The following is a 57,671-nucleotide window of genomic DNA, read 5'->3' as shown; positions in this document are numbered from 1 at the left end:
TTCCTGAAAAAGCTTAATATTTTATACTCAAAATAATTGGAGTTGCAGCAAGGCAACAAGCGATGAGACTCTAGGAGCATATAAGAATATGTGACTAGGGCGATAGAGCGAAGTTAACGCAGTTGCAGCTTCAAGTATGAAGAGTATACATAATTAAATATTTTGGATTTACTCCACATAAGGGCGGTGATAAATGAATCACTGCCCTTTTTTAGATAAGGCTCAGCTGCTGCTTTAACACCTCTGGCTTTAACATCACACTCAATCCAAGTAAACGAATCTCACGCCCTTTTTGCCTTTGCATTACTTCTTCAAGCAATGGATAAAACCCTTTTAAGCTTAGAGAGCTAGCCGTATGCTCAATCGTGGTTTGAGAAAAATCGGCAAACTTCATTTTGATCCCTTGCTTAATTATCGCTTCATCAGCCGTTGCTTTTTGCAAACGTGTCTTGAGTTCCGGGAAAAGCTTGGTGTCAATGATCTGCCAACATTCTTCAAAGGTTTTGATATTCACCTCAAAGGTGCGCTCCACCCCAACAGATTTTCGCTCTCGTACTGGCTCAACTTTACGTTTATCTATGCCGTGACTACGCTGCCACAAAGACTCACCTAAACGCCCAAAATCAGCTAACAGCTGCCTGTAGTTAGCATTTTTTATATCCAAACAGGTATAAAAGCCAGCTTGATTAAGCTTTTCGATACTAACTTTTCCCACGCCGGGGATTTTTTCTAATTTAAGTTTATCTATCTCTTCTTGCACTCGCTCTGGTGGGATCACGGTTAAACCATTAGGCTTATTCATATCTGAGGCTATTTTGGCTAAAAACTTAATCGGCGCGACCCCTGCCGAGGCGGTTAAGTTTAACTCTTGGTATATATCACGTCTGATTGCATCGGCAATATAAGTCGCGCTGCCATATAAATGTGGGCTGTCCGTGACGTCTAAATAGGCTTCATCTAAAGATAAGGGTTCAATAATATCGGTATAGCGGGAGAATATTTCACGAATTTGCTTGGAGATTTCTTTATATACAGACATGCGCCCGGGGACGAGCACAAGGTTGGGGCAAAGTTTTAACGCTTGCGCTGTAGGCATGGCTGAGTGGATGCCAAATTTACGCGCAGCATAATTACACGTACTTAAAACGCCACGTTTATCTGCCGCGCCGCCAACAGCAAGCGCAACATTTCTAAGCTCAGGAAAGTCACGCATTTCTACCGCTGCGTAAAAACAATCCATATCTATGTGAATGATTTTTTGAATAGACATAAGCTTAAATACTGTTTATGGGTACAGTTATTTTAAGCCGTTCTTAAAATTTAAGCCAGTTATATCCTGATATTTTCAACAATAAAAGCCGAGCATTGGGGGACTCGGCTTTTAAAGGTCAAATGAAGGAGTACCAATTAACCTATACTTGGAGTCGGGCGAAATGCATTAACACTTGAATCTAAACTAACTTGCGCCTGCGTGCCAGAGTCCAAAATCGTATTATGTGTTGACTTTGCATCAACCAAAACATTTATAACATCTAGCGCGTCCAGTTTATCAATGGATAATAAGGCGTCCACTTGAGTACTAAAACACGCACTGTTAGAAACATCTTGGGTCACTTTCGTCTCTTCTGTTGTCGCAACAATATGATTGTTAGCAATATAATTTCCTTGGCCTGATACAAGGCGTATCATCACTGGCTTCTCACCAATAGGTTTAAGGTACTGCGCATCAATTGACTCAGAAATATGATTGCCAATAATCGAGTTTTGATTACCATGAATATGGAGTAATCCATAGGCATCATCCAAACCATTGTCATAAGCACGCATGGGCGCCCAAGGTTCACGATCTCTTAAAAAGTGATTCGATGAAACTAAATTCTCAGCACATAAGCCGTCAAAAATAAGCATTCCAGAATAGAAAGAATGGAATCGATTGCTCGTAATGCTTGAGCGTGCCACATTTACAAAATGCACAGAGCTTATTCCGCGTGGGAAAATATTATTCGTTGCAACTAAAATACCGCCAAAGTTTTCCACATAAATGGAGTGTCCTTGGTAACCCGCACCAATCAGGTTATCCGTTATTTTAGATGCCTGACCTGAGCCACGCAATTCAATACAATTACCGCATTCTGCAATAAAGTTATTATGGACTGCCATCGCATCGGTGTGATAACTAACTAAGCCATGCTCAAGATAAATCATCCCCATACCAGTTAAGCGAAACGAGTCATTCGCTGAAGCAATATAGATACCCGTTTTACCATTTACATAAGTATTTTCAGGGTCATTTTTATCTAAGCCATCGTCCACAAAGTGCAAGCCATCAATACAAAAATTCTCAAACTCAACCGAACTCAAGCGTGGGTCGCCATCACGCTGTACATAAAATGCTGCGCCTTTAATTTCATCTTGTGGATCACTCTCAAGATCAACCAGAATACGGCTTCCACCCGGCCACACTTCATGCCAATTTTTCAACTCATCTTGAGGCGTATTAAAACGAATACTTGATGAAGTAAAGCCATGCCCTGAGCCCATAATTTTTAGATAGCTGATATCAATTAAAACTTGCGTCTTTAAGTGATAATCACCCGGTGGAATATAAATCACTGCGCCGGGTTTGCCACCATCATCCACATCAACTTCATTTTGCTTGGCTTTAATATCATCAATCATGCTATTTATCACCTCACCTATATCTTGGTAAGGGTTGCCGATATTCCAATTGGTGACATCATAATAATTATTACTTAACATAGATTTGTTCCTTTTATTACCAAACACTTTTAAAGTTGTTCACTTGGATTAATTTATTATTATCAGCTTGAATGGATAAACTATGGCACTTAGAGAATAAATAACTACGTTTCGTACCACAGACTTCACCATCATTTACAAAAATTTCAATCACTCCTGAATCAAAGATAATGCGTAAATTATCTAATTTATTTAGCCCTTGAGAATAATCTGCTTCTTCATCATTTGGGTGGATAAAGTGAATTTTTCCAGATTTATATTGAATGCTAAATGATTGGTTTTGATCATCTTTAAATGTTAAAGATTCATTATCTTTTAAACCTTGTGAAATCAACACTTCAAATGCTTGACCATTTTTAAATATGTATTCTTTATCCTGAGATAAACTAACTTCATCTTGGTTATCAATTATATTTTGCAGATCAGAAATCGGCCACATGGCTAATTTATTATTCTCATTTATAAATAGTTCGCGAGGAATGGACATTTCACCATTATAAACAGATTGAATTGGCTTGTTCGTCGCCCAGTTATACATCCATGCAATGCCGACTTGACGCTTACCATCATTGAAAGTTTGCAGCGCATAATACTCAGTCGCAAAGTCTAAAACTTGTAGCTCTTTTGAGCTTGGATAAAATACGCCATTATCAAATTCACCAATTAAGGCATATAACAAATTATGACGATTAGTCTTAGGTTCGTGATAACCGACAATACCAAAGATTAAGACCCATTGACCATTTAACTCAAAAAAGTCAGGACATTCGATGCAGCGACCGTCATTTTTGGAGAAATAACTTGGCGCCTTATACAGAACATTACAAAATTCCCACTCATCACCGTCTTCAGAAGTATATTGAAGCACGGCAGGATCACCCTCATGAACCGAGCCTAAAATCATACGATAACAATTAGTTTTATAATCAAACCAAACTTTCGGATCGCGAATATCACAACCTACGCCCTGCGGTTTTGTCGTGATGACTTCTTCAATATTGGTCGCTTTAATGCCTTTTGCATCAATCTTTGCTTTTTTCTGCACTTCGACATAGCCTGAATATAAATCATATGCTGCGCGGCGCTCAGTGTAATAAATTGAAGCTTCACCTTGTGGGTTCACATAAGTCGTGCCTGAGAAAGCACCGCCAGTTGCTCCAAGACGCTCCAAGTTTTGCTCTGGATGGTTAAAAATCGGCAGATGTGTCCAATGTAATAAATCTTTGCTAATTGCGTGCCCCCAATGCATTGGCCCCCATTGGGTATCATTTGGATAATATTGATAAAACATGTGGTAGGTATCGCCAATTTTGCAACAGCCGTTTGGATCATTCATCCAAGCTTTGAAAGGCGAGAAATGCAACTGAGGTCGAAATGATTCACTTTGATACCAAGCCTCCATCTCTCTTTTAGTTAAAAAGCTAATTTCATCTTGGTTGATCTCAAGATAAGTCACACCTTGGATATCTACATCTTCAGGGTGATAAAAATAAGCCAGTGAAACCTCTGCATCAGGGCTAACCTCTAGAGTTAGAGTTTCATCTATGTCATGGCTATATGAGTAAAAATCATAATAATTTACAGCATTGGTAACTTTATAAATAGATCCATCTGCATTTGAAATATTTAATACTTCATCAGTGCTCTGTGGGTTACTAGTTTTTAACCAAAACTCTAACTTAGCACCTTGCTTTATATTTAGGGTTGTTTTATTCATTTTCATCTCATTTTTTTGGATGTGAAAGTTCCTCTACTTTTATTCAAGTAGATCATTTCTATAAAGGTTAAATTTTAAATGCTTTCTATTGTTTTATTTATTCTAAGCGTTGTATTTCTTGTAATAATCCGAGGCATTAATTGAATACACTCTATCATGTCATTTTGATTACTATCTCGAATATGTGAATAAGCAAGCCTTGCTATTTCGCTAATAGGTTGTGTGACGCTGGTAATATTCATTAAATGTGCAATATATGTATCATCAAAACTTACTAATGAGACATCTTCTGGAATGCGCTTTCCTTTCGTATTTAGCTCTTTAATTAAATTAACAGTAAAGACATCGTTATATACCCAAAGTGCGATATGCTCTGATTTTAAATTTATAATTTGTTCGCATACTTGTGAAACATCTTGATTATGATCAATCAGACTCTCGCCCACACCTTTCTCAATTAAAAACACATTCTCATCATTTATTTGAATGCCCTTTGATTGCATCGATTGCTTTAAAACATGAAGCTTTTCATTATCAACAAATTTTTGCCCAATAAAGCCGATATTTGAAAATCCTAAATCGTAAAAATGCTTGGCCACTAAGGTCGCCCCTTTGCGGTAATCAACTAAGATTGAATCAAAAAACTTAGATCTTTGGGTGACCACAACTGTGTTAAGACCACTGCGCTTTATCAAATCGACTAACTCTGACTCATTTTCGGTCGGTACCCAGAAGAGCCCTTCAGCGCCTAAGCTAATCAAGGATTGAACTGCCGATTTTTCAACCTCAGGATCATTCGAGTGCGTTTTAATAATCAAATGCATACCAAAATATTTGGCTTCTTGCTCAAGCGTTGCAACCAATTCATGAAAATGAGGATTCGATAAGTTAGGTAAAATTACCCCTAAAATACCTGATTTTTTGCCATTTAATTGAATTGCACTTTTAGACGGTAAATAGCAGAGCTGATCCATAGCTTGATGGACGAGTTGACGTGTTTCAACCGTTACACTTGGATGATTATTAATCACTCTTGAAACCGTTGCAGTCGACACGCAAGCTAGTTTTGCAACATCTTTTATTGTCGCCATGCTATCACCTTGAATAACTTAATGAATATTGTGATGTAACCTATGTAACGGGTTACATTGTGACGTCATTGTAAGATCTTAATCCATTTAAAAGTAAGAGCTCGATCACATGTACCTTTGTTACAAGGTTACAGTGATTAATATCACAATAAAAACATAAAAAATAAATATATTAAAATCATGAAGTTAAAGGCAATTTTAATCTAAACCTAGCAAGCTGAAAGTTACACCAACAACTAACAAGTGATATTTATCACAAAAAAAATGCAACATGGATGAGCTTAGTGTGTATTTTGTGATGTATGCATATGTATGTTGTAACGGATCTACATGTGATCTAGGTAAAGAAATGCTCTAGATTTGTGGGCTATTCTTAGCTGCAAAACAAACATTATAAAAGTGTCACCTACATAAAAAATAACAACATACATAACATATGTAACCTTTGATCCATATAACGAAAGAGAACCCCTCCTATGTATACAAAAGTTAGACCTCTGACTGTATTAGAAAAAGTCGCTTATGGCTCTGGAGATATGGCAATTAACATCTCTATGATTGCCGCATCTATGTTGATATATATCTTCCACGTACAAGTTGTCGGCATTACACCAATCGATGCAGGTTGGATCTTACTGGTAACGCGCGTGGTGGATGCTTTCTCCGATCCCATCATGGGAACCATAACAGGCAAAGTAAAAACCAAATATGGTCGTTTTCGTCATTGGATAGGTTTAGGCTCAATTCCTTTTGGTATCTCAATTTATCTGATGTTTAGCACGCCACAAAGCACTTATGAAATCAATTTACTTTGGGCGTATGCGACTTATATTGGTAATACTCTAATTTTTACCATGTTAACCATTCCTTATATTTCGTTAGTTGGTGCTATCACTAATGATCCAAAGGAAAGATTAAAAGCCAATACATATCGCTTTACTATGGCGAAAGTTGCTACATTATTGGTGACAACTTTTGTTCCTTATTGGGTAAACTCCAACCCTGATGCGCTTGAAAGCTACCGTTTTGCGTTTAGCATCTTGGCGACGATTTCCTCTGCTTGTTTAATTTTCTGCTGTGTTAACGTTAAAGAACAAGTGGTTATTGAAGACAACTCACCTAAATTTTCGATTCAATTTAAAAGTATCTTAAAAAATGATCAGTGTTTAATTTTAAGCTCAGCTGTTGTTCTACTCTTAATTGGTTTTCTGGTTCGTGGCACCATTGCCTATATTTATGGAACTGAATTTGCAGGTGCGACTGAAGGTTGGGCGATTGCTGTCTTTATGGGAATGTGGTCAGTCGGCGGATTTTTAGCTGCATTCGTTTCAGAGTGGCTAACCAAACGCTTTTGCAAAATAAAAGTATTTGAATACTCTATGTATGTAGCAGCTGTTGCTGGAGTTATCTCATATTTTATGGTCGGAAAGGGTGACTTTGCACTAGCAGTATTCTTCTATTTCTTAACTTGCTTCTTATCCGATATTAATACCCCTATTTTGTGGGCATCAATTACCGAGGCGGCTGACTATGGACGTAAGAAAACTGGTGTAAATGCAGCAGGCTTAACGATGGGTGCAATTTCATTTAGCCAAAAATTAGGTATGGGAATTGCCGGTCCGATAGCAGGTTATACGTTAGATTTCATTGGCTACCAAGCGGATACACAGCTAAGTGATGCCACCTTAAATGGACTTTCAGTAACGATATCCTTTGTGCCTGCCTTCTTCTTTATTTTAACTGGCCTTGTGATCCGTCATTACTTTATTAATAACGATTATTACTATGTCATGATGCGATCGAAAACACTGCCAACGAAGGACGATCTTGCTTCCCAATCAAAAGAGCTTTTACAAGAATAAAGTTAGAAATATAAAACTAATAGGTATAAAAAATGCTTCATCCAAAGCAGCCAAGTTTAAGGGCTAACTTCAGATGAAGCATTTTTATTTGATCTCAAAACTAGATAATACTATCTTGCTTCCACTTATCTAATTTCTCTTGGCGCAATGCAGCTTTGGCTTCACGCTTTTTACGTGCATCACATGGCTCAGGGCAATTACATACCTTGTCGATACCAACGCTACCAAGGCCACCGCAGCTGCCGGATACCGTTTTCTTCTGGAAGATATAACCAACAGCCATGGCTGCAATCACGGCAAGAAATACGCCGAACGTTATCAAATATGTTGCCATCTTAGACTCCTAATTATTCTTTGTTTGCAAGCTTTGCAAAAGCTGTTGATTGATATTCTTTAAACCCATCGTCGGTTTTGACTATCATCAAGGCGGCAATGTTATTTTCCTCTGCGATACGCATGCCTTCAACCTCTCCTAATACCATAAGACCGGTTGCAAGGCCATCTGCGCTCATGCAAGATTTATCTAATACAGTCACCGAGACAACTTTGTTATCAATCGGGTAGCCTGTTTTTGGATTAATGATGTGTGAATAGCGCACGCCATTTTCTTCAAAATAGTTACGATAATCGCCGGAAGTTGCAATCGCCATATCACCAGGTTCAATCACTTCTTGGACGCTGCGTTCATCAACTACTGGTTTTTCAATTGCAATCCGCCATGGGACATTTTTTGAATTTAAGCCTTTTAAGCGAATTTCACCACCAACTTCGACCATGTAATTATTTACCCCAACAGACTCAAGGTAATTGGCAACGACATCCACGCCCCAGCCTTTAGCTATGGTTGAAAGATCCACATAAAGATCATCAATATCTTTAGTGAGTGTATCACCCTCTTCTTTGAGGTGCTCAATTCCAGTTATTTTAAAGCGCTCCTCAAGCTCTTCTTTGCTTGGCGTTTTATCTGGACGAGACTCTGGGCCAAAGCCCCATAAGTTAACTAATGGCCCAACCGTGACATCGAGCGCACCTTCGGTTAGCTTGTTTAAACGAATCGCTTCACGCACAACTGTTGCAGTATCTTCTGAAACCTTGAACGCAAGCCCTGCATCGGCTTGGTTGAATTGGCTTAGCTCTGAAGTGTCACGATAGGTCGACATCTGCGCATTGACTTTTTCAAGGCGATCATAAATGGCTTTTTCGAGATCTTTTTGCTCTGGGACACCGTCTTCGACGATATATTTGACATTATAAGTCGTGCCCATGGTTGGGCCGGTAATGTGAATTTGTGGGCGTAGTTCTTCTTGTTGACCACAAGCACTTAAGAGCAACACGATTGCGCTCATAAGTAAAAATTTGACGCTTTTTATTTTGTTGTAAAACATAGGTCTACCTATATGTTTTGGATAAGTCTGTATTGAAAATATGTTTCGCTCGTTTATCTGTCCAAGCAAGACTTTCTTCGCTTCAAGCGCTAAGTTAGACGACTTGTTATGTGCTATTGCTATGTGTTATTGGGAATTGTATCAGCGCAGCAAAACTCGACGAGCACATGGATGTGCGAGTTAAGCGAACCATGGATGGCTTGGAGCGGTTTTGCGTAGTCGATATAATCCCAATGACACAACAAGCTCACCACCTTTCACTGCTGACACTATTCCCAATAAAGCTATTAGTTATCCCAACAAAGCTATAAGTTAGTGAATACCAATTTACATATTTTCAATAAAGACTCTAAAAACAAAGGCCAGTTACTAAAATCAGTAACCAGCCTATATATATGCTAAAAATAATACTCTAAATACTTGATGATGCAACAAGGCAGCGAAATTATTAGACCCTAGGAGCATATAAGAATATGTGACTAGGGCTAATCATTAAAGCTAACGCAGTTGCCGCTTCAATTATGACGAGTATTGGATATTAGCCGCCGAAGTCATCCAATAAGATGTTTTCATCTTCAACGCCAAGATCTTTCAACATGCCGATCACAGCTGCGTTCATCATTGGAGGACCACACATGTAGTACTCACAATCCTCTGGTGCTTCGTGATCTCTTAGATAGCTTTCATAAAGTACATTATGGATAAAGCCAGTCTTACCTTCCCAGTTATCCTCAGGAAGTGGATCAGAAAGCGCACAGTGCCATTCGAAGTTGTCGTTTTCTGCTGCGAGTTGATCAAAATCTTCAACATAGAACATTTCACGAACAGAACGCGCACCATACCAGAAGCTCATCTTACGTTGAGACTTCAGACGCTTCAATTGATCGAAGATGTGTGAACGCATTGGCGCCATACCAGCACCACCACCGACAAATACCATTTCAGCATCTGTGTCTTTTGCGAAGAACTCACCAAATGGACCTGAAATTGTACACTTATCACCTGGTTTTAGTGACCAGATATAAGATGACATGATGCCTGGTGGCACGTCAGGGTTACTTGGTGGCGGCGTTGCGATACGCACGTTTAGCATGATAATGCCATGCTCTTCTGGGTAGTTTGCCATTGAGTAAGCACGAATAGTTTCATCGTTCACTTTAGACTCATAGCGGAACAAGTTGAATTTATCCCAGTCTTCACGGTATTCCTCTGGAACATCAAATTCAGAGTATTTAACGTGGTGAGCAGGTGCTTCAATTTGAATATAACCACCAGCACGGAAAGGAACTGATTCACCATCTGGAATTTGCAGTTTCAATTCTTTGATGAAGGTTGCTTTGTTATCATTAGAGATAACTTCACATTCCCATTTTTTCACACCAAAGATTTCTTCTGGAAGTTCGATTTCCATGTCAGATTTAACGTTGACTTGGCAAGCAAGACGCTCACCTTCACGCGCTTCACCTTTTGTGATGTGATCAAGCTCAGTTGGTAGAATATCACCACCACCTGATTTCACTTTCACGCGGCACTGACCACAAGAGCCACCGCCACCACAAGCTGAAGATACGAAAATACCAGAGCTAGCAAGTGCGCTAAGTAGTTTACTACCCGCCGCAGTTGTAATTGCTTTTTCTGGATCGCCATTAACGGAGATCGTAATGTCACCTGTTGGTACAAGCTTAGACTTAGCAAATAAGATGATAAGCACTAACGCGAGTACGATCAGAGTAAACATCACGACGCCAAGAAGAATAATGTCCATTGACTAATCCTTATAATTTGGGTTGTTTACCCTAAAGTTGAACACCAGAGAAAGACATAAAGCCTAACGCCATAAGACCAACAGTAATAAATGTAATCCCTAGACCACGAAGACCTGGAGGTACGTCTGCATACTTCATTTTCTCGCGAATACCCGCAAGGGCAACAATCGCAAGCATCCAACCAACACCAGAGCCAAAGCCGTAAACGACTGATTCAGCAAAGTTATAGTCACGTTGAACCATGAAAGATACACCACCGAAGATCGCACAGTTAACTGTGATAAGTGGTAGGAAAATACCTAATGCGTTGTACAAAGGTGGGAAGAAGCGATCAAGCACCATTTCCAAGATTTGTACAAGAGCTGCGATAACACCGATGAAAGTGATGAAGTTAAGGAAGCTTAAATCCACACCCGGCATGATAGCGCCATCTCGAAGCACTAAGTTATAGACTAAGTTGTTGACAGGAACCGCAATGGTTAATACCACGATAACTGCAACGCCTAGACCAAATGAAGTTTTTACTTTCTTTGATACGGCCAAAAATGTACACATACCTAGGAAGAAAGCGAGTGCCATATTCTCGATAAAAATCGAGCGAACCAATAGACTTAGATAATGTTCCATGGTTTGCTTACTCCTTCGCTTCGACTTGTTCTGGTTTAAAGATACGGATAACCCAAATCATGAAACCAATCAGGAAGAAAGCAGACGGCGCAAGTAGCATCAAGCCATTTGGCTGATACCAACCACCATCCGCAACAAGTGGAAGAACTTGCATGCCGAATAGTTTGCCGCTACCTAGTAATTCACGGAAGAAACCAACAGTGATTAGGACAAAGCCGTAACCTAGACCGTTACCAATACCATCAATGAATGACGGAATCGGCGCAGATTTCATCGCAAATGCTTCCGCACGCCCCATTACGATACAGTTGGTAATAATCAAACCAACGAAAACAGAAAGCTGTTTTGATACATCGTAAAGATAAGCACGCAAGATTTGGTCAACCACGATTACAAGTGATGCGATAATTGCCATTTGCACAATAATACGCACACTGCCTGGAATGTGGTTACGAATAAGCGATACGAAAAAGTTTGATAATGCTGTTACAAACATTACCGCTAAAGTCATCACGAACGCAGTTTCTAGCTTAGTGGTTACCGCCAAAGCAGAACACACACCCAAGATTTGCAGTGCAATCGGGTTGTTATCTAGAACCGGCGCTAAGATACTTTTTTTGATCTCTTTTGCGCTAGCCATTATTTGATCTCTCCATTACGAACTTTAGCAAGGAAAGGACCATAGCCCATCTCACCTAGCCAAAAGTCAAACGAATGTTGAACACCGTTACTGGTCAATGTTGCACCAGATAAACCGTCAACACTTGACTGTGACCCTTCAGGAGCGCCGCCTTTAACGACTTTAATTGCTGGCTTACCATTCTCATCAAATAGTTTTTTACCAACAAATTGAGCACGCCATTTCGGGTTCTCAACTTCACCACCAAGTCCAGGAGTTTCACCTTGCTCGTAGTAAGTGATGCCATCAAGTGTATTACCGTCCGTTTCAACCGCAATAAATGCATACATCATAGACCAAAGACCATTACCATGGATTGGCAGAATGTATTTCACTGTCTCGCCGTCTTCTTTCACAAGGTATACAAGGCCCTTGTTTGAACGGTTGATGATTTTCGCCGGATCTTGATCAGCTGGAAGCTTAGTTGATTGCGCAGGATCTTTCGCAGCCACACGTTGGTCAAAGCTTGCCGCTTCTTCTGTTGTGCCTGTGAATTCACCGGTTGCAAAGTCAACTAGACGCGGTTCAATATTCTCACCATAAATTTTAGTGATTTCTTGCGCGTCTGTGGCTTCAAAGCCAGCAACTGAAACAATGTTACTTTGCTTATCAAGCTTAGCGTTAAAGACTTGTTTGTCTTTTAAAGATACCGCAGCTGTTGAAACAACAATTGAACATACAAGGCTCAATCCAATGACAACAGACAGTGTCTTTTTAATACTATCGTTATTACTTGCCATAGCGAGCTTTTCTCCTCTTGATGTTTCTTTCAACTACAAGATTATCAAATAGTGGTGCGAACAAGTTAGAGAACAAGATCGCAAGCATCATACCTTCAGGATATGCTGGGTTCGCTACACGGATCATCACACACATAGCACCGATCAAAATACCGTACCACCACTTACCTTTATTGGTAAATGAAGCCGATACTGGATCTGTTGCCATGAAGATCATACCAAATGCAAAGCCGCCTAGAACTAAGTGCCAATGCCAAGGCATCGCAAACATAGGGTTAGTATCACTACCGATGAGGTTAAAGGCTGTTGCAGAAGCAATCATACCAATCATCACACCAGCAATGATGCGCCATGAAGCAATACGCATGTAAACAATCATTAGGCCGCCAAGGATAAGCATCAAGGTTGATACTTCACCGATAGAACCTGGGATGTTACCTAGGAAAGCGTCCATCCAAGTGATTGCTTCACCTGTTACGTTGTTCACGACTGCGCCAGGACCACTGTGAGCCCATTGGCTAAGCGCTGTTGCACCAGAGAAACCATCTGCTGCTGTCCACACTAAGTCACCTGAGATTTGCGCAGGATAAGCAAAGAATAGGAAAGCACGACCAGCAAGTGCCGGGTTTAAGAAGTTACGCCCTGTACCACCAAAGATTTCTTTTGCAACCACAACACCAAAGGTAATACCTAGCGCTGCTTGCCAAAGCGGTAATGTTGGCGGAACGATTAGTGCAAACAAGATAGAGGTAACAAAGAAACCTTCGTTCACTTCATGCTTACGCACCATACAGAACAATACTTCCCAGAAACCACCGACAATAAAGACTGTCGCATAGATAGGTAGGAAATAAGTTGCCCCAAGCATCATCATGCTGCCCCAACCAGACTCAGCGCCAATGGTGCCGCCAAGCATTTCGGTTAGCCAATAATGCCAGTTGCCATCAATGATCGCAGTTAGTTCTGCGCCTTGATACATGTGGTTTAACGCAACAATCGCTTGGTGACCTGCGTTATACATACCCCAGAACATTGCTGGGAATACCGCAAACCATACCATGATCATGATACGTTTTAGATCATTCGCATCACGCACATGAGAGCGACCTTTGGTCACTGTCCCTGGGGTGTAGAAAAGCGTTGCAGCTGCTTCATACAGCGCAAACCATTTTTCGTGTTTTCCACCAGGCTCAAAATGCGGCTCTAGATCTTCAATAATTTTCTTCAGGCCCATGAATTACCCTTCCTTCTCAATAGTGTCTAGGCATTCGCGAAGCATTTCGCCGTAATCATATTTACCTGGACAAACAAAGGTACATAAAGCTAGATCTTCTTCATCGAGTTCTAATGCGCCAAGAAGCTGAGCACTGTCAGTGTCCCCTGCACATAAATCACGAAGAAGTAATGTTGGTTCCATATCAAGTGGCATCACACGCTCATAGTTACCGATTGGCACCATTGCGCGATCACTACCATTTGTTGTTGTCGTCATATTAAAGACTTGGCCTTTAAATAAGTGACTTAGGAAAGAACGCGTTACAGAGAACTTGTTTTTACCTGGAACAGCCCAACCAAATAGCTCTTTTTCACGACCTTCACGCAAGACAGAAACTTGATTGTGATAACGACCAAGATAAGCATGTGGACCTGCTGCATCTGTACCTTGTAGCACAGAGCCAGAAATCACACGTACTTCACCAGGAAGCAATTCACCTTCAACCATATCGTCAATGGATGCGCCGATATGAGTGCGGATAAGACGTGGCGAATTTACAGCAGGACCGGCTAAAGAAATAACGCGATCTGTGTAAATTTGACCTGTAAGGAAGAATTCACCGAACGCAATCACATCTTGATAACCAATTGTCCAAGCAACGTGCTCAGCAGAAACTGGATATAAGAAATGCATATGCGTGCCAGCAAGACCTGCTGGGTGCGGGCCTTCGAATACATGTTCTTCAACATTTTGAGCCGTTGAGCGAGGAAGGCTTGTGCCCTTCTTACATACATAGACTTTATCTTCAGTGAGACGAGACAAAATATCTAGGCCAGCTTTAAATGCTTCAGCTTTATCATGAATAATCACTTCAGCGTCGGCTGCTAATGGGTTGGTATCCATCGCAGTGACAAAGATAGCCGAAGTTTTTGAATCAATAGCCGGAACCTTGCTAAACGGACGAGTACGCAAAGCAGTCCACACACCTGATTCAACCAATTGAGAAATAATCGCTTCACGATCAAGGCTCACTAGCTGTTCAGCTGTATAGCTATCAAAAGTAATTTGGTCATCACCTGATACTTCAATCACAACAGATTGGAGCACACGTTTTGCACCACGGTTTACTTCAATAACTTTACCGCTTGCTGGAGAAGTGTACTTCACGCCTGGGTTCTTCTTGTCTTCAAAAAGAATCTGACCTTTTTTCACTTCATCATTCACGCGAACATGCATTGTTGGACGCATACCCACGTACTCTTCGCCAAGCAAGGCGACTTTGGTGATGGTTTTACCATCATTAATCACCTGAGTTGGAGCACCCGCAATCGGAAGGTCCAAACCCTTTTTTATTGTAATCATACGCACTTGCACTATTTTATTGAGGAAATAAGATTCTTTTAATTGCCTAGCAGCCGCACGACGCGACTAGTTATTCTTTGAGTTTTATCGCAGATGCAGACAATCAAAATCGAAACATCCATCTTAAAACTACACTGACTAAAAAATAACAAAATTGCTCATTTTACAGTCAACCTAGTCTTAGGGTTGCCTATTCTAACACTTTTTTATGCAATCTTTCTATGCAGATTCGAAAATCTCAGAAAATTTTCCATGTAAATATGGAGTGAGATCTCGTTCAAACTTGCGTGCTATCATAAAATATTATGAAACCAGATAAATTGCCTTTTTTCATTGAGATGCTTTCTTTTACAGCATCTATAATGCGCACTTTTAGCGCAAAAAAACAACTGATTTCACCCGCTTATTTTTTGTGCATCACAGATTCAGTATCCCCGATGCTACCACCTAAACAATTTGGTGAATCTGGCACAGAATTTTGCATGGCTTGCCATTCATCTGGGGTATAAGTATGAATCGCTAATGCATGAATATGATTGGCTAATTCATCAGCTAAAATTTGATTCACACTGCGATGGCGCATAAGCAGGCGCTTACCTTCAAATTCCTTGCTCGCAATCACAACTTTAAAGTGACTTTCAGAGCCTTCTGGGACATGATGCATATAGCTTTCATTTAAAACTTCAAGGTGAATTGGGTGAAGAGATTGAGTAAGTTTTTCTTCAATTTGTTGCGCAATTTTCATTATAACTTCCTATTTATTCACAATACCAAGATAATAAACTTAGGCTTAAGAATAGAAAATGTGATTTTTTAAGTTGAGATTGATTTATCCATGGTAGCATGAGTAAAGTCGTAATAAACCTAAACTAGATAAGCTCCATGAAAACAATTTTAGAAATAGCTGATAAAAAACTAAAGCTTGAACGCTTTCCAAAGCTTCCACAAGAAACCTTGCAGGCATGGGATGCGGGCGATGAATTTATTATCAATCACTTGTGTGAAGAAAATCTCGCGCCGGGTAAAAACATCTTAATTTTAAATGACAACTTTGGCGCGCTGAGTGCTTGGTTTTCATTTGACCATCAAGTGTGGATGCAAACCGATTCTTTTATCTCACACAAAGCTAGTCTAAAAAACTTGCAGCGTAATCAATGTCCTAAAATAAACCTCCTGACCAGCCTTGAAGATATCCCACAAGATATTGACCTAGTTTTGATGCAACTACCTAAAAGTAATCGTATGCTTTGTCATCAGCTAACTTGCTTGCGTCATTCGCTGCCTAAAGGCACCCCACTGATTGCCGTCAATAAAGCTAAAGATATCCACTCTTCAACTCTAAAATTGGTCGAAGAGTATTTTGGCTCTCCTAAAACCTCACTTGCCGTCAAAAAGCATCGTCTGGTTTTTGCCAAAACTGCTGAATCAGAAGCATCTTTTAAAGATCAAGCAACGGAAACCAAATGGTCGGTTGATGACTATAATATGCAGCTGACTAACCTTGCCAACGTTTATTCTGGTGAAAAGCTCGATCTAGGTGGACGCTTTATGCTTGAACAGATCCCAAGCGATCCGAGTGTGCAAGAGATTATTGACTTAGGCTGTGGCAATGGCGTACTGTCGATTCATGCCGCAAGGCAAAATCCACAAGCCAACCTTACTTGTGTAGATGAGAGTTTTATGGCGGTAGAATCTGCCAAACAAAATCTTCATCAAAATTTAAACAAGACTCATTCAAAAGAAAAGTTAGCGCAATTTCAATTTATTGCGAATAATGCATTAGATGGGTTTGCCAAACAAAGCGCTGATCTTATTTTGTGTAACCCCCCATTCCATCAGGGGAACACGATTACCGATCATATCGCTTGGCAAATGTTTAGCGATGCCAAGAAGTGTCTAAAAGATAATGGAAAACTTCTGGTTGTGGGCAATAAACATCTTAAATATGATCAAAAACTAAAACGTTTGTTCGGAAAGCAAGTTTCGCTTATTGCACAAAATAATAAATTTGTTATTTTTGAAGCTATAAAAACATATAACTAAAACAAGAATAAACATAAAAAGGACATTTAGATGAAAAAGTTATTGATGATGCTAGTTTTGGCAAGTTTAACCGCTTGCGCCACCATAACGCCAAGTAACGTAATTTATTTTACGCCAACCGCAACACCGGCGACAGAACAAATCGGTAACGGCAAAAGCTTTACTTTAGTGAGTAAGGATGCGCGTTCAAGTGATAAAATTGCTTTAATTACAGAATCAGATGCGCCAGATATTTCTCTAAATGCTTCGCAAGCTGTGCAAAAAACCTATGAAACAGCACTCTTTCAACAATTTTTATCTCAAGGTTTTCACGTTACCCGTGATAGCAACAATACTGTTTCTATCGTCATCCAAAAAACCTTTGCGAAAGTAACCAAAGGCGAGGTGGATTACACCATAGATGCCGAAGTTGGGCTACAAGTCATCGCCCAATCACCAACAGGCAAACTCGTCAAAACCTATAATGGCTTTGTCAGTCAATCTGGTGCTTTTGATCCTACTCTTTCGGATATCCAGGACGTTTTAAACAAAGCCGCTACACGTGTACTATCTGAAATTGCAGATGATCAAGAACTACAACAATATATGGCGGAGAGATTTTAATGTCGCAACATTTGGTAAAAAAAGCATCCCTAGCAGCGCTTCTCACAGCAAGTTTATTTAGCACGCAAGTATTGGCCGCGCCAGATGCGATTGTTGAAACAAACATAGGCAAATTTACAATTGCATTAGACGCAGAAAAAGCGCCTATCACTGTGCAAAACTTTATTGATTATGCCAAAGCAGGCACTTATAACGGTACAATTTTCCACCGCGTGATCCCAGGATTTATGGCGCAAGGTGGTGGTTTTACACCAGAAATGAACAAAGTACCAACCAATGCGCCGATTAAAAATGAAGCTTCAAACGGGCTTAAAAATGTGACCGCAAGTGTTGCTATGGCGCGCACTTCTGCGCCAAATTCAGCAACCAATCAGTTCTTTATTAATTTTAAAGACAATAGCTTTTTAGACTACACCCCAAGCAACCCAGGTTACGCTGTGTTTGGGCATGTCACAGAAGGCTTTAGCGTGGTTCAAGAAATGGCGACTAAGCCAACCACAATGAAAGGCATGTATCGTGATGTGCCAGTGGAAACCATCGTCATCAATAAAGTGACCATTCAAGAATAAATCAATCACTCTTGAATCAATGTGTAAACGAAGTAAAAAATTGGCTGCTTAGCCTATATAAGTAAAACCAATGAACTCACTCTTTCCCTTTAGAGTGAGTTTTGCGTTAATCCTCAAGGAACCAAAATGCCCAGCCTAACATGGAAACAAACAATACAAAGCTATATGGATAAACGCCTACTCTGGGTGTTTTTACTAGGCTGCTCAAGTGGTTTTCCTTGGGTCTTAATTGGTTCAGCGATGACAGGTTGGCTTTCAGATGCTGGCCTCAATCGCAGTACCATTGGCTATTTTGGCGCCGTTTTCACCGTTTATGCAATTAACTTTTTATGGGCGCCTTTAGTCGATCGCATGCCGATCCCTTTCCTCACACGAAAGTTAGGTCAACGCCGCAGTTGGATCATTATATGCCAGAGCCTGATTTTGCTTGGCACCTTTTTGATTTCTAAACTTGATCCGAGCCATTCACTGCTTTTAGCGAGTATGATCGCCTTGATGATCGCCACCGCATCTGCCACGCAAGATGTCGCCATCGATGCCTTTCGAATTGATAGTTTCTCAAAAGCCGAATCACATAAAATGCCACAAGCTTCTGCCATGGCAGTGATTGGGTGGTGGACTGGCTATTCACTGCCTGGCTACTTTGCCTTTAATTACGCCGATAGCTTTGGCTGGAATCAGGTTTATTTACTCCTTACCTCTTGCTGCGCATTATTGATTTTATTCACTTTATTTGTCGGTGAGCCAAAAACCGCGCGTGAAGCGTTGCAGCACGAGGCTGAAAAACGTCATGCTAAAGTTTTAGATTCAAAAGTGGCTAGCTGGATATCTGTTACCGTGGTTGAGCCTTTCTTAGACTTTTTCCGCCGTAATGGCACCAAGGTTGCATTAACGCTTTTACTCTTTGTCTTCTTGTTTAAGATTGGTGAAGCTTTCTTAGGTCGCATGTCGATTGTCTTTTATAAAGAAGTTGGCTTTAGCAATGAGCAAATTGCTGATTACTCCAAGCTTATTGGTTGGGGCGCGACCATGTTCTTCACTTTTGTCGGGAGTATGTTTAACGTACGCTTTGGCATAGTCAAAGGCTTGATGATTGGTGGTGTGGCGATGGCAAGCTCTAACCTGATGTATGCTTGGATTGCCTCAGTTGGCCCAGATGAGCACCTGCTATTAGCGACAATTTTAGTCGATAACTTTACGACAGCCTTTTCAACCGTCGCCTTTGTGTCCTTCTTAACCGTCTTAACGGGACAAGCTTTCTCGGCAACCCAATACGCTCTACTAGCATCGCTAGGCAACCTAGGGCGCACCACACTTGCTTCCTTTAGTGGCGAACTTGCCGATGCATTAAATAGTTGGCCTTGGTTCTTTATTATCACCGCGCTTATGGTTGTGCCGAGTTTGATTATGCTCTATCGCCTGCGCTTTTATTTTAAAGATATTTTAGATAAAGCCTCAAAGCAAGAGAGTTAAAGGGCTAAATAAACTATTAATAAAGAGCAAGGTGGCGCATGATACCTTGCTCTTTTTTATTTCAGTTTGATAATCTTTTTAAGTTAAAAACCTAAACTTCTCACCACAAAAAGCAAACGATTGCATTTTGCATATTTGAAAAATATTATTTCTACCAACTTCACACTAAAATCATGTTTTGTTCATGCTGATTTCATAAAAAGTTCCATCACCTCACACAAAAACCACACTTTTGTGATGTAGATCAACTAAAAAAGGCAAAAATAACACCAAGGGGGGTTACATAAGCAGCATAAATCCCCTATTATGCGCGCCATTAATTCAACAGAAAACGAGACTTTGCTCCCAAAATAGCAAACGATTTCTTTTTCTTGTTATCTCCTTTTGATTAAAACCTTTAGAGAAAAATAAATGCGCTCACTACCTTTGACTCTTGCTACTTTCGCGACCGCTCTTACTGCTGCGGCTCCAAGCTTCGCTGCTGATTATTCTGATGATATCCATAAGAATGATTATAAGTTCCTTCAGTTTAACTACATGTATGCTCTAAAAGAGAAACCTCTTGCTGAAAATGCAAAGCATGATGGTCATGACTATCTTGAAATGGAATTTGGTGGTCGCTCTGGGTTTATCGATCTATACGGTTATGTTGATGTATTCAACCTTGCAAGTAGTGATCACAGCGATAAGTCTGATACTAGCGATAAAATGTTTATGAAATTCGCACCACGTTTTTCATTAGACGGCATGACAGGCAAAGATCTAAGCATCGGTCCTTTCAATGAGTTTTACATCTCTACTCTTTATAACTGGAGTGGTGACAATGGCAATGTAAACAACTCATTCTGGGGTCTAGGTACTGACGTTATGATTCCTTGGCTTGGCAAAATGGGTCTAAACGTATATGGCCTATATGATATCAACAATAAAGACTGGAACGGTTACCAAATCTCAACCAACTGGTTCAAACCTTTCTACACCTTTGAAAATGGTTCATTCCTTTCTTACCAAGGTTACATCGATTACCAATTTGGTATGCGTGACCGTTATGCAACAAGCAGCAACGGTGGTGTAATGTTTAACGGTCTTTACTGGCACTCAGAGCGCTTTGCTGTGGGTTACGGTCTAAAAGCATATAAAGACGTTTACGGCATCCAAGATGATTACATCCCAACACCAGAAGGTAAGCTAGAGTCTACAGGCTTTGCTCACTACTTCTCAGTAACATATAAGTTCTAATATCCTTCAACTCGAAGTAGATAGAATCATAAAGCGCTGCCTTCGGGTGGCGTTTTTTGTTTTCTATCGATCTCAAAGCTTAGATATGCTGATATCATAGAGCAAATTTATGAGGTTAAATTATGAAAATATCAATCATCGGCGCTGGCGCAATTGGCTCTCTCTTTGGCTGCTCACTCGCCCAAGATTCACATCAAGTTCAATTTCTTACGCGCAAACAAGAAACCGAACTAAAAAGACAGCTTGATGATAACCCTGTGCTAGAGTTCATTGCGAACAATATTGATTTTATTCAAAATTCAGACCTGATTTTAGTGTGCGTCAAAGCGATGCAAGTAAAAGATGCCATCACGCCTTGGCTGACATATATTCCCTCCCAAACACCTATCGTCTTTATCCATAATGGGATGGGCGCTTTAGATAACATCAAGCAAGCACTTGCTAACTTTGATGTTTATTTGGGAACCACAACTCAAGCCGCATTAAAACAAAGCGCGCAAGAAGTAAAATATACAGGGCAAGGCAGTACTTTAATTGGTCACGCATTTAAAACTAGCCACATTGTGCCAGCTTGGATGCAAGTACTCCCTCACACCCAATGGCAAGAAAACATTGAGCTTGCACTTTGGCGAAAACTTGCCATTAACTGCGCAATCAACCCTTTGACAGCTGTATTAAATTGTAAAAATGGCCAACTTTGCCATCATCAAGATAAGCTTTCTATTATTATTCATGAGCTTAGCCAAGTATTTAACCACTATAAGGTTGATATAAGTGAGCAAGTCCTTACTCAAACGATTCTTGATGTAATTCAAGCCACTGCGCAAAACTATTCTTCGATGCATCAAGATATCATGCATCAACGTTTTACTGAGATAGACTTTATTAATGGCTACTTGGTAAAACGCGCGAACCAAGCTAAAATTGCCGTGCCTTATAATCAAGAACTGATTAAGCAGATCAAAGCATTAGAAGCTAACTTCGGACAATAAGGAATCAATCGGATGCAGACTCAAACAAAATATACCGCGCTAGTGCCACTTGCTCCGGGCAGTGAAGAAATGGAAGCTATCACTATTATTGATATTTTGATCCGTGCAGGCTTTGAAGTCACCACGGCAAGCACGGCTGATGATGGTGCTTTGGTCATGAAGGGCTCGCGTAATATAGGTCTAGTGGCAGATTGCAAATTAGTCGATGTGGCAGATAAAACCTTTGATGTGATTGCTCTTCCGGGTGGAAAACCGGGCGCAGAGCATTTTGCAAACCATACCCTGCTGCTTGAAATGCTGCGTCAACATAGCTATGAATCACGCTTAATGGCCGCAATTTGTGCAAGCCCAGCAATAGTTTTAGCTGAAAATGGATTTTATCCAAATGCTTTAATGACTTGCCACCCTGATTTTGTCTCCCTTATTCCAAGTGAGATGTATCGGGTTAAACGTGTGGTCAAAGATGTTAATCACAACCTTATCACTAGCCAAGGACCAGGCACTGCGCTTGAGTTTGCAATGGAGATCGTTACCCACTTTGTAGGCAAAGAAGATGCTTGGAAAATAGCAGAGCCTATGGTGACCTTGCCGAACCTGAATTACCATCAGTTCTAGTTTACCTTTTCACTTATAAGATAAGCCAATGCCAAATTACAAATCTGATTTTCCTGCGCTTTGCCAAGATAATGCGCCCATTTATTTAGATAGCGCAGCAACAAGCCAAAAACCACAAGCAGTTTTAGATGCGATGCGTGATATTTATCAAGCGCCACACGGCAATGTGCACAGAGGTAATCATGGCGTAAGCGCTCAGACAAGCAATCAATTTGAAGCGGCGCGAGAAAAGGTCCAAGATTTTTTAAATGCACCATCTCAACAGTCCATTATTTGGACCCGTGGAGCAACCGAGAGCTTGAATCTTATCGCGCAAAGCTACGGCCGCTCACACTTACAAGCAGGTGATGAAATCCTTATTGGTGAGCAAGAGCATCACGCCAATATTGTCCCTTGGCAGATGATTGCCGAGCAAACTGGCGCAAAAGTTGTGAAAGTGCCAATGCGCTTAGAGACTGGGGCTTGGGATATGAGTGCATTTGAAAGTCTCTTAACTAAGCGAGTAAAAATAGTTGTTTGCGCACATATCACCAATGTCACAGGCTATCGCCAACCGATTGAAAATATTATAGAAAAATCCCATAAAGCAGGTGCTATTTGTGTTGTCGATGGTGCGCAAGGAGTCGTCCACGAAGCGGTTGATGTGACAGCGCTTGATTGTGATTTTTATGTCTTCTCTGCGCACAAACTTTATGGCCCATCAGGCATAGGTGTGCTTTACGGCAAGCCTGAGTTATTAGAAGCAATGCCGCCTTATCAAGGTGGAGGCAAAATGGTCGCAAAGGTTAGCTTTGAAGGCACCACTTATGCCAAAGCCCCTGCAAAATTTGAAGCTGGCACCCCAAATATTAGCGGTGTGGTTGGCCTTAGCGCTGCAATTGATTGGTTTATGCAAATTGGCTATGACGCACAAGCTGCGCACATTGATACGCTTTATCAAGACTTGCGCCAAAAGCTTGAAGCTATTTCTGAGGTAAAACTTATCTTCCCACAAACACATAGCAGTGTTTTAAGTTTGATCTGTGTTGATGAAGATGGTGAAGAAATCCACCCCAATGACATCGCCGCTATGCTAGACAGACAAGGGATCGCCGTACGCGCTGGGCATCATTGTGCCCATCCATTTATGGATGCCCTTAAAATCGAGGGCACATTACGTGTCTCACTTGCATTGTATAACACTAAACAAGATATCGAGACGTTTGTGCTTGGTCTAAAAAAAGCATTGGCAATTTTAAGCTAGTCAACTAAAGCCTGTTGTTTTATTTGCGCCACAATTGCAGCAAGGCCAGTTGCCCTTGAACTGGTTAGCTGTTCTGCTATTCCTAGCTGATTAAAATAACCTTCAAAATCAAACGATTGGATATATTCACTGGTTTGATTTTGAAAGGCTGCTAATACCAAAACAATTAGCCCACGTACGATTCGGGTATTGGAATCTATCTCAAACTGCCAGTTTCCTGCATTTTCTTGATTGGCATACAGCCAAACTTGGGCTTCACAACCACTCACCAATGCTGAGTCTAAACGTTTTTCTGCTGGCATTTTATCTAGCGCTTTGCCCCATAGGATGATCTGACGATATTTATCTTCCCAATTTGGCATTTGGCTCAAGCTATCAAGAGCTTGCTTGGCGCTTTGTGGCAATGTGGACATTTTGCTTTCCGTTTTTAATTAATTGATATGTTTCGTATTAGTAAAAAACTTATCAGCTTTCTTGCTTATGGTTGGTCTGAGCGCAAATCTGTATCAGTGGTAAACAACAAGTATAACTTTTTAGCTCTAAATTCAAAGCTTGCACTGAATCACTCCCTCCTTGCCACCAAGTTAGGCTTGAAATCTGGACTCATTCAAGGAGGGGTTGGGGGAGGTTTTAATCTCGAGGTTTATTTTCAAATCTATTAGATATTCTTACGAACCCCATCTCCGCTTCCCCTTGAATATATCCCACTCACACCTTTAACTCTGCGTGCTAGGGGAAGGACTTATCAGCTTTCTTGCTTATGGTTGGTATGAGTGAAAATACCCATCAGTGATTCCCCTTGAAACGCTCCTACTCACACCTTTAACTCTGCGTGCAAGGGGAAGAACTTATCAGCTTTCTTGCTTATGGTTGGCGTAAGTGAAAATCTATATCAGTGGTAAACAACAAGTATAACTTTTTAGCTCTGGATTCAAAGCTTGCACTGAATCACTCCCCTCCTTGCCACTAAGTTAGCGTTGAAATCTGGAAGCATTCAAGGAGGGGCTGGGGGAGGTTTTAAGTACGCCAAATCAGATTCAGAATAGCCAACTTCGCTTATTTCTTATGCTTTAAAATCAGCTTTTCAAGGATTTTTGCAACCGCAATAAAACCAAAACTTGCCGTGACCACAGTAGCCGCGCCAAAACCTGCTGAACAATCCATACGCTTTACGCCATCAGCGCTTGCTTTCACGCCACAGACAGAGCCATCTGCTTGTGGGTATTTTAGTTGCTCGGTTGAAAACACACATTCAATACCAAATTTACGTTGCGGATTTTTCGGGAAATTATAAAAGCGGCGCAAATTATCTTTGAGCTTCTTGGCCAAAGGATCTTGAATCGTTTTCGTTAGATCAGCCACTTTAATTTGAGTAGGATCGACCTGACCGCCGGCGCCGCCAACTGTGATCACTTTGATCTTACGGCTACGACAAAATGACAGCAACGCAGCTTTTGGCTTTAAGCTGTCAATCGCATCGAGCACATAATCAAATTCGCTCGTGATATATTCTTCTAAATTTTCAGGTGTAATAAAGTCATCAATTAGATTTACTTTGCAATCAGGATTAATCAAAGCAACACGTTGCGCCATGACTTCAATCTTGCTTTCACCAACAGTTTCAATATTGGCATGGATCTGACGATTGATATTGGTCACGCAGACATCATCTAAATCAATCAGAGTCAACTCTCCAATTCCAGAGCGTGCCAAGGCTTCGACCGCCCAAGAGCCGACACCACCAATACCTATCACGCACACATGTGCAGCGCGAAAGATCTCGAGTTCATTTTGACCATACAAACGGCCAATCCCACCAAAACTTTGTTGGTGACGCTCAGATGGAGGAGAAGTTAACTCACGCATAAAATGCCCTGTTTGAAAAAAGAAGAAGATAAAAAAAGAGGACGTATAATACGCCCCCTCTCGGTAAATTTCTAGTTTTGCTTAAATGCTAATTAATGTAGCTTCCAAGCTCGGCCAAAGTGCTGATAATGACCAGAGTCAATACCTGCTTGCTCACCCATACCATAGTAAAGGTCAAAGTGACCACGTTTCACCGCGCCGCCAACATCCAAGACAATCAATAGACGCAGCTCATGTTCGCCAGTCCACTTACCTTTTTTATCCAAAATTGGCACTTCGGCTAAAATTGGCGTCCCCATTGGGAAGAAGCGTTTGTCACCCGCAACCGCTGCCATAGGTAAAAGCGGAATACCTGCCGCGCCTTTAACTTTAGCATCACCCTGATTTTCAAAGAAAACATAAGAGCGGTTCATTTCCATTAAGCGGCGACCTTCCGCTTCGCTGTGTGAATCCACCCAATCTTTAATTGCTTTTAAAGAGATGTCTTCTTTGGCAACTTCACCAGCTTCCACTAATTTACGGCCAATACTTGTGTAGCCATAACCGTTTTTACCTGCATAAGCAAAATAATCTAGCTCGTCAGTATCCCCAAAGTGCACAAAGCCACTGCCCTGAACTTCCATCAAAAATGGGTCAATTAAGTTAGATGCATAGCCTAGCTCTAAACCTTTACCAGCCAAGGCTCCATCATAAATCTGTGCACGCGTTGGGCACCCGCCTCGACCCGCGCAATAAGGCTTACGGTAGACTGGGTATTTAAATTTACGATCTGGCTTGTGGCGCATTTCAATCACAGGTGAGAAATAGCCTGTATATAAAACGTTACCTTCTTTATCCGCACCCACGACTTGCTGAGTTTGAATGCCAAATTCTTGTAGCTTGGCAGGATCGCCACTTTCTTTTTGCCAATAGCGAATCTTATTATAAAGGTTTTGATATTGCCCACGCAGTCTTGAAGACCCGTACTCAACTTCTTTGGCTTGCGCATCAAAGGTATCAAAATTACGATCTGCTTTTGAATAGACAGTACCGACTGTTTGTAATTGCGCTGGAGAGTTCACGTCAAACTTACCAACATCTAAATATTGCTGCCCCATTGGACCTGTTGCCGTCGTTGGCACTGTCGGGATAGTTCCCGGCGTGACTTCAGGATTGCTTGAACAAGCTGATAATCCAGCACTCACAATAAGCATCGCCAAAGAGATGATTTTTTTATTATTTATCACAAAAAGATTCCATTTAAAAAGTCTTGCATCCAAAGGTTCAAGATAGAGTTTAGCGTTGTACTATTTAAGCATAATTTGAAGTCGGTCGCATCATCTTTCATTAACAAAATGTTAAACATAAAGCCTTATGATTATCTGCAATAAATAAAAATAAATATTGCTATAAATTGAATTTTTAGTCATTATTTATACATTATTATTTATTCACAGGGAGTATTTCGCATGCCGTTTCGTAGTACTGCATTAGTCAAAGGATTTCGTCAATCTACCCCTTATGTCAATGCACACCGTAATAAAATCATGGTGATTAGCCTAACGGGCGAAGCGCTGCTGCATTCAAATAAGAAAAACATAATTAACGATATTGCGCTTTTGCACAGCCTTGGCGTAAAAGTGGTGCTTGTGTATGGCGCGCGCCCTCAAATTAACCAAAATCTAACTCAACACAAAAAAGAAAGCATTTATTATCAAGGTGTTCGTGTTACAGATGAAGAAAGCTTAAAAATTGCAATGCAAGCAGCGGGCCAGCTTCAACTGGCGATTACCGCACGTCTTTCCATGAGCTTAAACAATACCCCAATGGCAGGCGCACATTTAAGCGTTGTTAGTGGCAACTTTATTACCGCGCAGCCTCTTGGCGTTGAAGATGGGGTGGATTATTGCCACAGTGGGAAAGTGCGCCGTGTCGATACCCAAGCTATTTCGCGCATGCTCGATATGGGCTCGATTGTTTTACTCGGCCCAATTGCTAGCTCTGTCACCGGTGAATCCTTTAATTTGATGCATGAAGATGTGGCACTTGAAGTGGCGATTCGTTTAAAAGCTGACAAGCTTATCGGCTTTTGCCCAAATCAAGGTGTATTAGATGAAAATGGTGAAGTGCTTGCCGAGCTCTTTCCTGATTGCATTGATAAAATCATCGCTAAATTTAAAGATGAGCATGGCAACTTTCTCACTCAAATTGAATCTTTGCCTGAAGATCAACGCATCAGCTATCAATTCTTAACCCGCGCACAAAAAGCCTGCCTTTCGGGTGTGCCGCGTTGCCACTTGGTGAGTTATGAGCAAGATGGCGCCTTGATTCAAGAGCTCTTCTCATTAGATGGGATAGGTACTCAAGTTGTCATGGCTTCAAGTGAACAAGTACGAGATGCCAAAATTAATGACATTGGTGGGATTTTAGATCTGATCCGCCCATTAGAAGCCAAGGGTATTTTAGTGCGCCGCTCGCGTGAGCAACTTGAGCAAGAGATTTCAAAATTTACGATTATTGAAAAAGATAACCTAATCATAGGTTGCGCAGCATTATATCCATACCCTGCGGAATCTATGGCAGAAATGGCGTGCATGGCGATTCATCCAGATTATCGAGACGGTAACCGCGGCTTGATGCTACTTAAACACTTGCAAAATAAAGCCAAACAGCAGGAGATCAAAAGCTTATTTGTACTCACGACACACAGTACGCACTGGTTTTTAGAGCAAGGTTTTGAAAATGCGAGTTTAGATAGATTGCCTGCGCAAAAGCAAGGTTTATACAATTACCACAGACAATCTAAAATATTAATATTAAAGGTTTAAGCAAGCTTTTCCGCCAAGCCACTAAAACGAACAGTCTTTATCTTAATCCCTTGATTTAAAATATTTAAATCAGCGAATAAAGATAATTTATCTTTCGCCCTCGTCACACCCGTGTAAATTAGCTCACGGGTTAAAATTGGGCTTAGTTTTGGCGGCATCACAAACAAGGTATGTGAAAATTCACTGCCTTGTGATTTATGTACTGTCATCGCAAAAGCCGTTTCATGCGCTGGCATATTCGTTGGCAAGACAGCTTTGATCCCAAATGGATGTTTGTCACTGGTTTCACATTCAAAGTACACACGTAATTTACCTTGATGATCTTCAAGACACACACCTATATCCCCGTTATATAGCTTTAGACTCGGCTCATTTTGCGACACCATTACTGGGCGACCGTGGTACCAAAGATCGTCTACTTGCCCAAGTAAAGCGCCTTGGCTACGCAAGCGTTTTTCTATATTTTGATTGAGCCCATTGACCCCAAAGTCCCCTTCTCGCAATGCCGCTAACACGCCAACTTGGTTAAAAGCTTCTAGGATCTTCTTAGCTTGAGACCAATCAAAACCATCCTCAAGCTTGGCTTTAAAATCACTCAAGACTTGGCAATAAGGCGTATATTCTTGCGCCATTAAGCTCAGCATTTGTGACCAAGAAAAAACATTAGGCATATCATAATGAATAATATCATCAAAGCCTTGCTGCCAAACTTTGCTCATCATCTGAGTGTCGCCAGCATTAATCGCTTTCGCTAATTGGCCAATTCCTGAACGAGCATCAAAGCGATAACTCTTTTGTAAGACACATAAACTATCGGCGACTTGACTGTGCGCAGACACCTGATTGCCAGTTTCTTTTTGTGCTTGTGTAGCGAGCGCTTGCTTAATAACTTTACTTTGAAAGCCCGTAAGTTTCGCGACTAAGTCCAAATGCGCTTGGCTGTAACCTTGTGCATAGGCGTCACAAATATCACCAAGTACGGCGCCTGCTTCCACCGAGGCGAGCTGATCTTTATCGCCGAGCAAGATCAAACGCGCGTGACTTGGCAAAGCATCAAGAAGCTTGCGCATTAAACTTAAATCCACCATTGAGGCTTCATCCAAGACAAGTACATCTAAATGCAATGGGTTTTGCCCATTAAAATAGCAGGCAACCGTATCAGGACGCATACCGAGTAATTTGTGCAAGGTCGAAGCGCTCGTAGTGATTCCTTGTTTGATTTCAGGAGCAATCGGCAAGGCATCAATGGCATGAGTTATCGACTCACTTAAACGCGCAGCCGCTTTACCTGTTGGCGCGCAAAGCTTGATATTAACTTGTGCACCTTGCTTTAAATCTTTAAATAAATCGCCTAAATCTTGCTTGGCTCTATGTTGGGCTTCACTGACTAAAGCGGCAAGTAATTTACTTACCGTGGTTGTTTTACCTGTGCCCGGTCCACCTGAAATGACAGCAAACCGACGACTAAGGGCTACTGCCGCTGCAACTTTTTGCCAATTTAAACACGCAACATCCGGCACAAGTTCATCCAACACTTTCAAGTCTTTAACGCTTTGCGCTTGGCTCACACACTCGTGAATAGCTTGCCAATCTAAAGATTCTGGCGCTTTCACATCAAGCATGTCACAGACTAAATCCTGTACTTCTTGCTCGGTGAAAGCTTCATTATCTAATGCTTTCAAAAGCTTCTCTTTACGCGCGAGCAAAAAGCCATATTGCCGCGCAAACAAGTCATCTAAAATTTGTTGATGATGCTGCAATGTTGCTTGCGGTATGTTCAACGGCTCGGCTAAACGCTTTATTTGTTGAGTCACTTGCTCTTCATTATCCCAATAACGCATCATGTAGAGCTTATTGTTTTGATAACAAAAAGGCTTTGCTGCAAACATGCCTTGCGCGATTAAAGGATGTGAGCATGCGAGTTGCTGCCAATCAATCCCTTTAATTTGCGCCAGTATTTGCTTGTGAATCTCAAGAATAGAGAAACGCTTAGTATTAACTTTGACTTCTAGCTGCGACGCAAGATTTACGGTTAATGCATTGGAATATAAAGCTTTATCTATACTCTGATCCACAGGCAAGCATATATGACCAAGATTGACATATCGGCTAAGTAAGATTGCAAGCACTGCAATCGATAGATCTTGCTTTGGCGCTGTTTGAGCTTGTGAGCTAGATAATTTATAAATAAATAAAGCGAACTCAACATCTAAGGTTTGCAACAAGTTCGCCGACTTTAATCCAGACAACCAAGCACTAAAGGTTTCAAATTCAGATGCTGGCAGAGATGAATCAATTGGATTTAAGACTTCAGACATCTTTAAGCTCCTGTATTTGAAATAAGTTGATCAAAACTATCGATCAAGGCTGGTTCTGGTTTATTAAAGAAAATTCCCGTACCCGATGCTTTGCTCATGCCGCGTAAGAAAATGTAATACACCCCACCAAAGTGGGTTTGATAATCATAATCTGGAATACGCGTGCGCAAAAAACGATGTAAAGCAAGGCTATAGATTTGATATTGGATGTCATATCTATGCCCTAACATGGCTTCGGCTAACGCTTCACCTTGATACAATTCAGGACTATCGCCTAAATAATTTGATTTCCAATCCAGCACATAATAACGCCCCTCATGCTCGAAAACTAAATCAATAAACCCCTTTAGCATACCGCGCACAGTATGAAAATCTATCTCACTCGCTTTGGCTGATAATGGATCATAGGTTTTGATCAGATCATTAAATGGCTTGGCTTGCATCGCTTCAATCGGCAGTAAAAACTCCATCTCAACCAAGCAAGATTGCGAAGATTTCCCCGCAAGTTGCATGCCTTGTGGGGTCAACTTGGCATGCAAAACATTATCAATCAGTGTCATCAAAGTATCGAGCCAAATTTCATCATAATGAGCCAAGCGCAACTGCTCTAACACTATGCTGCGATTCTCTTCTGAATTTGGCTGCTCAAAGTCGATTTCTTCAAACAAGGTATGCAGGAAAGTCCCCGCTTGCGCGCCACGTGGGAAGTCAAAAATACTCAGCCCTGTTTGCTCTTTTGCTATATCATTGATCTCATTCAGCCCATTGGCTTCATCAAGCACATCAGCCTGAAGCGTCGCCACTTGCGCATCTTCACGGCTATCTAAATCAAAGGATGAGGACTTATCAACCAAACTATCGACGAGATCCAATAGCTTATGACTGGTTTGATCTTCACCTGATTTTAATTGCGCTTGCTTTAAGATCCCAGAGTAGCTTGTCATGCGCCAATTACGCTCAATCGGTCTGAGTATTTGTCTGGCTTCAAGCCGTTGTGTCTGCGCCGCTTTTGCCTGATAAGGCGTGTCGTATTCGGGTAAACTTGGCGCATAATTTATATGTGTTTGACCTAAATCTGTAATAAGCTTAGCTAAACAATCACTTAATTCATCTGCGCTCATTTCTTGATGGTTTTGTAAAATAGCGCCAAGAGCAGACAGGTGCAGGGCTGAAACTTTGGCACTGCTCGAAGCCTTTTTCAAAACTGGCGCAATACCTAAATAGCAAGCATAAACACCACGCGTTAACGCTACATATAACAGACGTAAATCTTCCGCTAAACGCTCTTTTTCAGCCAACTCTTTTGCTGTCTCTGATTTATTTAACGAAACGAGCTTTTGCTCACGCGTTTCATCGTAATAGCTGGTGCCATCCGCCTCTCTAAAGCCACAAATAAACGGCAGCATCACCATTTTATACTCTAAGCCTTTGGATTTATGAATCGTGACAATTTGTACTAAATCACGTTCAGATTCAAGACGTTGAATTTGCTCCGCAGCTTCTCCTGAAGCATCATTCAATTGGTTGCTATACCAACGAATAAGTGATTGCTCACTTTCTAGCTCAACACTTGCTTCTTGAAGGATTTCAGCAAGGTGGAGTAAGTCTGTGATCACTCGCTCACCTTGAACAGTAGACAGCCAAATGTTCGCTAACTCACGCTTGGCAATCACTTGTCTTAACATCGGCAACACGCCACGCTTGCGCCATGTGTTTTGATAATCTCGAAATTCAGCCAGTAGTGCTTCCCAAGCCTCTTCATCTTGATTGAGCCCATCAATTTGCTGCATACTTAAAGCAAATAATTCACAGCCCAGAACCGCATGCATATAACGGCTATTTTCAACTTCACTTACCGCATATAAAATGCGCAGCACATCTTGCGCAACCGTACTTGAAAAGACAGAGTCGCGATTGGATAAATAAACACTCGCAATGCCACGCGCGCTGAGTTTTTCTTTCATCAAACTCGCTTCGCGCCCAGTACGCACCAAGATGGCAATATCACTCGGCAAGACGGGTTGGGTGCGGGATTTTTTATTAATAAACCCAGCCAAACCTTGATCCGAAGTGGTTAAGATATGCTGCACTTGACTCGCGCAGAGCTCGCTCATTGTCTCACGATATTGCGCCATATTAATGTATTCGAGCGGATCTTCAGGCTGCCAAATTTGAATCGCAGCTTGCGTTTGGGATTTTATTTGCCAACTCATAAGATCAGCATTTGGACTGGAAGAAACCGGCAAAAACTCAATATCTTGGTTATAAATAAATGGGTTATCACAAGACTTAAAAATGCCATTTACGGCTTGGATCATCTTGTCACTCGAACGCCAGTTGGTATCCAGTGTGTAGTGATCCAAAACTTCATTACGCGCTTTAATATAAGTGAAAATATCAGCGCCACGAAACGCATAAATCGCCTGCTTAGGATCGCCAATCATCAACCACGCTGACTCTGGGCGATCAAGGTATATTTGGCGGAAAATATGATATTGCGCTGGATCTGTATCTTGGAATTCATCGATCATCGCAATCGGATATTGCTGCGCGATCTTTTGCGCAAAAGCGCCCGTTTGATCGCTTATCAAAGCTTGATCCAATGAAGAGAGCAAATCATTAAATGACAGTTTTTGCGCCTGCTTTTTATCTTGGCGTAAAGCGTTGCGACAGGCTTCAATCGCACGTAGCTTAAGCTCGCTTTTAAAGTCCGGCTGCTTAGCTAGCATTTCCTCAATTAATTCAAATACTTTATGGGTTGGCGGCGAGCCTTTTTTCGTTTTATTGACTAGCATGGATTGCGAGAAACGCTCAACCTTAGCGGCATCAAACTCATAATCTGCCGACTCACACCAAGCCTCCATGTAGGACAACCAGCCGGGTAAAAATCGCTTGGAGTAACTGCGCTTATCCACCCCAGATTTGTCAATTAAGTTAGGAATATTGGCACTTTCTGCATGCCATAAAGTTTTTATTTCGTCAATTCGCGCGACATGCGATTGATATGAACTGGCTAAATCAAAGTCTGGATCTGCAACTTGCTCAAACACAAGACTTTCTTGATCTAAATACCCCGCAACGTCCTTATATAAACTATATGGCGATGCCCAAATCGATTGCACCAGCTCAGTGAGCGCGATAGGCAAAGGGTAAAAGCTTTTACGCCAGTAATCACACACCACTTGCCATTTTAGATCGCTTAGATCTGGCACTAATTCTTGCTCAAATTCTGCATTAGATTCAAAAGCATGCAAAGACAGCATACGCTGACAAAAGCCATGAATGGTATAAATTGCCGCTTCGTCCATTTGACGCTCGGCATTAAGTAAAATACTCGAGGCAAGCTTATGATCTTGTGTTTGTTGCAATAATTCACTCAGCACAGGATCATCACTTTGACCACGCGCAAAGGCAAGGCGCGCTTCATGAATACGTGCGCGAATACGCCCTTTCAGCTCTGCGGTTGCCGCATCGGTGAAGGTCACAACTAAAATTTGCTCAACCGTTAAAGGCGCTTGATGACGATACTCAGCCTTGCCATGTCCAAGTAATGCGCGTAAATACAGCGTCGCTATCGTAAAGGTTTTACCGGTTCCCGCAGAAGCTTCAATAAGGCGCGCGCCATGCAAAGGAAATTCAAAACTATTCAAGGTTTTACTTTGATTTGAAGTCATTTATCACTCTCCGTTAATTGCATTGCAAGGTATAAAGCTTGGCTGATTTCAAGGCTATTTTTAAATAAACTCTCGGCAAGATCTTCTGACCAATCCGGCCATAAACGTGAAACATAAGGATCGCTAGACTCACCAAGGCCATGATATTCGCCACCTTCAAAGGCTTTTTGCATCGCTTGAAGCGCTTTATCTTGGTCGATGTTTTCGCTTGCCCAGTTTGCGCCATCATAGCCTTCGCTCATCGCTGCTTGAACTGTTTTCGGTAAAAAGCACAGTGGTGTATCCATACCTTGATAATAAGCTTTGATTAACTTCGCAAGCTCAACCTGCGCATCCAGCTTATCTAATGGAGTAATCTTATAATCAATCACTTGGCCTTTTTGCAAACCAAACACCAAAGTAGGTAACTTATGACCCTGCGCATTCATCGCTAAATGCTCAATCCAAACTTGGATCAAATAATGCAAACCTAAGCCACCTGCGCGATAACGCACTAAGCCTGATTCGTAAATGCCACCAAGCCAACCCGTGAGGTTTAGATTCAGATCAAATTCTGAAAACTCAAATCCAAGGTCAATCTCTAGCGGCGCACGTTTAACTTTGGTGTGCGCTAACACCGCCTCTAATAAAATGACAACCCGCTGCTCGACTTGCCTAACTGCCAAATCAAGAAAATGTCCACACGGCAACTGCCCCGCTGCGCTCAAATTGCTCATCACTTGATTGAGTTGCAATTGCCAGTTAATCACGCCTTGGTCTTGATTGACTTGGCTTAAAGCTTGAACTTGCTTCATCACCTGATCGCAAATCATATATAAATCTAAGTTAGATAAAGCAAATGGCTCATCATCTTCGACTTGCTCAAACACAAGATCTAAATTTGTTTTTAAGCGTGATTGGAAGAAATACTTCACAGGTAGGCGGTAAAAACGCATTAATTCTTTAAGATCAAGCTGTAGTTGGTTGCCAAATTCAAATTTTTGAACTTGATAATATGCCTCTATCGGCTGAACAAATTCAGTCACTTGCTTATATTCACCTTTTGCAAGGCTCAGCCATTCACGGGCAAAGCTTTGGCAATTTGGATTATTTGGATCAAAGTTTTTCGGACTAAAGACGATCGCAGAATGCTCAGTGATTAAATGCTCCAGCAAAGCGTCTCCTGAGTCATCCACCGCAAGCTTCAAATCTTTTTCAAGACAATAGTTTTGGTGGCAATAATCAAGCAGTTCACTGACTAAAACAGATGGCTCTCGTTCTTGATTATCAACAATAGAACGTCCAATATAACTGATATATAAATACTTTTCGGCAGACAATAAGGCTTCTAAAAATAGGTACCTATCGTCATCACGACGGCTACGATCACCCATTTTTTGATGATAATGAACCAAGTCAAAGCTGTTTGGGAGCACCTGTCTTGGCACTGCGCCATCATTCATGCCGAGCAAACAAACCGCTTTAAATGGAATCGCACGCATTGGCATAAGTGTGCAGAAATTCACTTGCCCAGCTAAGAAGCGCTGACTCACCCTTGTTTGATTAAATTTATCATCTAAGTATTTGATAAGAATTGCCAATGAAACTTCTGTATCTAAATTTGCTTCTTTTCTTTGGCTGACAAGTTCAGCCAAGCTTTGCCGGATCAACCCCATCGCATACTCATCTTCAAGCTCTGGGCTAAAGTAATCATCCAATAAGTTTAAGAGTACATTTTGCCACGAATGAGCACTTTGAGCGTGCGCCATCTGAGCTAAATATTCTTGGGTAATGCGCACAAAATAAGCGAGCTTACCGGCCAGCGCCGCATCAAGACCTTGGACTTCATCAAAGCTTGCAATCACATGTTCACCCGCATCGAAGATCCCCGCAGCATGAGGCATCGCATAGCCCATCAGCATCCGCTCGATTCCAAAGAGCCAAGTGTTTTGATATTGAGATGGCAAATCAAAATGGCTTGCTGTGTCTTGATCTAAGCCCCAGCGCACGCCAACTTGTTCAAGCCAAGCCATCGCACGATGAAATTCATTTTCGCTAAGCTCAAAACGACGCATCACCGCTGGCACTTCTAATAAAGCAATCAGCTCTGAAGCATTAAATCGTGACTGCGGAAAACCAAGTAAATTTAAGAAAGCTTGCAGGATAGGACTTTCATGGCTGCTGCTTTGATCGGAGAGCGAATATGGGATATATCTGTCATTTTGTGCATTCCCAAACACAGCCGAAATCGCGTAACTATAAGCATTGATATCAGAAACCATGACGATCACATCACGTGGTTTAAGCTCAGGATCTTGCTCAAATAAAGATAACAGCTTATCGTGCAAAACTTCGACTTCACGCATTGGGCTATGACATAAATGCACTTGAAGTGAATCATCATTTTCTGGCAGCGCAACCTTGTGCTCACTCGTCAATAACTTGGTGTCATCTTGATGCTCTTGCAACTCTAAAATATCTTGCTGCAATTGACTCAATAACGAGCCTGCATCCACATCCACGAAAGCATCTACTTCATTGGCTTCAATTTGGGAGAGCTGCGCAATCATCTCGCGCCCTTGCTTACCAAAAGAGGCAAGTAGGTTATTGCCGACATCTGCACGAATATCTTGCTCTGACGAAGTGTCCAGTAAAGCCTGATTAATCTCAGAGATTTGATTGGCATTAAATAAAGAGAGATCTTCTTCTGAGCTAGAAAACTGATGTCTAAATTCAGTTAATGCCGCTTCTTGATCAGAAAATAAGCTCACTGCGCGTTGGCGTTTTTTACTTTCTAATTTAGCTAGATAAGCGCGATCGCGAATATTGCCCCAGTAATAACGGCAAGGGTTATGATGCATCAAATGCACATCGATGTGCTCGGACAAAGCTTGCAGCGCATCGAGATACCTTGGCGGCAGGCTTGAGATCCCAAAAACAAATAAGCGCTTTGGCAATTGCGGCAAACTTCCGGCAGGAGCGCTTTGCAGTTTTTCAATAAAAGCTTGGTATAAATTCGCACGATGATATTTAGACAGATTAGCATCTAAGGTATCTTGATAAAGCGCATGCCAAAGTTTGGCTTGCCAGTTTGCACTTTGGAGCCAACTCGGTTCATCTTGCTCATCGGTTAAACTTGGCGCAAGTTCGGGGACTTGTTGCTGATGCTCCCACGCATCAATCCAGTCTGGGCGATAAACTAAATAGCCATCAAAGGTATCGGCAATTTTATCGGCAAGAAGATACAGACGCTTCTCATCCACATCTTCTTCAAGATAGTCTTTTAAAGCTGAAAAATCAGGATCATCAAAATGTTGTGGCAAGATTTTCATCAAGCGCCAGGTCATCGCTTCTTTGCTAAATGCGCTACGTTTTGGCACATCCGGCAATACTCGAGCAAATAGATCCCAGATAAAACTAGAAGGCGGGACAAAGTTAAAGTTGGCGGCAATGCCTTGCGATTTAGCAACTTCCATTTTAAGCCATTGCGACATCCCCGCACTTTGCACCAGCACATCTTCCGCTTGCAAAGGATTGCTTTGAGCACCTTCTGAGCTGAGGTACACAAATAAAGACTTTAAAACATCTACTTGATTTGAATGGTATAAATGAAACACGCGCTATCCCCTGCCGAATTGATGATAGATATCCTGACAAACTGTTTGCAGATATTTATCATACTCGGATTTATTAGGGGTGTATATACGTACAGTTAAGCAGGATTTGATCTATACATCTTTTTCATCATTTATTCGTGAGATATAGATAAGTTTCGAGGCAAAATAATTCTAATTTTAACGAACAAGCGCCTTGGTTTTTAATAACAAATATTGGGTATACTTATAACTCACATAACACACAATTAAAAAGGCAATGGCGAGCTCAAATTTGGCATAAGTTTGAATCGCATTTACATACGAATCTTGCATGCCCAAACTTTTTATCCAATGAGAGAGCTTAAATAAGGCCGTTGCACTTATCACCAAAGGGAAAGTAAAGGCGGAAAAGCCAGGCGTAAAAGGTAAGCGTAACAATTTGATAAACGAGGTATAAACGCTAACTGTCATCAAGCTCGCAATTCCAAATAACAAACTCACAATCAGCGGCGATGGGTGCGGGCTAATTGTCAAATAACCGGCCAAAGCAAGACTGCCCGGAGCGGCTAAAACAGCAACACTTGGCATTGCAACAGGGGTTAGGTGCGCGCCCCAAATCAAACGATACATGATCCAAGGCAGTAAAATAGCGTAGCAAGCAAGCCCCCACCAAAGCAGCGCCGTGGCCAAACGCAAATAAATATCCATATCTGTTTCAAAGCCTTGCTGCAAAGCTTCAAGTCCGAAATACAATGATTTTGGGTAGGCGACGCAAGCGGTGATCACCCCTACAAAAGGCACAAACCAACTCGGATTGACGCAATCTAATCCAAATACAGGTGCCTGACGGGCGACAAATAAAACCATCAAGAGTAAATGCAGGCCAATAGCAAAGATCCATAAATCAATCCCAAAGTCTGGGTAAAACTGCCCGATACTATTTGCGATAACCATAAGCGCCATACTCGCACCTGGCAAACTTGCCCCAACTACAGGATCGCGCAAGTCTTGCCATATACTTGTTGGGCAAACCAGCACTTTTAAAATTAGTAGACATAAAAACAAGCTGCCAAGCGCGGCGCCAAACCATTGGCAATAGCCTGCCCAAGCATCCTGATTGGAAGCCGCAAAAACATTTTCTAGCGCCCAACCTAAACTTGCCACGCCCAATGCTAAGCCGCCAATTGGCGTTGGAATATGTTGCACCCATTGGCACTTATCGCGCCAGTTTTTGCTTCGCTGCTTAGTCTCCATTTTCATCCTTGAGAGATAGATCTAAATTTTGATTTATAAATATAGGCTTATTATTTCAAGCATCTTTATCTTATCTTGATATTGAAACGCTTTTTGCAATCAATATCACTTTAACTCCTAAACACTTCACTTATCAGTGAAATAAATAAAAAGCGCGGCTATCTTACGACATACCGCGCCCTTCTTTGATTTAAAATGAGAAGCTTTAGATTAAGCTGTAGCGCCTTGAGCAGGAGTATGCGTTGGACGGTAGAATAACCAATAACGACAAGCGACATACCCAACCACAAGTGTTGCCACAATCAGCTCTATGATAGCTAAATCATATATAGCAGCCGAATAAGCAGAGAGTAAATCAACCCCTGTCATCCAATGCGCTGTTTTAAATAGCGCTGTAGCGCCAATCACCATAGGGAAAGTAAAAGCCGCGTAACCTGGGCTAAATGGCAATTTTAATAAGCTAAAGAATGACAGATAAATCAAAATCGTCATTAAAATAGCAATGGTTAAAAGCATCATCACAAGCAATACAGATGGCTCATGTGCCACAGTTAAATAACCTGCTAAAGATAAGCTTGCTGGCGCCGCCATAATCGCAAGGGTTGGTTTGGCAGCATCAGGGACTTGATTGCAGAAAATAAAACGATAGATCATCATCGGCAGCATCACAGCATAAACTAAGATCCCAAAGGCAAGCACAAGCTGAGCAATAAAATCTAAATGAGGATTGCCAGAAAATGAGACATCCGCAACGATAATCCCAATTGGTGGCACAAACCAGCTTGGGATCATATGCTGCATCTCAAAAGCCTTGATCCTGTGGGAAATAAAAGTCACTAAAAATGCCATATGTAAAATCACTGCAACAAGCCATAGGCTATCACCAAGCACTGGTAAAGCATGTCCAATTGAGCTTGAAACCACCATGCTCGCCATAGTAAAAGTCGGCACCACACTGCCTACGACAGGGTGCGCCAGATCATCGAGCAGCAATTGGCGATGGCAAATAAATTTAAGTGTAAGGAAAAAAAGCAACACCGCTGCGATAATCGCGCCGATATGCTGCGCATAGCCTTGTAATGGCAGTGCATTTTCCCAACTCCAACCAAGGCTCGCGATTCCCAAAGCCAAACCAGCGATGGGCGTTGGTAGGCCAGCTAAGCTTTTTATATTCACTCGATTCATCATAACCTCACACTGATATTTTCAAACTGAGGTCATTATAGTTTTACATTTTGTCAAATTATATTAAATTATAAAAAACAAGCGTTAAATTTAACTAAACAATATTTACATCTTCCGTTCGGCTTTCTAAGGATTAATTTATGGCGACCAATATCACTCTCAAACAGCTTAAGGTTTTTCTTTCGATCACCCAACACAAGACCTTAACCGCTTCGGCAAAAAAGTTATTCTTAACCAAAGCGGCGGTCAGTTTGTCTTTAGCTGAGCTTGAGCGCCAACTTGGTCATGCCCTATTTGATCGCGTCAATAACCGTTTAATACTTAATCAAGAAGGCAAGCGCCTATTGCCTTTAGCTGATGAGCTTTTACATCGCAGTGAAGATTTAAATCAAATGTTTCAAGATGACAATATCTTACATGGTCAACTTAAAATTGGCGCCAGTGACACCATAGGTAACCAAGTTGCGCCCTTCTTATTGCGAGATTTTCGCCAGCATTTGCAGCACCATGATCAAAGCCTATTTATCTCCAATACCAGTTTAATCAGCCAAAAGCTCATCGACTATGAATTAGACATAGGGTTAATTGAAGGCAAAAACCACTCCGATCAGCTAATTATGCAGCCATGGAACCAAGATGAAATGTGTGTGGTGTGCGCGCCTGAGCACCCTTTGGCGGCAAAGAAAAAAATTAGCCTAAAAGATCTAGAAGGTAGTCAATGGCTACTGCGTGAAGCGGGCTCGGGTACCCGTGAATTCTTTTTAAACACCATAGGCAACCAACTTGAAACTTGGCACGAGACCTTTCAACTCAATACGACAGAAGCGATTTTAAATGCCACTGCCGCAAATTTAGGCCTAGCCTGCTTATCCACCCTTGCCGCCCAATCTGCGCTCAAAGATAAACGCGTGGTAATTTTACCGCTTTCTATCGACATGACGCGACGCTTTTGGTTGTTAGTGCATAAAGAGAAATATCAAAGCCCATTATTAAAAGCTTTCATCGAATTTAGTCAAACTTGGCAACTCGATTTAGCGCGCCATTAGCTATTTGTTGCAAAATCCCTGTTTAGGGTAATGAATTAGAAACCAGTTACCCCTAGACATTTAAAAGTGAGATCTGTATAAAAACTTATTTCAGTTATAAAAATAATACGAGGACAACCTCATGCCTGTAATCGTCAAGTACGTGGTCGAGCGCAACGGAGAAGAAAAGATGACTTTTACTTCAAAAGCAGAAGCAGACGCTTATGATAAGATGTTAGATATGGCGGATGAGCTATTTGGTTTACTAGATAGCAGCGATTTGCTTAGCGACGATCAGCAAAAAGAAGACTTATCCCTCTTTTTAGCCCAACGTAAAGAAGACGTTCTGGTTGCACTCGGTGCCAAACGTAAAGCTGCGCCAAAAGCGGCTAAGAAAAAGCCTTCAGAAGCTGCTCAAGAGGCAGCAACAGAGACTCAAGATAACGCAGCGGACGCTGCATAATTTTTTAATTATTTTCCGACAATGATTGAGCTTTGCTTGAATCACTCGGATGCATATGGAGATCCAACACTATGTCATACTTTGCTCTTGCCTTTGGCACAGCGACCAAAAACAAAGATGGAAAAATTATTGAGGCTTTCTTCCCAAGCCCAGTATTAAACCCAAGTGATGCACTCGTTAACGCTGTCGCTTCACTGGTTGGTTATGAAAAAGGCAACCAAGCAATCGAAGTGACACCTGAGCAAGCGGCTGAACTTGCCACTGGCTTTGCTGCGCATGCAGATGTAAAAAATGCAGATTTTGCTGAAAAAGCAGCCAACTCAAAAGCGCCACTTGTTTTAGTTGTATTAGAATCAGATACTCAACCTGCCTCTGTTGCAGAAGGCTTCTTGAAGCTACAACTGATTTCTCACCGTCTAGTCAAGCCACACGGCATTGTTTTAGATGGTATTTTTGGTTTGCTGCACAACATTGCATGGACAAACAAAGGCGCAATCGACCTACCAGAACTAGCAGAACGTCAGCTTGAAGCACGTCTTAACGGTGAAACTTTAACAGTTGATTGTGTTGATAAATTCCCGAAAATGGTTGATTACATTGTGCCTGAAGGCGTACGTATTGCAGATACGTCTCGCGTTCGTCTTGGCGCACACGTTGGCAAAGGCACAACTGTGATGCACGAAGGCTTTATCAACTTCAACGCTGGTACTGAAGGCGTGAGCATGGTTGAAGGCCGTATCTCTGCTGGCGTCATGGTTGGCGAAGGCTCTGACATCGGCGGCGGCGCATCGATTATGGGAACGCTTTCTGGTGGTGGTAAAGTGGTTATCTCTATCGGTGAAAACAGCCTACTTGGCGCAAACGCAGGTCTTGGTTTCCCTATGGGCGATCGCTGCACCATTGAGTCTGGTTTATATGTTACAGCAGGCACAAAAGTAACCATGCTAGACAGCCAAGGCCAAGCAGTTGAAGTAGTGAAAGCGCGCGACCTTGCTGGTAAACCTGATCTATTGTTCCGTCGCAACTCTGTGACTGGCACAATTGAGTGTTTAACCAATAAGTCAGCTGTTGAGCTTAATAGCGAGCTTCACTCAAACAACTAAGCTTCTTATATTTAGCATTCTAATAGCTTAAACATATCAGGCCCTAGTGACATACCTTTTCTATGCTGCTAGGGTCTTTTTTCTTGCTCGCTTTTACAATGCCATGTATTTTGAGAAAAATATCAGTTCTATTTATCTAAGACAAGATTATGAAAAATCAGCAAGCCTTATCTGTTACACCTATCATTACATCGCTTTTAGATACGGATGCCTATAAGCTTCACATGCAGCAAGCGGTATTTCACTTGTATCCAACAGCGCAAGTGACGGCTGAATTTCATTGCCGCTTAGATGAAGATTTATCCTCTTATGCCAGTGACTTAAAAGCCCAAGTGGCAAAGCTATGTGAGCTAAAATTTCAAGCGGATGAGCTAAAATATTTATCTGATCTGCCATTTTTTCAAGCCGATTATCTTGCCTACTTACAAGATTTTCAGCTTAAGCCGCAAACAATCCAAATATCGACTGAGCAAGGACAACTTAGTATTATCTTAAGTGGCTCTTGGCTTGATGTGATCTTATGGGAAGTGCCTTTACTGGCGATTGTCAGTGAACTAAGAAATGCCCATCGCTACCCAGACTATGGCGTAACGCAAGCGATTGATCGCCTTGAGGAAAAGTTAGAAAAATTGAAGTCTCAAGTGAATCCGAGCGATCTTTCTGAATTCACCTTGGTGGACTTTGGTACCCGTCGCCGCTTTTCAAAAGCCGTGCAAGAGGCTGTGGTTGATAAATTAATTCAAGACTTCCCTGCCTTTCAAGGCACATCAAATTACTATTTAGCATTTAAAAAAGGTTTAACCCCTGTTGGCACCCAAGCCCATGAGTGGTTTCAAGCCCATCAACAATTAAGTTCAAACTTGCAAGACTCGCAACAAATGGCGCTTCAAGCATGGCTCACCGAATACCCAGACAGCCTTGGCATCGCGCTCACAGATTGCATTAATATGGATGCTTTTCTGCGTGATTTTAACCATGAATTTGCAACCCGCTTTACTGGTTTGCGTCATGACAGTGGGGATCCTATAGCTTGGGGTGAGCGTGCGATTGCGCATTATAAAGCGCTTGGCATAGATCCAAAAACCAAGCTGCTTGTTTTCTCTGATGGTTTATCTCTAGAAAAAGCGATTGAAATCTATCAATATTTTAAAGGTAAGATCCCAACTAGCTTTGGCATTGGCACTAAGCTCACCTGTGATCTTGAAGGCGTGGATAGCTTAAACATAGTGCTCAAGCTCACTAGTTGTGAAGGCAAACCTGTGGCCAAAATATCCGATGAGCCGGGCAAAAGCCTTTGTAAAGATGAAGACTATTTGCAGGATCTAAAAGAAGCCTTTCAATTAGAGCAAGCATAAACTCAAAGCATTAAGGCACTCGCTACCGCACTTCTTTAATTTAATGCAGCAAGTGCCTGTTGTATTGCTTGTTTTATCTTCCTATTTGCCATTTAAGATATCTTTATTGGCGCAATTTTTTGAAAAATCTCCCTTTAACGCAGCTCTAATATTCTCTATCGCACACGTAAGCATAGCCTCACGCGTCTGCGTGGTGGCAGATCCTATATGTGGGAACATCACAAGGTTTGGCAAGCTTAATAACTCTGAGCTCGTATCAAGCGGCTCTTGACGGAATACATCTAAGCCTGCTGCGCGGATCTGCTTGGTTTTAAGTGCTTGAATCAAATCCTCTTCAACTACGGCATCGCCTCGCCCGCCGTTAATAAAAATTGCGCTTGGTTTCATTAAGGCAAAGGCTTTGGCATCAAACAAGTCTCTCGTTTGCTCAGTCGATGGCAAAATAGATAAGACAAAATCCGAGTTTTTTAACAGACTCTCAAAATCCATTCGCATTGCGCCAAATGTTTCTTCAGCAAATATATTTTGACTGCGATTATAATAATTTATCTGCATATCAAAACCAAAATGAGCACGTTTCGCTATCGCCTGTGCGATTCGTCCCATGCCTAAGATCCCAAGAGTTTTATGATGCACATTTGTACCATAAAGCTCCTCGCCAATGCTTTGATGCCAATTTCCTGAGGTGATTAAATTGTTCAGTTCTGTGGTGCGCCTGGCCGTACACATTAAAAGTGCAAACATGGTATCGGCTGTTGTGTCTGTTAATACATCTGGCGTATGCATCAGGGCGATTTGACGGCGATTTAAATACGCAAGATCAAAGCTATCAATCCCTGTTGAAATGGTTGAAATGACTTTTAGTTTTTGGGCATTTTTAAGCTCAAATTCACCAAGCTTTACGCTTGAACCAAGTAAGGCATCTGCGTCTTGAATCGCGGTTAAGAACGCCATGCGATTGGTTTGGGTTACTTGTTCAAAATAAGTTACATCAAAACTTTGTTCTAATTCATGCAACTCTTTTTGATCTATATTTCGATAAATGACTAATTTTGCTTTCAAGTGGATATCCTTATTTGTCTAACCTTAAAGGCATTTATTTCATTTTATAAAATTCTAGATATATCTTCGCACACCTGTTTCAAAGATCTCCAGATATTCCAAAATCTCACAAGCTGCCTCACAAAAGTTACATCTAATCACAACTTAAGACACTAATTTAAGGTTTTTAAATTGCTAAAAGCCTCTACCTAGGTCTATCTTTAACAAAATAATAACAATAGCTTAGTTTAAAAAAAGACCTACAAAACAAGAGGCTAAGCTAGCACATAACAAAAGGATATCATATGCCAGTAGATATGCTCGATACCCAAATGGCGCCACAGCGTCAATATGCACCCTACCCAAATGAAATGATCTTAAAATGGGCACAAGAGCAGCCAAATAAGATCTATCTCAAGCAGCCAATTAATCGTGAATATGTTGAATACAGCTTTGGCGAGGTTGCTGCTAAAGCTTTAAAACTCGTCACCGCGCTCAATGGTCTAGGATTAAAACCTGGCGATAAGATTGCGCTCATATCAAAAAATTGCGCCGAATGGTTTATTACCGATCTCGCCTTTATGCTCGGCGACTTTATCAGTATTCCTATCTTCCCAACTGCTGGTGAAGAAACCATCCAATATTGCATTGACCATAGCGGTGCAAAAGCTTGTATCTGCGGTAAACTCGATGATAAAAAAGCGATCACACAAGTGCTCAATAACAAGCCTGAACTTGTCAGCATAGCTTTTGATTATGACAGTGCGCCTAAGTGTCAATATCAATGGAGCAAACTGATAGAAGGCTCAGCACCCACTGAGTTTCGCGCTGAGCATAATGACGAAAAGCTAATGTCAATTGTTTATACCTCTGGTACTTCAGGCACACCAAAAGGCGCAATGCTCACCTATGGCGCATTTAGTTATGCCTCACAAGCGATCGTAAAACATGTAGGCATGACGGCCTCAGAGGATCGCCTCCTTTCTTATTTACCACTCGCACACATCACTGAACGTGTCTATGTTTTTGGATCATCCATTTTAGGTGGAATTGAAACCGCATTTAGCGAAAGCTTAGATACTTTTATTGAAGATGTGCAAAATCACCGACCTACCTTATTTATTTCAGTGCCAAGGTTATGGGCCCTCTTCCAGCAACGTATCTTAGAGAAAATGCCGCAGCGTAAACTCTCGCTGCTCTTAAAAATCCCTATTCTCAATAACATAGTGAAGAAAAAAATTGTTGCAGGGCTTGGACTTGATAAAGCCCGTGTGCTCGGCTGCGGTAGTGCCCCTGTCTCGCCTGCACTTTTATATTGGTATCAAAGCATTGGCATGGATATAGTTGAAGCTTGGGGGATGACAGAAACCTTTGCCTACAGCACAATTAACTACCCATTTAGAGCCGATAAAATTGGCACTGTTGGTAAACCTGGACTTGGCATTGAAATGCGCCTAGCTGAAGATCATGAAATTATGATCAAAGGCCCAGCTTTATTTAGCGGCTATTATCAAAACGAAGAAGCCACTCGCGAAGCTTTTAATGGCGATTGGTTTCACACTGGCGATATCGGCTCGATTGATGAAGATGGTTATTTCAGTATTGAAGGGCGTAAAAAGGACAGCTTTAAAACCGCAAAAGGTAAGTTTGTTTCCCCTGTCCCGATAGAGAAAAAACTATTTGAACACTCAAGAGTGGAAATGATGTGCTTGATCGGCTCTGGCTTACCTGCACCTATTATCTTAGTGATCCCTCAGCAGTTTAAAAACTTTGATAAAGCAAGGTATGCACGAAAAGCAGAAAAGATCATTCAAGATGTTAACCAAGGCTTAGAGTCGCATGAGAAAATCAAAGGTGCGCTAATGATCAAAGAACCTTGGACGATTGAGAATGGAATCTTAACCCCAACCTTAAAAATTAAACGTCATGTGCTAGAGAAAAAGTACCATGATATCGGCGCGAACTGGCCAAAGGATAAGCTTATTCAGTGGGAAGATGAGTTAGAAGAAATCTAATATATTTGGTGAAGAAAAACATAGACATCCTATGACTTATCTTAGGGTGTCATATGAATTTAGTTAAACAAGATCTATTACTCTAAACAACAAAAAGCCCCCACCAAATACATGGCAGGGGCTTTATTAACTCTTCACTTGAAGTTACAACTTCAATGCTTTTGAGTTAGAAATTGACTTTTAAGAATTACTTCTTGTCAGCTTCTTTTTGTGCTTTAACGTCAGCAATTACTTGCTCTGCTACGTTAGCAGGACATGGTGCGTAGTGTGAGAACTCCATAGAGAACTGACCACGACCAGAAGTCATTGTACGTAGAGAACCGATGTAACCAAACATTTCTGATAGTGGTACGTCAGCTTTGATGCGAACGCCAGTCACGCCAGCTTCTTGGTCTTTGATCATGCCACGACGACGGTTAAGGTCACCGATAACATCACCAACGTGATCTTCTGGAGTGAACACGTCAACTTTCATGATAGGCTCAAGAAGTTGTGCGCCAGCTTTAGGCATAGATTGACGGAATGCACCTTTCGCTGCGATTTCAAATGCTACTGCAGATGAATCCACTGCGTGGAAGCCACCGTCGAATAGTTCAACTTCAACGTCTAGTACTGGGAAACCAGCTAGAACACCTTCGTCCATCATGCCAGCAAAACCTTTTTCGATTGCAGGCCAGAATTCTTTAGGTACGTTACCACCAACAACGCTAGAAGTGAACTTGAAGCCACTACCAACTTCGCCAGGCTTGATACGGTAGTCGATTTTACCGAACTGACCAGAACCACCAGACTGTTTCTTATGCGTGTAGCTATCTTCAACTGCTTGAGTGATAGTTTCACGGTAAGCAACTTGAGGTTGACCAACGATTAGGTCTACACCGTAAGTACGCTTCAAGATGTCAACTTTGATGTCAAGGTGAAGCTCACCCATACCTTTAAGGATAGTTTCGCCACTATCTTCATCAGTCTCAACTTGGAAAGATGGATCTTCTGCAACCATTTTACCGATCGCGATACCCATTTTCTCACTACCGCCTTTATCTTTAGGCTGAACAGCGATTGAGATTACTGGTGTTGGGAATACCATTGGCTCAAGTGTAACTGGGTGTTTTGGATCACATAGCGTGTGACCAGTTTGAACGTTCTTCATACCAACGATAGCGATGATGTCACCCGCTTGTGCTGAAGTAAGTTCTTTACGGTCATCTGCTTGCATCTCAACCATACGGCCAACACGCTCAGTTTTACCAGTAAATGCGTTAAGAATTGTGTCACCTTTGTTCAGTTTACCAGAGTAAATACGAACGAAAGTTAGGGCGCCGAAACGGTCGTCCATGATCTTAAACGCAAGTGCTTTGAATGTTTCGTCAGCAGAAACGATAGCGTGTTCGCCAGTTTCTTCGCCTTCTTCATCCATAAGTGGTTGTGGATCAACTTCAGTTGGAGCTGGTAGGTAATCTACAACAGCGTCAAGAACAAGTTGAACACCTTTGTTTTTAAACGCAGAACCACAGTATGTAGGGAAGAATGCTAGGTCACGAGTACCTTTACGGATACAAGCTTTGATTTGCTCGATAGAAGGTTCTTCGCCTTCCATGTAAGCCATCATTAGTTCATCGTCTTGCTCAACAGCAGTTTCGATTAGCTCTTCACGATATTGCTCAACGTCGTCAACCATGTCCGCAGGAACATCTTTAACTTCGTAGTTTTCTGGAAGACCAGAGTCATCCCATACGTATGCTTTACGAGAAAGAACGTCAACAACACCAACGAATTCGTCTTCGATACCGATTGGTAGAGTCATGATAAGAGGTGTAGCACCTAGTACTTTACGTACTTGCTCAGTTACGCGATAGAAATCAGCACCCATACGGTCTAATTTGTTCACGAAGATGATACGAGATACTTCTGATTCGTTCGCATAGCGCCAGTTTGTTTCTGATTGTGGTTCAACACCACCACTACCACAGAATACACCGATACCGCCATCAAGAACTTTAAGAGAACGATAAACTTCAACTGTGAAGTCAACGTGTCCCGGAGTATCGATAACGTTTAGGCGGTGACCATTCCAGAAACAACTTACTGCTGCTGATTGGATTGTAATACCGCGCTCAGCTTCCTGTTCCATGAAGTCTGTAGTAGATTCACCATCATGTACTTCACCAGTTTTGTGGATAGTACCAGTTAGTTTCAGGATACGTTCAGTAGTGGTAGTTTTACCTGCATCAACGTGCGCAAAAATACCAATGTTTCTGTATTTTGATAAGTCTGTCATTGTCTTACTCTATTGATAGGATATAAAGTTCGCGCAGAGTATACCATATTCTGTCAATACTGATATAACTTGAGCGAAAATGTGTGCAATTTTTTTAGCAAAGTGGCTATTTTTTAGCTTGGCCGCTATTTTCAACTAGATTTGTCCCTTGCGCAACATAAAACAATAAATTTATCTATAAAGAGATGCTTTGACTGTTGATAATCAATAAAAAAGTTGAAAATCCATAAAAAATAACGTGCTTTCGCTCAATAGCCTTCAAGCATGGTAAAGTATAGTCAAAATATATGACCTTTTTTACATTCCTAGATTTTATTTAAAGGAGCTAAATATGATCCGCTGGCTACTAAGCTGGATGCTTAAATTAGTGTTTATGGCAAGTTTAGTTGCTGTGCTTATCACTTTACCGCTCAAAATTATTAATCCCTTTACCTGGAGTTGGCAAATTCAGCGGGCGATTTCACCGCCTGAAGGCTTTCCTGAAAAGTCATTACATAACTGGGTTGATATCGAAGATATATCGAAAAACATGCAGTTGGCTGTCATAGCAGGCGAAGACCAAAAATTCCCGATTCATCCAGGTATAGATTTGGATGCGACCCAGCAAGCCGTCGAAGATTATTTTGCCGGCAAAGGTGCGCGTGGCGCCAGTACGATTACTCAGCAAACGGTCAAAAATTTATATCTTTGGTCGGGAAAAAGTTTAGTTCGAAAGAGTTTGGAAGCTAGTATGAGCTTATTGGTTGAACTTGAATGGAGCAAAACCCGAATTTTAGAGATTTATTTAAATATCGTTGAATTTGGGCCAGGTATTTATGGCGTGGAAGCAGCAAGTCAGCACTTTTTCGGGATCCCTGCGAGCCGTTTAAGCCAGCGTCAAGCCGCCAGTCTTGCTGCTGTACTGCCAAATCCGTACCGCTACAACGTTGCAAAACCAAGCGCTTATCAAAATCGCCGGATTAATTGGATCCAAAAGCAAATGCGTCAGCTTAGTCTTGGTTATTTAAGTAAACTTGATTAAAATCTAGCGGCAAAAAAAAAGCGTATCAACATAATGCTGATACGCAAACATAAACAGAAGGAATATGAAATTAGCAACATAAAACTCAGCAATAGAGAGAAAAAGCTCTATGGAAGAGAGTGTAAACAGATACGAAAAAAGGTACTTACTCAAACTTAAGAGAACTGGAGCCTAAGCTTGTTTAAAACTGGCAATGTATCTGCCTACATTTTATTAGTCCGCAGCAAATACAGAAAGTTCAGAAGTTTTATATATTTTTTAAAATAAATTTTAACTCATTGTTATTTAAGGTATAAATATTCAATAAAATCAGCTCAATTCTTCAAATGCATCAATTGCTTCGGCTAATTTCTTCACCCCGTAGACTTTCACCCCCTCAAAACCACCTTTAGGTAAATTAGCTTCTGGAACAATCGCTTTGGTAAAGCCGTGCTTTTTCGCTTCTAAAAGTCGCTCTTGACCACTTGGTACTGGGCGAATTTCACCAGCAAGACCAACCTCCCCAAAGACCACCACATCTTTCGGCAGAGGTCTGTCTTTAAAGCTTGAAAGCAGCGCCATTAATAGCGCTAAATCTGCGCTCGTTTCAGCCACTTTTACCCCACCGACCACATTCACAAACACATCTTGATCGGCCATTTGTAAACCACCATGTTTATTCAAGATCGCTAGCAGCATGGATAAACGGTTTTGATCAAGGCCAACCGAAACCCGACGTGGGTTGGCTAGTTGTGAGTAATCAACCAAAACTTGGATTTCAACTAAAAGCGGACGCGTGCCTTCCCACACCACCATCACAGAGCTGCCTGAGGTTTGATCTTCACCGCGCGATAAGAAAATTGCAGAAGGGTTTTTGACTTCTTTTAAGCCTTGGCCTGTCATCGCAAACACGCCAAGCTCATTCACCGCGCCAAAACGGTTTTTATGGCTGCGCAAGGTGCGAAAACGGTTATCCGCGCCACCATCGAGTAAGACAGAGCAGTCAATAATATGCTCAAGCACTTTTGGCCCAGCGAGCGTGCCATCTTTGGTCACGTGACCAACAATAAAGACTGCGACATTATTTTGCTTGGCATAACGAGTTAATGTGGTCGCAGACTCACGCACTTGCGAGACACTGCCGGGTGAGGATTGCACATCTTCCACATGCATCACCTGAATCGAGTCGATCACCATGATTTTCGGCTGCTCTTTTTGCGCAATTTGGCAAATTTTATCAACATTGGTTTCAGACAGCATTTTTAAGTTTTCTTTCGGCAAGCCAAGACGTGCGGCGCGCATCGCCACTTGCTGCAAGGACTCTTCACCTGTGACATAAAGGGTTGGCATTTGCTGCGCAAGTAAACACATGGTTTGGAGTAACAGCGTACTTTTACCTGCGCCCGGGTTACCACCAATCAGCACAGCTGCGCCCGGCACAATACCGCCACCTAAAACGCGATCAAACTCTTTAAAGCCTGTTGTAAAACGAGGTACTTCTTGAAGATCGATTTCACTTAAATCTTGCACCCCTGTTTCACCCGCAGCGCCGGCATAACCAGAGGCAGAAGTTGAAGCTAAACGTTCATGGCGCGCCACTTGCGGCGAGGCGGCTAAACGCACTTCGGTGATCGTATTCCAAGCGCGACAAGCACTACACTGCCCCTGCCAACGTGGAAAGTCTGCACCACAATCATTACATACATAAGCACGTTTAGGTTTTGTTGCCATTTTAAGCCTTTATTGGTGATTTAACTTTTGGGTCATTTAAATAGACAAAACCCCCAAGGTATGGGGGCTTAGAATTGATGTATCTATTGCTTATACTCTTCATATTTGAAACTGCAGCGGCGTTAATTGCTCTGCGTCACCCTAGTCACATATTCTTATATGCTCCTAGGGATTCCTTGCTTGTTGCCTTGCTGCAATTCCAACTATTTTGAGTATAGATATGCTTTTTACTTTAGCGAATACTGTATAAAAGATCAAGTTACCAAGAAATTCGCTGCTGCTTGGCAAGTCCTGCCGATAAGATACAAATCACGCCTTTTAAGCTGATTTTATGTAAACAAGTCTGTGTACTAGCGGCCACTTTGGGTTTCGCATGAAAAGCAATCCCAAGTCCGGCTGCATCCATCATGATCAAGTCATTCGCCCCATCACCGACAGCGATCGTGTTGTGCTCTTCAATATCCCAATCATCGATATGTGAGGCAAGTAAATCCGCTTTGGTTTGCGCGCTGACGACATCACCTAACACTTCACCTGTTAACTTGCCATCTTTGATTTCAAGCTCATTGGCAAATGCTGCGTCAAACCCAACGCTTTGTTTGACATGCTCACTAAAGTAAGTAAAACCGCCAGAGGCCAGAACCGACTTCCAACCAAAACTTTGTAAGGTTGCAATTAAAGGTTCTAAATCTTTTGTAAATGGTAAAGTGAGACGCACAGCTTCTAAGATGCCTTCATCTGCACCTTTTAACTGTTGCACGCGGGTACGTAAGCTTTGCTCAAAATCAAGCTGGCCTTGCATTGCGCGTTCAGTCACTTCGGCGACTGCATCGCCAACGCCTGCAAGTTTGGCGATTTCATCAATGCACTCAATTTGAATTGCAGTTGAGTCCATATCCATGATCATTAGGCCAGGTTTTGCCAGATCAGGCAAATGCTCGAGTGACGCGGCTTCAAGCTTAAAGTGATGCGCGAGCGCTTGCAGCTGTTGATCCATCATTCCAGACATAAGCAATACATCCGTATCTGCAACTTTCCAGCAATCTAAAACTTCTAGGTAATGAGGGGTTAAACGTTGCATGCTTGCGATGAGTTCAAGATCGATACTCTCCCCAAATAAAATCCACTGACCTTTTTGCTTTTCAAGGGTAGAAATAAAGCGAGTGTGCGGAAAGCGTTTTAATAGCGAGGTATGGCGGGCGATTTTTAAAGTCTTCACAAGATATCCTTATCAAAAAACGAGTCTCTATAGTTTAAAGCATCTAGATATTTTTTATCACCTTATTTTTTATATAGCTAAAATAATCACTTGGTTTTGCAAAACTATTGCAATTTACAAAGCCTAGATACACACTATACAAGATGATTAAATTGACCTGAATTTGGGATCTTATGCAAACCTCTATCTTTTCTTGGCGCGTCTTTCTACGTATTTGCTTCTTCGTGTTAGCAATTGGGCTATTTGTTGCCACAATCAATAACAGCGTGCTAATCAGTAAAGGCAATGAAAAGATTCAAGCAGCCCAACTTCAAAACTTAACCAATCTTTTAAGCTCGCAAGCGGCGATGTCTGCAGCAACTTTTATCAAGCAAAATGATCAAGATGGTTTGTTTAATTTAGTTAACCAGATTGCCTCAGAAAAACTCGTGACCAATGCGACTGTGTATGACTCACAGGGACGCCCATTGGCTACGAGTTCAAATGAATCTGTACGAGAAATGATAGGTTTAGATACACCACTTGGTACTGCTAGCATAGGCCGCCAGCAATTAGTGTCACCTATTTTTAATGACAACAAGCACCAAGTGGGTTTTATTCGAATTAGCTTTGAACGCGGCTTAGTCACCGCAACCTCAGATCACTACTATCGTAATAGTGATCATCTGATGTATTTGATGATTATTATGAGCTTCATCTCTGGTATTTCAATGACCTTGATTGGTCTTGGCAAGTATCGAACCAAAGCTGAAACTCAGCTGTTAAAACGTTTGAATTTGGTGCGTAGACTGCGCACTTAAGCACCTTTGCCATTCCCATTATTACCTTGATTAAATGGTAAGATATAGCTCATATAGCCTTGATCCCACTGATTTTTAATCATCTGCTCTTTCGGGTGCCCTTGGCATTGGTTAATATAAACTAAGCCTTTACGCCCTTCTTCATAAGCCTGATAGATATTACATTCTTGTGCGTAGTTGGTTTGAGCTAAAAGCTGCTCGCCTTGTTTAGCTTGATTTAAACTAAGTTGGGTTTGACTACATGCGCTCAATCCAAGCACTACGATGGTGATGCTTATTATTTTCATAACCTAGCCTCTCTTGTTTAACTGTATTTCAAGTCTATAAAACAAAAGATTTTTTCACCTTTAAATAAAGCGCCTAAGTTTCTTAAATTTAAGAAGCGACACAAAAACGATGGCTTAAATGTACTTATATATTAGTTTTCAAAGCGCAAACTTGAAAAAGATATATTTCAGGTCTAATCAATCTAGCCCTTTCACCTCAAATTATCCCATCAAATGAACTAACTCTCTGCTTAAGTTCAAATACTTATTTTTTTGAATGATTTAACTAGCCGTTTTTTCATCAATAATCCAGTTTTCAGATAATAAAAAAGCCACAGCAAAATGGACTGTGGCTTCTCTTTTATTTGTTTATTGGATAACTCGCGTTGTTATCGCTAAAACTTATTTATCACCAAGCAATACAGAATCAAGCGCAATGTTGATCATGTCATTGAAGGTTGTAGCACGCTCATCAGATGTGGTTTGCTCACCTGTTTTGATGTGATCCGATACAGTACAAATCGCCATTGCTTTTGCGCCGTATTCAGCTGCAACACCATAGATGCCAGCCGCTTCCATTTCAACACCAAGAATGCCATATTTAGCCATCACGTCGAACATGTCTGGATCTGGCGTGTAGAAAAGATCTGCTGAGAATAAGTTACCAACTTTCACGTCTACATTGCGCTCTTTCGCTGCATCTACTGCATTTTTAACTAGATCGTAATCTGCAATGGCTGCAAAGTCGTGATCTTTAAAGCGTAAGCGGTTTACTTTTGAATCTGTACATGCACCCATACCGATCACGACATCACGCAGTTTGATATCTTCACGTACTGCGCCACAGCTGCCCACACGGATAATGGTTTTTACGCCATAGTCTTTGATAAGCTCTGTCACATAAATAGAACAAGAAGCGATACCCATGCCGTGGCCCATAACTGAAACTTTACGGCCTTTGTAAGTACCTGTGTAACCAAACATGTTACGTACATTACAAACTTGCTTTGCATCATCGAGGAAGTTTTCTGCGATGTATTGTGCGCGAAGCGGGTCGCCAGGCATTAAAACAACGTCAGCGAAATCACCCATTTCAGCGTTAATATGTGGAGTAGCCATATTTATTCCTTTGTGTTCTTTTCATTAAAAGTATTTAATTGATTATGCTTTGTTCTGTGAATCTAAGCACAATCAATTTGCTAGCCTAATACAAATTCAACCTAGCTGTTTATTCAACTTAACTCTATCTAATCTCAAGCGATACAAGCTAAAGATTATAGGTTTGATTTATTTCAAAAACGATTTTCCATAATCCATTGCGCTTACATCAAAGTAAGTTGCAAGGCTTTGACCGATATCGGCAAAGGTATCACGGCGGCCTAATGAACCAGTCTCTACAGCATTCCCATACACTAGTACAGGGATATGCTCACGAGTGTGGTCTGTCCCTTCCCATGTTGGATCGCAGCCGTGATCAGCTGTTAGGATAAGCAAATCATCTTGCTCTAAAATCGCTAGAATCTCAGGCAAACGTGAATCAAAATACTCAAGCGCCGCAGCATAACCTGCCACATCACGACGGTGGCCATAATGCGAGTCAAAATCAACGAAGTTGGTAAAGATAATGGTGTTATCTGTTTTCGCTGTTTTAATTTGCTCAAGCGTTGCATCGAAAAGATCTGGCAGACCTGATTTTTTGATCTTCTGCGTGATGCCACAATGAGCATAGATATCAGCAATTTTACCAATTGAAATCACTTCGCCTTGCTTTTCTTCAACCAGCTTTTGCAGCACAGTTGGCGCTGGCGGCTCAACAGATAAATCACGACGGTTACCAGTACGCTCAAAACTGCCTGCTTTGTCACCAACAAATGGACGCGCAATCACTCGGCCGATATTATAATCTTCAAGCTCTTCACGAACGATTTGGCAAAGTTCTAGTAAGTTATCTAAGCCGTATGTTTCTTCATGACAAGCAATCTGAAACACAGAATCAGCCGATGTATAAAAAATTGGCTTGCCCGTTTGCATGTGCGCTTCGCCTAAGTCATCAAGCACTTGTGTCCCTGATGCGTGGCAATTACCTAAATAACCAGGTAGGTTTGCACGTTTTACAATGCGATCTAATAGCTCTTGTGGGAAGCTGTTGGTTTTCTCAGTGAAATAGCCCCAATCAAACAACACAGGCACACCAGCAATTTCCCAGTGCCCTGACGGGGTATCTTTGCCAGAAGAAAGCTCAGCTGCATGCCCATAAGCACCAATAATTTCAGGGTTCGCTTCAAGGCCTTGTGGCAAACTGCCAGTGGACTCTTTTGCAGCTAGACCAAGACCTAATTTAGATAAGTTTGGCAGTTTTAGCTCGCCGCTACGCTTATCGTTATCAGCAAGGCCTTGTGCACATTGCTGCGCGATATGGCCTAAAGTATCTGAGCCGACATCACCAAATTTATCCGCATCTTGGGTTGCACCAATTCCAAAAGAATCGAGTACGAGTATGATTGCACGTTTCATTGCATCTCCTTAAGCGAGATCGGTCGCTCGAATATATTTTAAAACAGCTGGCGTGGCTTGATAGTCTGCGTCGTTGATTTCAACTGCCGCTTTCAATGCTTGTGCTGCCTGCTGCCATTGTTCTTCGGTTTGCGCATGGATCACTGCAAGTGGTGTACTGGCATCAATCTTGTCGCCAAGGCGCGCAAAGTCACTAAAGC

Annotated in this window: 47 protein-coding genes (2 of these 47 cut by a window edge); 18 read left to right on the top strand and 29 right to left on the bottom strand. The window is 41.6% G+C overall.

Annotation, left to right across the window (positions count from 1 at the left end):
• Positions 1 to 17 carry the end of an aminoacyl-histidine dipeptidase gene (locus tag AC2VOY_RS09515; protein WP_491831099.1) on the top strand. 1,456 nt of this gene lie to the left of the window's left edge, so 17 of the gene's 1,473 nt are visible here — the last part of the coding sequence; its start codon lies beyond the left edge, outside the window; its stop codon occupies positions 15 to 17.
• Between the two features lie 194 nt (positions 18 to 211).
• Here AC2VOY_RS09515 and dinB read toward each other — a convergent pair whose 3' ends face one another.
• From dinB to AC2VOY_RS09495, 4 genes are all read right to left on the bottom strand, one after another.
• Complete coding sequence (gene dinB, locus AC2VOY_RS09510) at positions 212 to 1,270, bottom strand: DNA polymerase IV (RefSeq protein ID WP_491831098.1); 1,059 nt, start codon at positions 1,268 to 1,270, stop codon at positions 212 to 214.
• 137 nt (positions 1,271 to 1,407) lie between these two features.
• Positions 1,408 to 2,760, bottom strand: coding sequence for a NosD domain-containing protein (locus tag AC2VOY_RS09505; RefSeq protein WP_491831097.1), 1,353 nt, complete (start codon positions 2,758 to 2,760; stop codon positions 1,408 to 1,410).
• A 16-nt stretch (positions 2,761 to 2,776) separates the two neighbouring features.
• Complete coding sequence (locus AC2VOY_RS09500) at positions 2,777 to 4,477, bottom strand: GH32 C-terminal domain-containing protein (protein WP_491831096.1); 1,701 nt, start codon at positions 4,475 to 4,477, stop codon at positions 2,777 to 2,779.
• A 74-nt stretch (positions 4,478 to 4,551) separates the two neighbouring features.
• On the bottom strand, positions 4,552 to 5,568 hold the full coding sequence (locus AC2VOY_RS09495; RefSeq protein WP_491831095.1) for a LacI family DNA-binding transcriptional regulator: 1,017 nt from the start codon (positions 5,566 to 5,568) through the stop codon (positions 4,552 to 4,554).
• Between the two features lie 476 nt (positions 5,569 to 6,044).
• Between AC2VOY_RS09495 and AC2VOY_RS09490 the strand changes: the two genes are divergently transcribed.
• Positions 6,045 to 7,430 carry an MFS transporter gene (locus AC2VOY_RS09490; protein ID WP_491831094.1) on the top strand — a complete coding sequence of 462 codons (1,386 nt, stop codon included), beginning with the start codon at positions 6,045 to 6,047 and terminating at the stop codon, positions 7,428 to 7,430.
• A gap of 100 nt (positions 7,431 to 7,530) precedes the next feature.
• Here AC2VOY_RS09490 and nqrM read toward each other — a convergent pair whose 3' ends face one another.
• The 9 genes from nqrM to bolA form a co-directional block, all read right to left on the bottom strand.
• Positions 7,531 to 7,764, bottom strand: a complete 234-nt coding sequence (gene nqrM / locus AC2VOY_RS09485; protein ID WP_491831093.1) for a (Na+)-NQR maturation NqrM — start codon at positions 7,762 to 7,764, stop codon at positions 7,531 to 7,533.
• A 13-nt stretch (positions 7,765 to 7,777) separates the two neighbouring features.
• Complete coding sequence (locus AC2VOY_RS09480; RefSeq protein ID WP_491831092.1) at positions 7,778 to 8,815, bottom strand: FAD:protein FMN transferase; 1,038 nt, start codon at positions 8,813 to 8,815, stop codon at positions 7,778 to 7,780.
• A gap of 538 nt (positions 8,816 to 9,353) precedes the next feature.
• Complete coding sequence (nqrF, locus tag AC2VOY_RS09475; RefSeq protein WP_491831090.1) at positions 9,354 to 10,580, bottom strand: NADH:ubiquinone reductase (Na(+)-transporting) subunit F; 1,227 nt, start codon at positions 10,578 to 10,580, stop codon at positions 9,354 to 9,356.
• Positions 10,581 to 10,611: 31 nt separating this feature from the next.
• A complete protein-coding gene (gene nqrE / locus AC2VOY_RS09470) occupies positions 10,612 to 11,208 on the bottom strand; it encodes an NADH:ubiquinone reductase (Na(+)-transporting) subunit E (protein ID WP_491831089.1) in 597 nt (198 codons plus the stop codon).
• A gap of 7 nt (positions 11,209 to 11,215) precedes the next feature.
• Positions 11,216 to 11,848 carry an NADH:ubiquinone reductase (Na(+)-transporting) subunit D gene (locus AC2VOY_RS09465; protein ID WP_491831088.1) on the bottom strand — a complete coding sequence of 211 codons (633 nt, stop codon included), beginning with the start codon at positions 11,846 to 11,848 and terminating at the stop codon, positions 11,216 to 11,218.
• Entirely contained in the window at positions 11,848 to 12,627 is a 780-nt protein-coding gene (locus tag AC2VOY_RS09460) for a Na(+)-translocating NADH-quinone reductase subunit C (protein ID WP_491831087.1), read from the bottom strand. The genes AC2VOY_RS09465 and AC2VOY_RS09460 overlap by 1 nt, the downstream gene beginning before the upstream one ends.
• On the bottom strand, positions 12,617 to 13,861 hold the full coding sequence (locus AC2VOY_RS09455) for an NADH:ubiquinone reductase (Na(+)-transporting) subunit B (RefSeq protein WP_491831086.1): 1,245 nt from the start codon (positions 13,859 to 13,861) through the stop codon (positions 12,617 to 12,619). The genes AC2VOY_RS09460 and AC2VOY_RS09455 overlap by 11 nt, the downstream gene beginning before the upstream one ends.
• A gap of 3 nt (positions 13,862 to 13,864) precedes the next feature.
• Complete coding sequence (locus AC2VOY_RS09450) at positions 13,865 to 15,205, bottom strand: Na(+)-translocating NADH-quinone reductase subunit A (RefSeq protein WP_491831085.1); 1,341 nt, start codon at positions 15,203 to 15,205, stop codon at positions 13,865 to 13,867.
• Positions 15,206 to 15,608: 403 nt separating this feature from the next.
• Positions 15,609 to 15,950, bottom strand: coding sequence for a transcriptional regulator BolA (gene bolA, locus AC2VOY_RS09445; protein WP_491831084.1), 342 nt, complete (start codon positions 15,948 to 15,950; stop codon positions 15,609 to 15,611).
• A gap of 137 nt (positions 15,951 to 16,087) precedes the next feature.
• On the opposite strand from bolA, the gene AC2VOY_RS09440 reads away from it, so the two are divergent.
• From AC2VOY_RS09440 to AC2VOY_RS09405, 8 genes are all read left to right on the top strand, one after another.
• Complete coding sequence (locus AC2VOY_RS09440; RefSeq protein ID WP_491831082.1) at positions 16,088 to 17,248, top strand: methyltransferase; 1,161 nt, start codon at positions 16,088 to 16,090, stop codon at positions 17,246 to 17,248.
• Between the two features lie 30 nt (positions 17,249 to 17,278).
• Complete coding sequence (locus tag AC2VOY_RS09435; RefSeq protein WP_491831081.1) at positions 17,279 to 17,851, top strand: YajG family lipoprotein; 573 nt, start codon at positions 17,279 to 17,281, stop codon at positions 17,849 to 17,851.
• Complete coding sequence (locus AC2VOY_RS09430; protein ID WP_491831080.1) at positions 17,851 to 18,420, top strand: peptidylprolyl isomerase; 570 nt, start codon at positions 17,851 to 17,853, stop codon at positions 18,418 to 18,420. Before AC2VOY_RS09435 ends, AC2VOY_RS09430 begins: the two co-directional genes overlap by 1 nt.
• 126 nt (positions 18,421 to 18,546) lie before the next feature.
• On the top strand, positions 18,547 to 19,893 hold the full coding sequence (locus tag AC2VOY_RS09425; protein WP_491831079.1) for an AmpG family muropeptide MFS transporter: 1,347 nt from the start codon (positions 18,547 to 18,549) through the stop codon (positions 19,891 to 19,893).
• A 411-nt stretch (positions 19,894 to 20,304) separates the two neighbouring features.
• The gene (locus AC2VOY_RS09420) at positions 20,305 to 21,132 is read left to right on the top strand and encodes a nucleoside-specific channel-forming Tsx family protein (protein WP_491831078.1); all 828 of its coding nucleotides are present in this window, start codon (positions 20,305 to 20,307) and stop codon (positions 21,130 to 21,132) included.
• A gap of 122 nt (positions 21,133 to 21,254) precedes the next feature.
• The gene (locus AC2VOY_RS09415; protein WP_491831077.1) at positions 21,255 to 22,124 is read left to right on the top strand and encodes a ketopantoate reductase family protein; all 870 of its coding nucleotides are present in this window, start codon (positions 21,255 to 21,257) and stop codon (positions 22,122 to 22,124) included.
• Between the two features lie 12 nt (positions 22,125 to 22,136).
• The gene (locus tag AC2VOY_RS09410; RefSeq protein WP_491831075.1) at positions 22,137 to 22,739 is read left to right on the top strand and encodes a DJ-1 family glyoxalase III; all 603 of its coding nucleotides are present in this window, start codon (positions 22,137 to 22,139) and stop codon (positions 22,737 to 22,739) included.
• A gap of 28 nt (positions 22,740 to 22,767) precedes the next feature.
• Positions 22,768 to 23,982, top strand: a complete 1,215-nt coding sequence (locus AC2VOY_RS09405) for an aminotransferase class V-fold PLP-dependent enzyme (protein WP_491831074.1) — start codon at positions 22,768 to 22,770, stop codon at positions 23,980 to 23,982.
• Here AC2VOY_RS09405 and AC2VOY_RS09400 read toward each other — a convergent pair.
• The 3 genes from AC2VOY_RS09400 to mltA form a co-directional block, all read right to left on the bottom strand.
• Positions 23,979 to 24,395, bottom strand: a complete 417-nt coding sequence (locus AC2VOY_RS09400) for a SufE family protein (RefSeq protein WP_491831073.1) — start codon at positions 24,393 to 24,395, stop codon at positions 23,979 to 23,981. The two genes, AC2VOY_RS09405 and AC2VOY_RS09400, sit on opposite strands and share 4 nt — an antisense overlap.
• 643 nt (positions 24,396 to 25,038) lie before the next feature.
• Positions 25,039 to 25,848 carry a tRNA cyclic N6-threonylcarbamoyladenosine(37) synthase TcdA gene (gene tcdA / locus AC2VOY_RS09395; protein WP_491831072.1) on the bottom strand — a complete coding sequence of 270 codons (810 nt, stop codon included), beginning with the start codon at positions 25,846 to 25,848 and terminating at the stop codon, positions 25,039 to 25,041.
• A 92-nt stretch (positions 25,849 to 25,940) separates the two neighbouring features.
• Positions 25,941 to 27,041 carry a murein transglycosylase A gene (gene mltA, locus AC2VOY_RS09390; protein ID WP_491833066.1) on the bottom strand — a complete coding sequence of 367 codons (1,101 nt, stop codon included), beginning with the start codon at positions 27,039 to 27,041 and terminating at the stop codon, positions 25,941 to 25,943.
• 255 nt (positions 27,042 to 27,296) lie between these two features.
• Between mltA and argA the strand changes: the two genes are divergently transcribed.
• Complete coding sequence (argA, locus tag AC2VOY_RS09385; protein WP_491831071.1) at positions 27,297 to 28,655, top strand: amino-acid N-acetyltransferase; 1,359 nt, start codon at positions 27,297 to 27,299, stop codon at positions 28,653 to 28,655.
• Here the strand turns inward: argA and recD are convergent.
• The 5 genes from recD to AC2VOY_RS09360 form a co-directional block, all read right to left on the bottom strand.
• On the bottom strand, positions 28,652 to 30,973 hold the full coding sequence (gene recD, locus AC2VOY_RS09380; RefSeq protein WP_491831070.1) for an exodeoxyribonuclease V subunit alpha: 2,322 nt from the start codon (positions 30,971 to 30,973) through the stop codon (positions 28,652 to 28,654). The genes argA and recD overlap by 4 nt on opposite strands.
• Positions 30,974 to 30,975: 2 nt before the next feature.
• On the bottom strand, positions 30,976 to 34,647 hold the full coding sequence (gene recB / locus AC2VOY_RS09375) for an exodeoxyribonuclease V subunit beta (protein WP_491831069.1): 3,672 nt from the start codon (positions 34,645 to 34,647) through the stop codon (positions 30,976 to 30,978).
• Positions 34,644 to 38,243, bottom strand: a complete 3,600-nt coding sequence (gene recC / locus AC2VOY_RS09370; protein WP_491831068.1) for an exodeoxyribonuclease V subunit gamma — start codon at positions 38,241 to 38,243, stop codon at positions 34,644 to 34,646. The genes recB and recC overlap by 4 nt, the downstream gene beginning before the upstream one ends.
• A 177-nt stretch (positions 38,244 to 38,420) precedes the next feature.
• The gene (locus AC2VOY_RS09365; protein ID WP_491831067.1) at positions 38,421 to 39,476 is read right to left on the bottom strand and encodes a TDT family transporter; all 1,056 of its coding nucleotides are present in this window, start codon (positions 39,474 to 39,476) and stop codon (positions 38,421 to 38,423) included.
• Positions 39,477 to 39,686: 210 nt separating this feature from the next.
• Complete coding sequence (locus AC2VOY_RS09360; RefSeq protein WP_491833065.1) at positions 39,687 to 40,661, bottom strand: TDT family transporter; 975 nt, start codon at positions 40,659 to 40,661, stop codon at positions 39,687 to 39,689.
• Positions 40,662 to 40,801: 140 nt separating this feature from the next.
• Here AC2VOY_RS09360 and AC2VOY_RS09355 point away from each other — a divergent pair, with 140 nt between their 5' ends.
• From AC2VOY_RS09355 to pncB, 4 genes are all read left to right on the top strand, one after another.
• On the top strand, positions 40,802 to 41,707 hold the full coding sequence (locus tag AC2VOY_RS09355) for a LysR family transcriptional regulator (RefSeq protein WP_491831066.1): 906 nt from the start codon (positions 40,802 to 40,804) through the stop codon (positions 41,705 to 41,707).
• A 121-nt stretch (positions 41,708 to 41,828) separates the two neighbouring features.
• Entirely contained in the window at positions 41,829 to 42,149 is a 321-nt protein-coding gene (locus tag AC2VOY_RS09350; RefSeq protein WP_491831065.1) for a YebG family protein, read from the top strand.
• 71 nt (positions 42,150 to 42,220) lie between these two features.
• The gene (gene dapD / locus AC2VOY_RS09345) at positions 42,221 to 43,252 is read left to right on the top strand and encodes a 2,3,4,5-tetrahydropyridine-2,6-dicarboxylate N-succinyltransferase (RefSeq protein ID WP_491831064.1); all 1,032 of its coding nucleotides are present in this window, start codon (positions 42,221 to 42,223) and stop codon (positions 43,250 to 43,252) included.
• Between the two features lie 149 nt (positions 43,253 to 43,401).
• Positions 43,402 to 44,607 (top strand): nicotinate phosphoribosyltransferase, encoded by a 1,206-nt coding sequence (gene pncB / locus AC2VOY_RS09340; RefSeq protein ID WP_491831063.1) that lies wholly within the window; start codon positions 43,402 to 43,404, stop codon positions 44,605 to 44,607.
• A gap of 81 nt (positions 44,608 to 44,688) precedes the next feature.
• Here the strand turns inward: pncB and AC2VOY_RS09335 are convergent, their stop codons facing one another.
• Positions 44,689 to 45,669, bottom strand: coding sequence for a 2-hydroxyacid dehydrogenase (locus tag AC2VOY_RS09335; RefSeq protein ID WP_491831062.1), 981 nt, complete (start codon positions 45,667 to 45,669; stop codon positions 44,689 to 44,691).
• Between the two features lie 284 nt (positions 45,670 to 45,953).
• Between AC2VOY_RS09335 and AC2VOY_RS09330 the strand changes: the two genes are divergently transcribed.
• Positions 45,954 to 47,663, top strand: coding sequence for an AMP-binding protein (locus AC2VOY_RS09330; RefSeq protein ID WP_491831061.1), 1,710 nt, complete (start codon positions 45,954 to 45,956; stop codon positions 47,661 to 47,663).
• Positions 47,664 to 47,850: 187 nt separating this feature from the next.
• Here the strand turns inward: AC2VOY_RS09330 and fusA are convergent, their stop codons facing one another.
• On the bottom strand, positions 47,851 to 49,941 hold the full coding sequence (fusA, locus tag AC2VOY_RS09325) for an elongation factor G (protein WP_491831060.1): 2,091 nt from the start codon (positions 49,939 to 49,941) through the stop codon (positions 47,851 to 47,853).
• 331 nt (positions 49,942 to 50,272) lie between these two features.
• Here fusA and mtgA point away from each other — a divergent pair, with 331 nt between their 5' ends.
• Positions 50,273 to 50,962 (top strand): monofunctional biosynthetic peptidoglycan transglycosylase, encoded by a 690-nt coding sequence (mtgA, locus tag AC2VOY_RS09320; RefSeq protein WP_491831059.1) that lies wholly within the window; start codon positions 50,273 to 50,275, stop codon positions 50,960 to 50,962.
• 309 nt (positions 50,963 to 51,271) lie between these two features.
• On the opposite strand, the gene radA is transcribed toward mtgA, so the two are convergent.
• Together radA and serB are read right to left on the bottom strand one after the other, a co-directional pair.
• Entirely contained in the window at positions 51,272 to 52,672 is a 1,401-nt protein-coding gene (gene radA, locus AC2VOY_RS09315) for a DNA repair protein RadA (protein ID WP_491831058.1), read from the bottom strand.
• A 259-nt stretch (positions 52,673 to 52,931) separates the two neighbouring features.
• Complete coding sequence (gene serB, locus AC2VOY_RS09310; RefSeq protein ID WP_491831057.1) at positions 52,932 to 53,891, bottom strand: phosphoserine phosphatase; 960 nt, start codon at positions 53,889 to 53,891, stop codon at positions 52,932 to 52,934.
• Between the two features lie 173 nt (positions 53,892 to 54,064).
• Between serB and AC2VOY_RS09305 the strand changes: the two genes are divergently transcribed.
• Complete coding sequence (locus AC2VOY_RS09305) at positions 54,065 to 54,691, top strand: YtjB family periplasmic protein (RefSeq protein WP_491831055.1); 627 nt, start codon at positions 54,065 to 54,067, stop codon at positions 54,689 to 54,691.
• On the opposite strand, the gene AC2VOY_RS09300 is transcribed toward AC2VOY_RS09305, so the two are convergent.
• The 4 genes from AC2VOY_RS09300 to deoA all read right to left on the bottom strand — a co-directional run.
• Entirely contained in the window at positions 54,688 to 54,978 is a 291-nt protein-coding gene (locus tag AC2VOY_RS09300) for a hypothetical protein (protein ID WP_491831053.1), read from the bottom strand. The two genes, AC2VOY_RS09305 and AC2VOY_RS09300, sit on opposite strands and share 4 nt — an antisense overlap.
• A gap of 381 nt (positions 54,979 to 55,359) precedes the next feature.
• Positions 55,360 to 56,076 carry a purine-nucleoside phosphorylase gene (deoD, locus tag AC2VOY_RS09295; RefSeq protein ID WP_491831052.1) on the bottom strand — a complete coding sequence of 239 codons (717 nt, stop codon included), beginning with the start codon at positions 56,074 to 56,076 and terminating at the stop codon, positions 55,360 to 55,362.
• Positions 56,077 to 56,244: 168 nt separating this feature from the next.
• The gene (locus AC2VOY_RS09290) at positions 56,245 to 57,471 is read right to left on the bottom strand and encodes a phosphopentomutase (RefSeq protein WP_491831050.1); all 1,227 of its coding nucleotides are present in this window, start codon (positions 57,469 to 57,471) and stop codon (positions 56,245 to 56,247) included.
• A 9-nt stretch (positions 57,472 to 57,480) separates the two neighbouring features.
• Positions 57,481 to 57,671: the 3' end of a thymidine phosphorylase gene (deoA, locus tag AC2VOY_RS09285; protein WP_491831049.1), read on the bottom strand. It continues 1,159 nt past the right edge of the window; the window shows 191 of its 1,350 coding nt (coding positions 1,160–1,350); the start codon falls outside the window, past its right edge; the stop codon is at positions 57,481 to 57,483.

The sequence above is a fragment of the Vibrio sp. KMM 9700 genome (genome assembly GCF_058545285.1).
This window is presented reverse-complemented; position numbering and strand designations above follow the sequence as displayed.

Bases quoted from the DNA above. Each gene is read 5' to 3' on its own strand.
- dinB (WP_491831098.1), bottom strand. From the start codon at position 1,270: ATGTCTATTCAAAAAATCATTCACATAGATATGGATTGTTTTTACGCA.
- AC2VOY_RS09505 (WP_491831097.1), bottom strand. From the start codon at position 2,760: ATGTTAAGTAATAATTATTATGATGTCACCAATTGGAATATCGGCAAC.
- AC2VOY_RS09500 (WP_491831096.1), bottom strand. From the start codon at position 4,477: ATGAATAAAACAACCCTAAATATAAAGCAAGGTGCTAAGTTAGAGTTT.
- AC2VOY_RS09495 (WP_491831095.1), bottom strand. From the start codon at position 5,568: ATGGCGACAATAAAAGATGTTGCAAAACTAGCTTGCGTGTCGACTGCA.
- AC2VOY_RS09490 (WP_491831094.1), top strand. From the start codon at position 6,045: ATGTATACAAAAGTTAGACCTCTGACTGTATTAGAAAAAGTCGCTTAT.
- nqrM (WP_491831093.1), bottom strand. From the start codon at position 7,764: ATGGCAACATATTTGATAACGTTCGGCGTATTTCTTGCCGTGATTGCA.
- AC2VOY_RS09480 (WP_491831092.1), bottom strand. From the start codon at position 8,815: ATGTTTTACAACAAAATAAAAAGCGTCAAATTTTTACTTATGAGCGCA.
- nqrF (WP_491831090.1), bottom strand. From the start codon at position 10,580: ATGGACATTATTCTTCTTGGCGTCGTGATGTTTACTCTGATCGTACTC.
- nqrE (WP_491831089.1), bottom strand. From the start codon at position 11,208: ATGGAACATTATCTAAGTCTATTGGTTCGCTCGATTTTTATCGAGAAT.
- AC2VOY_RS09465 (WP_491831088.1), bottom strand. From the start codon at position 11,848: ATGGCTAGCGCAAAAGAGATCAAAAAAAGTATCTTAGCGCCGGTTCTA.
- AC2VOY_RS09460 (WP_491831087.1), bottom strand. From the start codon at position 12,627: ATGGCAAGTAATAACGATAGTATTAAAAAGACACTGTCTGTTGTCATT.
- AC2VOY_RS09455 (WP_491831086.1), bottom strand. From the start codon at position 13,861: ATGGGCCTGAAGAAAATTATTGAAGATCTAGAGCCGCATTTTGAGCCT.
- AC2VOY_RS09450 (WP_491831085.1), bottom strand. From the start codon at position 15,205: ATGATTACAATAAAAAAGGGTTTGGACCTTCCGATTGCGGGTGCTCCA.
- bolA (WP_491831084.1), bottom strand. From the start codon at position 15,950: ATGAAAATTGCGCAACAAATTGAAGAAAAACTTACTCAATCTCTTCAC.
- AC2VOY_RS09440 (WP_491831082.1), top strand. From the start codon at position 16,088: ATGAAAACAATTTTAGAAATAGCTGATAAAAAACTAAAGCTTGAACGC.
- AC2VOY_RS09435 (WP_491831081.1), top strand. From the start codon at position 17,279: ATGAAAAAGTTATTGATGATGCTAGTTTTGGCAAGTTTAACCGCTTGC.
- AC2VOY_RS09430 (WP_491831080.1), top strand. From the start codon at position 17,851: ATGTCGCAACATTTGGTAAAAAAAGCATCCCTAGCAGCGCTTCTCACA.
- AC2VOY_RS09425 (WP_491831079.1), top strand. From the start codon at position 18,547: ATGCCCAGCCTAACATGGAAACAAACAATACAAAGCTATATGGATAAA.
- AC2VOY_RS09420 (WP_491831078.1), top strand. From the start codon at position 20,305: ATGCGCTCACTACCTTTGACTCTTGCTACTTTCGCGACCGCTCTTACT.
- AC2VOY_RS09415 (WP_491831077.1), top strand. From the start codon at position 21,255: ATGAAAATATCAATCATCGGCGCTGGCGCAATTGGCTCTCTCTTTGGC.
- AC2VOY_RS09410 (WP_491831075.1), top strand. From the start codon at position 22,137: ATGCAGACTCAAACAAAATATACCGCGCTAGTGCCACTTGCTCCGGGC.
- AC2VOY_RS09405 (WP_491831074.1), top strand. From the start codon at position 22,768: ATGCCAAATTACAAATCTGATTTTCCTGCGCTTTGCCAAGATAATGCG.
- AC2VOY_RS09400 (WP_491831073.1), bottom strand. From the start codon at position 24,395: ATGTCCACATTGCCACAAAGCGCCAAGCAAGCTCTTGATAGCTTGAGC.
- tcdA (WP_491831072.1), bottom strand. From the start codon at position 25,848: ATGCGTGAGTTAACTTCTCCTCCATCTGAGCGTCACCAACAAAGTTTT.
- mltA (WP_491833066.1), bottom strand. From the start codon at position 27,041: ATGCTTATTGTGAGTGCTGGATTATCAGCTTGTTCAAGCAATCCTGAA.
- argA (WP_491831071.1), top strand. From the start codon at position 27,297: ATGCCGTTTCGTAGTACTGCATTAGTCAAAGGATTTCGTCAATCTACC.
- recD (WP_491831070.1), bottom strand. From the start codon at position 30,973: ATGTCTGAAGTCTTAAATCCAATTGATTCATCTCTGCCAGCATCTGAA.
- recB (WP_491831069.1), bottom strand. From the start codon at position 34,647: ATGACTTCAAATCAAAGTAAAACCTTGAATAGTTTTGAATTTCCTTTG.
- AC2VOY_RS09365 (WP_491831067.1), bottom strand. From the start codon at position 39,476: ATGGAGACTAAGCAGCGAAGCAAAAACTGGCGCGATAAGTGCCAATGG.
- AC2VOY_RS09360 (WP_491833065.1), bottom strand. From the start codon at position 40,661: ATGAATCGAGTGAATATAAAAAGCTTAGCTGGCCTACCAACGCCCATC.
- AC2VOY_RS09355 (WP_491831066.1), top strand. From the start codon at position 40,802: ATGGCGACCAATATCACTCTCAAACAGCTTAAGGTTTTTCTTTCGATC.
- AC2VOY_RS09350 (WP_491831065.1), top strand. From the start codon at position 41,829: ATGCCTGTAATCGTCAAGTACGTGGTCGAGCGCAACGGAGAAGAAAAG.
- dapD (WP_491831064.1), top strand. From the start codon at position 42,221: ATGTCATACTTTGCTCTTGCCTTTGGCACAGCGACCAAAAACAAAGAT.
- pncB (WP_491831063.1), top strand. From the start codon at position 43,402: ATGAAAAATCAGCAAGCCTTATCTGTTACACCTATCATTACATCGCTT.
- AC2VOY_RS09330 (WP_491831061.1), top strand. From the start codon at position 45,954: ATGCCAGTAGATATGCTCGATACCCAAATGGCGCCACAGCGTCAATAT.
- fusA (WP_491831060.1), bottom strand. From the start codon at position 49,941: ATGACAGACTTATCAAAATACAGAAACATTGGTATTTTTGCGCACGTT.
- mtgA (WP_491831059.1), top strand. From the start codon at position 50,273: ATGATCCGCTGGCTACTAAGCTGGATGCTTAAATTAGTGTTTATGGCA.
- radA (WP_491831058.1), bottom strand. From the start codon at position 52,672: ATGGCAACAAAACCTAAACGTGCTTATGTATGTAATGATTGTGGTGCA.
- AC2VOY_RS09305 (WP_491831055.1), top strand. From the start codon at position 54,065: ATGCAAACCTCTATCTTTTCTTGGCGCGTCTTTCTACGTATTTGCTTC.
- AC2VOY_RS09300 (WP_491831053.1), bottom strand. From the start codon at position 54,978: ATGAAAATAATAAGCATCACCATCGTAGTGCTTGGATTGAGCGCATGT.
- deoD (WP_491831052.1), bottom strand. From the start codon at position 56,076: ATGGCTACTCCACATATTAACGCTGAAATGGGTGATTTCGCTGACGTT.
- AC2VOY_RS09290 (WP_491831050.1), bottom strand. From the start codon at position 57,471: ATGAAACGTGCAATCATACTCGTACTCGATTCTTTTGGAATTGGTGCA.